The organism is Rhizobium sp. CB2179 (assembly GCF_057653455.1).
In genome coordinates this window covers 1-57531 of record NZ_JBYGKR010000004.1, presented here as the reverse complement: position 1 = coordinate 57531, position 57531 = coordinate 1, and the positions used below count along the sequence as shown (strand labels likewise).

49 protein-coding genes and 5 pseudogenes (1 of these 54 only partly in view) are annotated in these 57531 nt (G+C 59.9%); 24 read left to right on the top strand and 30 right to left on the bottom strand.

The annotated features are described in order from the left end of the window. From AC244Q_RS31915 to AC244Q_RS31900, 4 genes and pseudogenes are all read right to left on the bottom strand, one after another. A pseudogene (locus AC244Q_RS31915) lies at positions 1-2005 on the bottom strand (CehA/McbA family metallohydrolase domain-containing protein); its annotated part reaches 52 nt to the left of the window's first position; the annotation flags it as partial. After that, positions 1996-2676, bottom strand: a pseudogene (locus tag AC244Q_RS31910) (ABC transporter permease); the annotation flags it as partial. The pseudogenes AC244Q_RS31915 and AC244Q_RS31910, both read right to left, overlap by 10 nt. Positions 2677-2686: 10 nt before the next feature. Beyond that, entirely contained in the window at positions 2687-3682 is a 996-nt protein-coding gene (locus AC244Q_RS31905) for an ABC transporter substrate-binding protein (protein ID WP_128406080.1), read from the bottom strand. Positions 3683-3695: 13 nt separating this feature from the next. Beyond that, entirely contained in the window at positions 3696-4451 is a 756-nt protein-coding gene (locus AC244Q_RS31900; RefSeq protein ID WP_206641051.1) for an ABC transporter ATP-binding protein, read from the bottom strand. Between the two features lie 216 nt (positions 4452-4667). Between AC244Q_RS31900 and AC244Q_RS31895 the strand changes: the two genes are divergently transcribed. Continuing rightward, the gene (locus AC244Q_RS31895) at positions 4668-5390 is read left to right on the top strand and encodes a GntR family transcriptional regulator (RefSeq protein ID WP_128406082.1); all 723 of its coding nucleotides are present in this window, start codon (positions 4668-4670) and stop codon (positions 5388-5390) included. 342 nt (positions 5391-5732) lie between these two features. On the opposite strand, the gene AC244Q_RS31890 is transcribed toward AC244Q_RS31895, so the two are convergent. Then, positions 5733-6632: a LysR family transcriptional regulator gene (locus AC244Q_RS31890; protein WP_017997045.1), complete on the bottom strand. Its 900-nt coding sequence runs from the start codon at positions 6630-6632 to the stop codon at positions 5733-5735. Between the two features lie 118 nt (positions 6633-6750). On the opposite strand from AC244Q_RS31890, the gene AC244Q_RS31885 reads away from it, so the two are divergent. The 10 genes and pseudogenes from AC244Q_RS31885 to AC244Q_RS31840 all read left to right on the top strand — a co-directional run bounded on the left by AC244Q_RS31885 (position 6751) and on the right by AC244Q_RS31840 (position 14680). Continuing rightward, complete coding sequence (locus AC244Q_RS31885; protein WP_017997044.1) at positions 6751-7683, top strand: VOC family protein; 933 nt, start codon at positions 6751-6753, stop codon at positions 7681-7683. A gap of 96 nt (positions 7684-7779) precedes the next feature. Then, positions 7780-8468 (top strand): annotated as a pseudogene (locus AC244Q_RS31880) (hydrolase). Positions 8469-8536: 68 nt separating this feature from the next. Next, positions 8537-8827: a XapX domain-containing protein gene (locus AC244Q_RS31875; protein ID WP_017997042.1), complete on the top strand. Its 291-nt coding sequence runs from the start codon at positions 8537-8539 to the stop codon at positions 8825-8827. 103 nt (positions 8828-8930) lie between these two features. Then, entirely contained in the window at positions 8931-10808 is a 1878-nt protein-coding gene (locus tag AC244Q_RS31870; RefSeq protein ID WP_164902281.1) for an amidohydrolase, read from the top strand. A gap of 102 nt (positions 10809-10910) precedes the next feature. Continuing rightward, positions 10911-11120, top strand: coding sequence for a hypothetical protein (locus AC244Q_RS31865; protein ID WP_245460434.1), 210 nt, complete (start codon positions 10911-10913; stop codon positions 11118-11120). Further along, complete coding sequence (locus AC244Q_RS31860; protein ID WP_017997039.1) at positions 11117-11548, top strand: DoxX family protein; 432 nt, start codon at positions 11117-11119, stop codon at positions 11546-11548. The genes AC244Q_RS31865 and AC244Q_RS31860 overlap by 4 nt, the downstream gene beginning before the upstream one ends. A gap of 355 nt (positions 11549-11903) precedes the next feature. Next, positions 11904-12812 carry a glyoxalase gene (locus tag AC244Q_RS31855; RefSeq protein WP_128406084.1) on the top strand — a complete coding sequence of 303 codons (909 nt, stop codon included), beginning with the start codon at positions 11904-11906 and terminating at the stop codon, positions 12810-12812. Positions 12813-12937: 125 nt separating this feature from the next. Then, positions 12938-13099 (top strand): hypothetical protein, encoded by a 162-nt coding sequence (locus AC244Q_RS31850; RefSeq protein ID WP_164902282.1) that lies wholly within the window; start codon positions 12938-12940, stop codon positions 13097-13099. Beyond that, positions 13096-13782, top strand: coding sequence for a YoaK family protein (locus tag AC244Q_RS31845; RefSeq protein ID WP_128406085.1), 687 nt, complete (start codon positions 13096-13098; stop codon positions 13780-13782). Before AC244Q_RS31850 ends, AC244Q_RS31845 begins: the two co-directional genes overlap by 4 nt. A gap of 61 nt (positions 13783-13843) precedes the next feature. After that, complete coding sequence (locus AC244Q_RS31840; RefSeq protein ID WP_128406086.1) at positions 13844-14680, top strand: alpha/beta fold hydrolase; 837 nt, start codon at positions 13844-13846, stop codon at positions 14678-14680. Positions 14681-14823: 143 nt separating this feature from the next. Here the strand turns inward: AC244Q_RS31840 and AC244Q_RS31835 are convergent, their stop codons facing one another. Then, positions 14824-15705, bottom strand: coding sequence for a helix-turn-helix transcriptional regulator (locus AC244Q_RS31835; protein ID WP_128406090.1), 882 nt, complete (start codon positions 15703-15705; stop codon positions 14824-14826). Positions 15706-15991: 286 nt separating this feature from the next. Here AC244Q_RS31835 and AC244Q_RS31830 point away from each other — a divergent pair, with 286 nt between their 5' ends. After that, a complete protein-coding gene (locus tag AC244Q_RS31830) occupies positions 15992-16825 on the top strand; it encodes a helix-turn-helix domain-containing protein (protein ID WP_128406091.1) in 834 nt (277 codons plus the stop codon). 90 nt (positions 16826-16915) lie between these two features. On the opposite strand, the gene AC244Q_RS31825 is transcribed toward AC244Q_RS31830, so the two are convergent. Continuing rightward, the gene (locus AC244Q_RS31825) at positions 16916-17389 is read right to left on the bottom strand and encodes a VOC family protein (protein WP_128406092.1); all 474 of its coding nucleotides are present in this window, start codon (positions 17387-17389) and stop codon (positions 16916-16918) included. Between the two features lie 43 nt (positions 17390-17432). Between AC244Q_RS31825 and AC244Q_RS31820 the strand changes: the two genes are divergently transcribed. Further along, positions 17433-17621, top strand: a complete 189-nt coding sequence (locus tag AC244Q_RS31820; protein ID WP_487764166.1) for a hypothetical protein — start codon at positions 17433-17435, stop codon at positions 17619-17621. A gap of 301 nt (positions 17622-17922) precedes the next feature. Here the strand turns inward: AC244Q_RS31820 and AC244Q_RS31815 are convergent, their stop codons facing one another. The 17 genes from AC244Q_RS31815 to AC244Q_RS31735 form a co-directional block, all read right to left on the bottom strand. Beyond that, positions 17923-18486, bottom strand: coding sequence for a hypothetical protein (locus AC244Q_RS31815; protein WP_128406087.1), 564 nt, complete (start codon positions 18484-18486; stop codon positions 17923-17925). A gap of 131 nt (positions 18487-18617) precedes the next feature. After that, positions 18618-19280, bottom strand: coding sequence for a transcriptional regulator (locus AC244Q_RS31810; RefSeq protein ID WP_128405807.1), 663 nt, complete (start codon positions 19278-19280; stop codon positions 18618-18620). A gap of 394 nt (positions 19281-19674) precedes the next feature. Further along, on the bottom strand, positions 19675-21567 hold the full coding sequence (gene htpG, locus AC244Q_RS31805) for a molecular chaperone HtpG (protein ID WP_128405809.1): 1893 nt from the start codon (positions 21565-21567) through the stop codon (positions 19675-19677). A gap of 495 nt (positions 21568-22062) precedes the next feature. Beyond that, entirely contained in the window at positions 22063-22686 is a 624-nt protein-coding gene (locus tag AC244Q_RS31800) for a nucleotidyltransferase family protein (RefSeq protein WP_113548367.1), read from the bottom strand. Positions 22687-22828: 142 nt separating this feature from the next. Continuing rightward, positions 22829-23524: an XdhC family protein gene (locus AC244Q_RS31795; protein WP_128405810.1), complete on the bottom strand. Its 696-nt coding sequence runs from the start codon at positions 23522-23524 to the stop codon at positions 22829-22831. Beyond that, positions 23524-23853 (bottom strand): XdhC family protein, encoded by a 330-nt coding sequence (locus AC244Q_RS31790; RefSeq protein WP_012759937.1) that lies wholly within the window; start codon positions 23851-23853, stop codon positions 23524-23526. Before AC244Q_RS31790 ends, AC244Q_RS31795 begins: the two co-directional genes overlap by 1 nt. A gap of 16 nt (positions 23854-23869) precedes the next feature. After that, the gene (locus AC244Q_RS31785) at positions 23870-26212 is read right to left on the bottom strand and encodes a beta-glucosidase family protein (protein ID WP_128405811.1); all 2343 of its coding nucleotides are present in this window, start codon (positions 26210-26212) and stop codon (positions 23870-23872) included. A gap of 33 nt (positions 26213-26245) precedes the next feature. Continuing rightward, a complete protein-coding gene (locus tag AC244Q_RS31780; RefSeq protein WP_017997022.1) occupies positions 26246-26725 on the bottom strand; it encodes a MarR family winged helix-turn-helix transcriptional regulator in 480 nt (159 codons plus the stop codon). A gap of 55 nt (positions 26726-26780) precedes the next feature. Then, the gene (locus AC244Q_RS31775) at positions 26781-27380 is read right to left on the bottom strand and encodes a cysteine hydrolase family protein (protein ID WP_113548371.1); all 600 of its coding nucleotides are present in this window, start codon (positions 27378-27380) and stop codon (positions 26781-26783) included. Further along, the gene (locus AC244Q_RS31770) at positions 27380-28429 is read right to left on the bottom strand and encodes an ABC transporter ATP-binding protein (protein ID WP_029874445.1); all 1050 of its coding nucleotides are present in this window, start codon (positions 28427-28429) and stop codon (positions 27380-27382) included. The genes AC244Q_RS31775 and AC244Q_RS31770 overlap by 1 nt, the downstream gene beginning before the upstream one ends. Beyond that, the gene (locus AC244Q_RS31765) at positions 28416-29195 is read right to left on the bottom strand and encodes an ABC transporter permease (protein ID WP_003554934.1); all 780 of its coding nucleotides are present in this window, start codon (positions 29193-29195) and stop codon (positions 28416-28418) included. The genes AC244Q_RS31770 and AC244Q_RS31765 overlap by 14 nt, the downstream gene beginning before the upstream one ends. Positions 29196-29205: 10 nt before the next feature. Continuing rightward, complete coding sequence (locus AC244Q_RS31760) at positions 29206-30120, bottom strand: ABC transporter permease (protein WP_029874446.1); 915 nt, start codon at positions 30118-30120, stop codon at positions 29206-29208. After that, positions 30110-31186, bottom strand: coding sequence for an ABC transporter substrate-binding protein (locus AC244Q_RS31755; protein ID WP_128405812.1), 1077 nt, complete (start codon positions 31184-31186; stop codon positions 30110-30112). The genes AC244Q_RS31760 and AC244Q_RS31755 overlap by 11 nt, the downstream gene beginning before the upstream one ends. A 365-nt stretch (positions 31187-31551) precedes the next feature. Next, complete coding sequence (locus tag AC244Q_RS31750) at positions 31552-33789, bottom strand: MGH1-like glycoside hydrolase domain-containing protein (protein WP_128405813.1); 2238 nt, start codon at positions 33787-33789, stop codon at positions 31552-31554. Between the two features lie 13 nt (positions 33790-33802). Next, the gene (locus AC244Q_RS31745; protein WP_128405814.1) at positions 33803-36487 is read right to left on the bottom strand and encodes a carbohydrate-binding protein; all 2685 of its coding nucleotides are present in this window, start codon (positions 36485-36487) and stop codon (positions 33803-33805) included. A gap of 11 nt (positions 36488-36498) precedes the next feature. Further along, positions 36499-40038, bottom strand: a complete 3540-nt coding sequence (locus AC244Q_RS31740) for a molybdopterin cofactor-binding domain-containing protein (protein ID WP_128405815.1) — start codon at positions 40036-40038, stop codon at positions 36499-36501. After that, complete coding sequence (locus AC244Q_RS31735; protein ID WP_128405820.1) at positions 40035-40559, bottom strand: (2Fe-2S)-binding protein; 525 nt, start codon at positions 40557-40559, stop codon at positions 40035-40037. The genes AC244Q_RS31740 and AC244Q_RS31735 overlap by 4 nt, the downstream gene beginning before the upstream one ends. Positions 40560-40911: 352 nt before the next feature. Here AC244Q_RS31735 and AC244Q_RS31730 point away from each other — a divergent pair, with 352 nt between their 5' ends. The 7 genes from AC244Q_RS31730 to AC244Q_RS31700 all read left to right on the top strand — a co-directional run bounded on the left by AC244Q_RS31730 (position 40912) and on the right by AC244Q_RS31700 (position 46556). Next, positions 40912-42048 carry an FAD-dependent monooxygenase gene (locus AC244Q_RS31730; protein ID WP_017997013.1) on the top strand — a complete coding sequence of 379 codons (1137 nt, stop codon included), beginning with the start codon at positions 40912-40914 and terminating at the stop codon, positions 42046-42048. Next, positions 42045-42842: an alpha/beta fold hydrolase gene (locus AC244Q_RS31725; RefSeq protein WP_128405816.1), complete on the top strand. Its 798-nt coding sequence runs from the start codon at positions 42045-42047 to the stop codon at positions 42840-42842. The genes AC244Q_RS31730 and AC244Q_RS31725 overlap by 4 nt, the downstream gene beginning before the upstream one ends. An 89-nt stretch (positions 42843-42931) precedes the next feature. Next, positions 42932-43684, top strand: a complete 753-nt coding sequence (locus AC244Q_RS31720; RefSeq protein WP_003554953.1) for a maleate cis-trans isomerase family protein — start codon at positions 42932-42934, stop codon at positions 43682-43684. Between the two features lie 55 nt (positions 43685-43739). Further along, positions 43740-44381 carry an N-carbamoylsarcosine amidohydrolase gene (locus tag AC244Q_RS31715; protein ID WP_128405817.1) on the top strand — a complete coding sequence of 214 codons (642 nt, stop codon included), beginning with the start codon at positions 43740-43742 and terminating at the stop codon, positions 44379-44381. 45 nt (positions 44382-44426) lie between these two features. Beyond that, positions 44427-45461, top strand: a complete 1035-nt coding sequence (locus tag AC244Q_RS31710) for a 2,5-dihydroxypyridine 5,6-dioxygenase NicX family protein (RefSeq protein ID WP_012759952.1) — start codon at positions 44427-44429, stop codon at positions 45459-45461. Positions 45462-45589: 128 nt separating this feature from the next. Beyond that, entirely contained in the window at positions 45590-46072 is a 483-nt protein-coding gene (locus tag AC244Q_RS31705) for a MarR family winged helix-turn-helix transcriptional regulator (protein ID WP_128405818.1), read from the top strand. Positions 46073-46391: 319 nt separating this feature from the next. Further along, the gene (locus tag AC244Q_RS31700) at positions 46392-46556 is read left to right on the top strand and encodes a hypothetical protein (RefSeq protein ID WP_164902269.1); all 165 of its coding nucleotides are present in this window, start codon (positions 46392-46394) and stop codon (positions 46554-46556) included. Between the two features lie 575 nt (positions 46557-47131). Here the strand turns inward: AC244Q_RS31700 and AC244Q_RS31695 are convergent. Then, a complete protein-coding gene (locus AC244Q_RS31695; protein WP_128405821.1) occupies positions 47132-48385 on the bottom strand; it encodes an MFS transporter in 1254 nt (417 codons plus the stop codon). A 970-nt stretch (positions 48386-49355) separates the two neighbouring features. Here AC244Q_RS31695 and AC244Q_RS31690 point away from each other — a divergent pair. Continuing rightward, a complete protein-coding gene (locus AC244Q_RS31690) occupies positions 49356-50495 on the top strand; it encodes a calcium:cation antiporter (protein WP_017997004.1) in 1140 nt (379 codons plus the stop codon). On the opposite strand, the gene AC244Q_RS31685 is transcribed toward AC244Q_RS31690, so the two are convergent. Next, on the bottom strand, positions 50383-50694 hold the full coding sequence (locus AC244Q_RS31685; protein ID WP_487762880.1) for a hypothetical protein: 312 nt from the start codon (positions 50692-50694) through the stop codon (positions 50383-50385). The genes AC244Q_RS31690 and AC244Q_RS31685 overlap by 113 nt on opposite strands. A 582-nt stretch (positions 50695-51276) precedes the next feature. On the opposite strand from AC244Q_RS31685, the gene AC244Q_RS31680 reads away from it, so the two are divergent. Both AC244Q_RS31680 and AC244Q_RS31675 read left to right on the top strand, forming a co-directional pair. Further along, positions 51277-51612, top strand: a complete 336-nt coding sequence (locus AC244Q_RS31680; RefSeq protein WP_017997001.1) for a hypothetical protein — start codon at positions 51277-51279, stop codon at positions 51610-51612. Between the two features lie 176 nt (positions 51613-51788). Next, a complete protein-coding gene (locus AC244Q_RS31675; RefSeq protein WP_017997000.1) occupies positions 51789-52085 on the top strand; it encodes a hypothetical protein in 297 nt (98 codons plus the stop codon). Between the two features lie 469 nt (positions 52086-52554). Here AC244Q_RS31675 and repC (AC244Q_RS31670) read toward each other — a convergent pair. Beyond that, a pseudogene (gene repC, locus AC244Q_RS31670) lies at positions 52555-52746 on the bottom strand (replication initiation protein RepC); the annotation flags it as partial. Here repC (AC244Q_RS31670) and AC244Q_RS31665 point away from each other — a divergent pair. After that, a pseudogene (locus AC244Q_RS31665) lies at positions 52746-52898 on the top strand (MarR family transcriptional regulator); the annotation flags it as partial. The pseudogenes repC (AC244Q_RS31670) and AC244Q_RS31665 overlap by 1 nt on opposite strands. Positions 52899-53818: 920 nt before the next feature. On the opposite strand, the gene repC (AC244Q_RS31660) reads toward AC244Q_RS31665, so the two are convergent. The 3 genes from repC (AC244Q_RS31660) to repA all read right to left on the bottom strand — a co-directional run bounded on the left by repC (AC244Q_RS31660) (position 53819) and on the right by repA (position 57531). Further along, positions 53819-55123: a plasmid replication protein RepC gene (gene repC, locus AC244Q_RS31660; RefSeq protein WP_128407548.1), complete on the bottom strand. Its 1305-nt coding sequence runs from the start codon at positions 55121-55123 to the stop codon at positions 53819-53821. Between the two features lie 155 nt (positions 55124-55278). Continuing rightward, positions 55279-56259 (bottom strand): plasmid partitioning protein RepB, encoded by a 981-nt coding sequence (gene repB / locus AC244Q_RS31655; RefSeq protein ID WP_128407549.1) that lies wholly within the window; start codon positions 56257-56259, stop codon positions 55279-55281. A 75-nt stretch (positions 56260-56334) separates the two neighbouring features. Beyond that, positions 56335-57531 (bottom strand): plasmid partitioning protein RepA, encoded by a 1197-nt coding sequence (gene repA / locus AC244Q_RS31650; RefSeq protein WP_128407550.1) that lies wholly within the window; start codon positions 57529-57531, stop codon positions 56335-56337.

The following is a 57531-nucleotide window of genomic DNA, read 5'->3' as shown; positions in this document are numbered from 1 at the left end:
CTCGCCGTCAGGAAAAGCGGGTGTTCGCGGCCGTGGCTCAATCCAAGTCCTGGAAGCGGTATCTCGCCTGAGAGATCGCGTGGAAGAGGGCGATCGGTGACGCGCTCCAACAGAAGTCGAAGCTCGACACCCTGAAGATCGACCGAGATCGAGCCCTTTGCGATCAGCTCGCTTCCGCATGCCTCTAAAAACACCTCGGGAGCATGGACATGTGGCGGCGGCTGGAGCGGATCCCCGATCTTGCTGTAGCCATGGAGCTTCGCGGCTACGACGATGCGCGCGTCGCGCAGGTCGGAAAGCTTAAGTTCGATTCCGTCGACGTCGCCATGTGTTGCCGTCCTGAAGCCGAGGGTGCCGAGCCCAGTGCGCCAAACGCTTTGTTCGGGATGATCGAAACCGATGCCGCGCACATCCAGAAGCGCTGCACCGGTGACAGCCACTTCGCCGCTCCAATAGGCCGCGCGATAGCGATCCTTTATCCGCGCGCCGCCGAAACGGATCCGCACACTGCGCTCACTGAGGCCCGCTTCGGCATGCAGATCACGTCGCCACACCATGCGGTCGCCGTCGAAAAGCTGAACTTCCTCCCAGCCGGCGTGGCCGAGCAGGCGGTAAGAGAGCGGCTGATTGAGCTCGGCGTCAAACACCTCGCCCATGAAATGTTTGCCTTGGGACAGAACCGCAAAACTCCGTTCACCAGTCGTGGCAAAAGTGCGCCTCGCCCGAAGTGCAGCGCCAACGCCAGCACGGTCGAAACCGTCGGCGATGACGCCGGTGAGCCCCCCACGTGCACCGAAGGTTCCGGTGGCCGGCGCACCACCGCCGCATCGGCCCTGATGTTCGTCGCTAGCGGCGGAAGCGCCCACTCTGTGTCCGCGAGCTAGAGCTTCGACGTAGAGCCAATGAAATTGTCCCCAGGCGGAGCCAATCTCGATGAGGCGTTCCAGCTCCGGATGGTTCCAGTCGAGAATGCAGCGCCGGCCACCCACATGTGGGATCAGCAAATGGCCTTCCGGATCATCCGTATAGGCTCCATAGAGCCGGTCAACCGGCCATATCCCAGGACGGATCGCTCCCGCCGTCGTCTCATTCCATTCGAAAGAGCGCAGGGAACGTCCCTGCTCGTCGAACGGAAACCTGGGCTTGCCGTCGCGCAGGAAGACGACGTTTCGGTCGCCACCGGCAGCGGAGTTGCCGCACCATTCGGTGCCTGGATAGCAGACGAAGCGACCGGGCTCGTTGAGTTCGTGGATGGTCTTGACGGCCGCATCCCAGTTCGTCTCGGTGATGTTGAAATCGTTGACGGTGTAGCCCACCACGTCAAGTCCGGCGATGTCGCGCCCGTAGGTGAGATTGTAGGTGGCATCATTGGTGCCAACGGTGTCGTCGGAATGGACGTGAAGATCGGCATAGAGAGGGCGCAAGGCACCCTCTTCGCTCTGTACATAGGCGATGCCCGGTGCGACGCCGGGTTCGTCATTCATCCATGCTTCCAATTTCCACTCGCCGGCAGCAGCGAAGGAAAGGCCGGAAATCCGCGCAAATGTCCAGCCTTCCGCGGCGAATGCCACTAGCTCCGTTCGTTGCCCGCCATCCGGGGCAGTAATGACGAGCGCACCATGCAGGTCTCGACCCTGGCAAGTGTTCCCCATATATCATCGACGCGCACGATAGCGTCGAAGAAGTGACCGCTGCCAACCAGCCGCGGCGCGATGACCTGAAGGGCCTGCGGCTGCCCGGCCGCGATTTCCAATTTGCAGTCGCCTGGCACCTCCGCAAATTTTGAGCTACCCAGCGGATCGACGAACAGCCGGAAACGGAACACCTTCTCCACGAAAGTCTGCACCCGTGTGCCGGCGCCGCCCTGCCGCCGATCGCCCAGACGGATGACGATCCTGTCGCCGGGGTTGAGATAGCCGTCGACGACGTCGATGATGACCGCCTTCTGGAAGGGACGTTCGTGTCCCTTCTGATCGAAACGCACCTTCAGTGCTTGCCGAGAAGCACCTGCGCCGAATTACCAACCTGCCCGCCCATGGCGACCATCCAGCCGATACCTTGAGATGCGCCGATCATCTCGGCTGCAACAAGCGCGCGCCACGCCTGGGCAAAACCGATGCGCAAGGCGGCAGTGAGGAAGGGGAGGGAGGCCGGAAGATATACATGGGCCAGCAATTGCAGCCTTTTGGCACCCAGCATGCGCGCGGCACGCACCTCGCCGCTGCTGATGGAAAGCACGCCTTCCTGAATCGTCTGGGCCATCGGAAAGGCCGATGCGATGAATATGACGACGGCAATGGAAAGATATCCGAGGCCGAAGAAGATCAGCGACAGCGGCGCCCAAGCGATCGGAGGGATGGCCATGAAGAGACCGAGCAGCGGCTGGACGAATTCGCGAAACGGCCGCCAAAGTCCGGCAGACACGCCGATGAGCACGGCGGCCACGACGGCTGCGCCGAAGCCGCCGAATTCGCGCAACAAGCTCGCCATGACCTGGCGACCCAACTCGCCCGACCGGATCCAGCGAACCCCCTCGGCCGCCACGTCCCACGGCTGCGGCAGCACATAGGAGGGAACGCGGCTTGCCGCGATGCTCCACACGACAAGGAGAAACGGAAGCGCTGCCCAGCGCCAGGACGGTTGCGGAAAACGCAGCCGCGCTGCCAACTTCTTCATCGATCGGATCTCATCGTTGAGCGGCCGCTTTTGCGGCGAAGCTGTCGTCAATGATGTCGTCGACATTCAAGCGCTTTTCGAGAAAGCCGAGGGCCACCGAGTAGTCGATGAGCCGCTGGATGAAGGCACGATCGGAGGGCTCGATTTCCGCCGACCACCCAAGGCGTTTCCTCGCCTCCGTGACGATCGCTTCCGGCGGAACGATACTTCCGTCCGCGGCCGTCGGGGATTCCAGCTTAAAGTTTTGGGCGATGATCCGATTGGCCTCTTCGGGATGCTCCCGCAAAAACGCAGTGGCCTTCGAATTCGCTCGCAACAGTTTCACGAGATCGTCCGGGCGTTCCTTCAGCGTCTTGGCAGGCGCTGCTATGACGTACCAGGGATAGCCGGGCAAAGCTCCGTTCACGTCGAAGACGACGCGACCTGCACCGCGGAGCACCGATTGGCTGATGAAGGGCTCCCACAAAAAGGCTGCATCGACGACGCCGGTATCGAGGGCAGCGTTCATGTTACCCACGGGCATTTGCGACAGCGCAAGATCCGTATCCGGGCTGAGGCCGGCGGCCTCTTTGAGAACGTAGCCACGCAGCAGCACGTCCATGCCGCTGCCCCTGTTGACGCCGGCAAGCCTCTTGCCCTTGAGGTCGGAAAGGGCGTGGATCGGACCGTCAGTCTTCGCGATTACCGCTGCCTGACCATAGTTGACCTTGGCGATGATTTTCGCGTCGAGACCGCGCGCCGCCCATTGATAGACCGGGGGCGCACCGATATAGGCCACATCGATTTCGCCTCCAGCCACCGCCTGCTGGATGACGGGACCATCGCCGAAACCCTTGAGCTCGACGTTCAACCCCTCGTCGCGAAAATAGCCTTTCTCCTCGGCGATCAGGGCAGGCGCATTGGCCATGGCCTGGACCCAGCCAATGCGAAGCGGCCGCGGGTCCTCGGCATGGGCAGGCAAAGCGGCTGCGAGGGCCAGAAGAACTGCGGGTAGAATGTGTTTCATCGGATGCTCCCCTTCAGGTAACGGGTAGATTGCTGGTCATGACTTTGGCGATTTCCTCCGAGAGCTGTTCGCGCAGTTGAGCGAATAAAGGATTGGCTCTCGTGCCACGCTGATCGCGAGGACGCGGCAAATCGATTGCCACTTCGGCGGTGATGCCTGTCGGCGGTAGCCCAAGGACGAGAACCCTGTCGGCAAGATAGATCGCTTCGTCGATGTCATGGGTGATGAACAGTACGGTCTTCCCCAAGCCCGACCAGATGCGCAGCAATTCATCATTGAGGGATGCACGCGTCAGGGCGTCGAGCGCTGCGAATGGTTCGTCCATGAGCAGGAGGCGCGGCTCGAGCGCCAGTGAGCGCGCCAGCGCAACCCGCTGACGCTGGCCGCCCGACAATCGGTGAGGCGGCTCCTGTGCCTGCTCTTCCAGGCCGACAAGTCGAAGAAAATTAAGCGCGACGTCTCTCTGCTCCTTCGCAGATCCACGGCGATTCATGCGCAGGCCAAAGCGAACATTTTCCAGGGCACTCAACCAAGGGAAGAGGTTTGGCGACTGAAATACATATCCAAGGACCGGATGCTCCGGGACAACAGGCACGCCGTCTATGGTGATATGCCCCGATTGCGGGCGCAGGAAGCCCGAGAGAAGATTAAGGAGCGTCGACTTGCCACAACCGGACGGACCCAGGATCGCCACGAATTCTCCCGACCGAACCTTCAGCGAAAACCGTTCGAATACGGCGCGTCGGCTTTCGGGATAGGCGAACGCCATGCGGTCCACCGAGAAGGCGGCGCCGGATGAAACCTGCCTTGGGATAACTGGAGATGCCATGTTGCGTTAGGACGACCCTGGATTGGAGTTGCCCCAATTTTTAATACATTATAATACAGGCTATCAACGTGAAGAGTTCCCCTTGTGTGGCAGCAAAAGGGAACGCTATTCCAAAGCTTCGCTGCATCGTGGTGTTTTCGACCCTATGGAAAATAGATGAGTCTCATACGCAATAACCCGGTGGCTATGTACCTGCAGATTGCCGATCGGCTTCGTGCCGAGATCGCCGAAGGCGCCTACGAGCCGTCCGGACGGCTCCCGTCGGAATCGCAAATTACGGCACGCTTCACAGTCAGTCGCGTCACCGTGCGCCTGGCGCTCCAACAACTCGATAGGGATGGGCTGATCGAGCGCCGGAAAGGCAAAGGCACATTCGTGGCCGGCAAGCACGTGCGCCATCAAATTGATACACTGCGTAGCTTTCATGAATCGCTGAAAGTCCAAGGCTTCGATGCTACGATGCGGATCGTCGAGTTGACCGCAATTGAAACACCGTCTGCTTTCATCCCGCTGTTCGGGCCGACATGCGCACTTCTGGAACGACTTCATGTGGTGAATGACGAGCCGATTGCATTGGGCCGAAGCTTCCTGCCGGCCTTCATGTCGGAGCTGGAGCGAGAGATCGCCGAACAGCAACCAACTTATGCCTTACTGAAAGACAAAGCCGGCGCCGACATTGTCTCCGCTGAGATTGCGATCGGGGCGCGTGCTGTCTCGCCCCGGATAACATCGCTGATTGGAGCGGCTGAACATGCAGTCCTGCTTGTGCTGGAACGGAGTTCCTATTTCGAAACGGGCGCTTGCGCCGAAAAGTCTGAATTTTTTATTCGACCAGAGCGGTACCAGTTTGTCCTCGGCAGTCGAACGCCCGACCGCTGAGAGTTCGACAGATTGGATGTCTGATTTAGGCATGAAATTCTGAACGAAGCGGCCCTTGAAGGCTAGGAAATCCCCTATGCGCCGGAATCGTTGGCTCGGGACTTCCTGGCCGTCCCGAAGCTCGCGGCTGTTCTAGCGGACTGGTCACCGCGCTTGCCTGGTCTCTTGCTGCATTACCCGGGCAATCGTCACGTGCCGTCGGCTCTTCGGGCATTCATCGACCTTCTCCAGGAGAGAAGCCGGCGGTTGCAGTCGCAAAAGGGTGGGACTTGATTCTGTCCCGGTTGCCTGGATTGGCGCCTTCGAAGAACGCCGTTCAGTCCGGCAGGAGTTTGCGGCAACTCATTCCATAGTGGTCATGAACGCAGGAACCTGCTGCTCGAAGAACTTAGAGAACGACGCGATGCGCGGCGGCAGCGACTGGTATGGCGGATAATAGAGCGTCAGCCACAGATCCGGCGGCGACCAATTTTTCAGAATATGAACCAGCCGCCCGGTGCGCAGATGCTCGGCGACATGGAACTTCGGCAGCATGGCGACACCGACCCCGTCGGCCGCCATGCTCGCCAGGACTTCGCCGCTGTTGGCGCTGAACGCCCGCCCCGCTGAGATGTTGGCACTGCCGCTACCGTCCGACAATACCCAGTTTTCCCGCCTGCTCTCGCCGCTATATGCAAGGCAGTCGTCAGGGGTCAGCTGGCTTGGATGCTTCACCTCCGTAAATCGGCTACCTGGCGCAGCCACCAGGATACGCCGGACCATGCTGATTTTCCTCCAGATCGTGAACTTGTCGGACGGCGCCGCAGAGATCCGGATCGCGAGATCGTAGTCGTCGTCGATAATGTTGACGAGCCCGTCAGCGAGTGAAATCTCAAAACTTATCTTCGGGTACAACTCTTTGAAACCGGCCAGGATCGGGGGCAGAGCCTGCTGCCCGAACCAGGTCGGCGCACTGATCCGCAGGCGACCATGGTCGGCCTTGTGCGTGTTCATGAGGTCAGCGCGTGCATTCTCCAACGCCTCCATCGCCGGCTTGATCTGGGCTGCATAGATCGCGCCGTCGGTCGTCAATGAAACCTGCCGTGTCGTCCGCACGAAAAGCTGCACGCCCAACTCGTTCTCGAGTGCGGCAATCGCTCTGGTGACCGCCGCCGGCGTCATATCGAGCTCCCGCGCGACTTGCGCGAAATTGCGCTTTTCCGCAGCCATCAAGAACGTCCTAAGCGCCCTGTAGTCGTTCATTTATTATTTCATCCTGAGCAATTCATTCGAAATCTTTATTACAATTCCGGAGAGCAGGCAAGCGAACTAGATTTCAAGCACGCACAACGAACCACATCGGCGATGAAAGGAAAACATCATGATCAAGGATATCAAAGGGCTGCACCACGTCACCTCGATGGCTTCGGACGCCCGTCAGAACAATGCGTTCTTCACCGACGCACTCGGGCTTCGCCGCGTGAAGAAGACCGTGAACTTCGACGACCCGGCGGTCTATCACCTCTACTACGGTGACGAGAACGGCACTCCCGGCACAGTCATGACCTACTTCCCTTTTCCCGACGTGATGCGCGGCCGCGCAGGCGTTGGCGAAGTCAGCGAAACGCAGTTCGCAGTGCCCAGGGGCTCGCTCTCGTTCTGGCAGGATCGCCTGTCTGCAAAGGGAGCGGCCAACCTGCATACCGACACTGCCTTCGGCGCTGCCCGCCTCCTGTTCAAGGGGCCGGACGGCGAAGGGTTTGCCCTTGTCGAAGCGGAAAACGACGGCCGCAAGACCTGGGACGGCGCCGGCATCGACGAAAGCGTCGGCATCCGCGGCTTCACCGGCGCCAAGTTCCGCCTGCATGACGCCGATGCGACGTCCGAACTGCTCGGTTTCATGGGCTACCAGCGCGCCGAAACGGATGGTGAGGTGACCCGCTTCATCATGCCCGGCGGCAATGGTGCGGACACGATCGACCTCGAGGTCCTTCCGAAGACGCCATTCGCAAGGCAGGGCGCGGGCTCGGTGCATCACATCGCTTTCGCCGTCGAGAATCGGGCAAAGCAACTCGAAGTCCGCAAGGCCCTGATGGATACGGGCTACCAGGTCACGCCGGTAATCGACCGAGATTATTTCTGGGCCATCTACTTCCGCACTCCCGGCGGCGTGCTCTTCGAAATCGCCACGAACGAACCCGGTTTCGACAGGGACGAAGACACGGCACATCTTGGCGAGGTCTTGAAACTGCCGGCACGCTACGAGCCCTATCGTGACCAGATCGAAGCCGGCCTGACCCCGCTCGCCGCCTGAGGTCGCTTTCCGACAATACGGCGGCATAACTTTCAAGACGTGCCGCCTTCCCTGCCCCATTACCTACCTTCAACCCTAGTCAAAGGAAGACACGAGATGTCCAGCAAGCTTCAGGTCCTGACCCCGCAGAACAGTCAGATCATCTTCATCGACCAGCAGCCGCAGATGGCCTTCGGTGTTCAGTCGATCGACCGCCAGGTCTTGAAGAACAACGTTGTCGGTCTTGCCAAGGCGGCGAGGATATTCAACATCCCGACCACCATCACCACCGTCGAGACCGACAGCTTTTCGGGCAACACTTTCCCGGAACTGCTCGCTGTCGTCCCGGACAATGATATCCTTGAGCGCACGTCGATGAATTCCTGGGACGACCAGAACGTCCGCGACGCGCTGGCCAAGCACGCTGCCGATGGCCGCAAGAAGATTGTCGTCGCTGGCCTCTGGACGGAGGTTTGCAACACCACCTTCGCGCTCTCCTGCATGTACGATACCGACTACGAAATCTACATGGTCGCCGATGCCTCCGGCGGCACCTCCGTCGATGCGCACAAATATGCGATGGACCGCAGGTGCAGGCCGGCGTCGTTCCGGTGACCTGGCAGCAGGTCCTGCTCGAATGGCAGCGCGACTGGGCCCGCAAAAAAACCTACGACGCGGTCACGTCGCTGGTGAAGGAGCATTCCGGCGCTTACGGCATGGGTATCGACTATGCCGTCACCCACGTCCACGGCGGCGCCGAGCGGGTCAGCCATGGCAAGCGGATCGGCCCGAACCCTGCCAAGTAGATGCGGGCATTGCTCCGGTCGTGCGCCAATTGCCGGAGCAAATTGCTTCTCAAGCGAAGGTCTTCTCCATGAAAGTCTATCTCCTGTCACTTGGTGCCGGCCTGCTGGTTGGCGTGATCTACAGCCTGCTCAATGTCCGCTCGCCTGCCCCGCCTGTCGTCGCGCTCATCGGGCTGCTCGGAATTCTCGTCGGCGAGCAGCTCGTGCCATTGGCAAAAAGCATCTGGGCTCGTGAGCCTGCCGCCGTCTCCTGGCTTCACCAGGTAAAGCCGCACATGTTCGGGCACCTCCCGAAAGGCCGGCAAAACGTGGTGGCGGTGAACCCGCCCCACGAAGATTCAACATCGGGGAAAAGCTGATGACGACGCGCGCACGTTCCTGGGCGCAGCATCGAGCCTCGCCTTTTCAAACCTGTTTTCGCCGGCCAATGCCGCCGATCCCACCACGACCGGAGCCGCTGCCATGCACGCCGATATCGTCCTTCACAACGGGTTGATCACGACGCTTGATCGTACAAATCCGAGCGCCACAGCGGTCGCCGTCAAGGACGGTATGTTCCTGGAGGTCGGCAGCGACAGCGAGATCATGGCGCTGGCCGGGCCCGATACAAAGATCGTCGACCTCAAGGGCAAGCGCGCGCTTCCCGGCCTGGTCGACAACCATACCCATGTCGTGCGCGGCGGCCTCAACTTTAACATGGAGCTGCGCTGGGACGGCGTCCGTTCGCTAGCCGACGCCATGGACATGCTGAGGCGGCAGGTGGCCATCACACCCGCTCCACAATGGGTGCGCGTCGTCGGCGGCTTCACCGAGCACCAGTTCGCCGAAAAGCGCCTGCCGACCATCGAGGAGATCAATGCCGTCGCGCCCGACACGCCGGTCTTCCTGCTGCACCTCTACGACCGGGCCTTGCTGAACGGCGCGGCCCTCAGGGCCGTGGGCTACACGAAGGACACGCCCAACCCGCCTGGCGGCGAGATCACGCACGACGCCAACGGCAACCCGACCGGCCTGCTGCTGGCCAAGCCGAACGCCGGCATCCTCTATTCGACACTCGCCAAGGGACCGAAACTGCCTTTCGACTATCAGGTTAATTCGACCCGCCACTTCATGCGGGAACTGAACCGCCTGGGCATCACCGGCGTCATCGATGCCGGCGGCGGTTTCCAGAACTACCCGGACGATTACGCGGTCATCCAGAAACTGTCTGACGGGGACCAGCTTACGGTCCGCCTCGCCTACAACCTCTTCACCCAGAAGCCGAAGCAGGAGAAAGAGGATTTCCTCAACTGGACGGCCTCGGTCAAATACAAGCAAGGCAACGATTATTTCCGTCACAACGGCGCCGGCGAGATGCTGGTGTTTTCCGCCGCGGACTTCGAGGATTTTCGCCAGCCCCGCCCGGACATGCCGCCGGAAATGGAAGGGGAATTGGAAGACGTCGTTCGGGTGCTAGCCGAAAACCGCTGGCCGTGGCGTCTTCACGCCACCTATGACGAAACGATCAGCCGCTCACTCGACGTCTTCGAGAAGGTCAACAGGGATATCCCGCTCGAAGGCCTGAACTGGTTCTTCGATCATGCCGAGACGATTTCGGAACGCTCGATCGATCGTATCGCAGCACTCGGCGGTGGCATCGCCACCCAGCATCGCATGGCCTATCAGGGCGAATATTTCGTCGAGCGCTACGGCCACGGTGTCGCCGAAGCCACTCCGCCGATCCGGCGCATGCTGGACAAAGGTGTCAACGTCTCGGCCGGCACGGATGCGACCCGCGTTGCCTCCTATAACCCCTGGGTCTCGCTGTCCTGGATGGTCACCGGCAAGACTGTCGGCGGCATGCAGCTCTACCCGCGTGCCAATTGTCTCGACCGTGAGACGGCGCTGCGGATGTGGACCGAAAAGGTCACCTGGTTCTCCAACGAGGAGGGTAAGAAGGGACGCATCGAAAAGGGCCAGTTTGCCGATCTCGTCGTCCCGGACAAGGACTTCTTCGCCTGCGCCGAGGACGAGATTTCGTTCCTGACGTCGGAACTCACCATGGTGGGCGGCAAGATCGTCTACGGTGCCGGCACTTTTGCCACCCTGGATCAGAGCGATATCCCACCCGCCATGCCGGACTGGTCACCAGTTCGCAAGTTCGGCGGTTATGCCGCCTGGGGCGAGCCCGACGGTGCAGGCAGACACTCGCTGCGCCGTACGGCGATCGCCTCCTGCGGCTGCGCCAGCGATTGCGGTGTCCATGGCCACGATCATGCCGGTGCCTGGACATCGAAGCTTCCTATCGCCGACCTGAAGGGCTTCTTTGGCGCCCTTGGCTGCTCCTGCTGGGCCGTCTGAGAACGCGGTCTACCCATACAAGCTCCCTTTGCGGCACGATCTGTAGAGGAGCTTCCAGACGAACGACGAGGCCAGGCGAAATGGCCGCAGCCCGGAGAAATCATGTCCGCTATTCCACTCCTTGAATCAGCTCAGCCAGCCGTCCAGATGATCGATCAACAAACCGGTCTCGCCTTTTGGCGTCGGGTCGACGGATCGTCAGTTCCTTCTCAGCGCCATGGTCGCGCTGGCAAGGGCAGCGAAGGCATTCAATCTCCCGGTGATCGCTTCGACGTCGGCGCGATGACAGGTGTTTTGAGGATACTCCTATGACGACCATCCATGCTCAAGAAACCGGCAGCTTCGCCGGCAAGGCTTCCGTCGCCGAATTCCTGGCATTGCTCGCGCTCTGCTCCGCCTACATCCAGGGTCCGCTGACGAAGGTTCTCGACTTCCAGGGGGCCGTCGCCGAGATGAACCATTTCGGGCTGGCTCCGGCGCCACTTTTCGCAGGCGGCGTGCCGATCTTCGAACTCGCCATGTCCGCCCTCATCCTTTTGGGGCGCTTGCGCTGGCTGGGGGCTCTTGCCCTGGCGATATTCACCTTGATGGCGACATTCCTTGCCCTGCGGTTCTGGGAGATCCCGGCCGGATCCGAGCATTCGGCAGCCATGAACGGCTTCTTCGAGCACGTCGGTCTTAGCGGTGCCTTCGTCTTCGTTGCTCTTGTCGACCTGCGCAAACGCGCGAGAGGAAAATAGAGTGCATCGTCCGATGCCTGCCATGATGACGTCAAATCCCTCCATTTCTGAGCCGTCCTTGCGACCAACAAAGCCGGTCGGGCTGAGATCTTGAGAACGCACCGAGCTGGCGAGATCCACGAGGCCGTCATGCGACAGCTCGAGCATGAACTCGACCTCCAGGAAATGGCGCGCAAAATCGCCGATAACCAACCATCAAAGCTATCTGTCCGACCCAGACTTCCGTGTCCCCATTATTGCAAAATAGGCAATTCAATCGGCGGAATTATTGTAATTGTTCAATTCTGACGCCCGAGCCACTATCCCTTCACAAACAGATGCCCGCCGGAACCGACCTAACCATGAGGATGTATCCATGACCTTTCCATCAGCTGGATTGAAATTCGCCGTTGCCGTTGCCGTCGCTACGATCATGGCCTCTTTTGCCACAGCCGCAGGGGCTGCTGGCAAGAACGTGGCGGTTGGCGCCCAATACGACACCACTCATGTCTATGTTCCGGTAACCGACGTCGATGCCTTCGCGGCGAGTTTCGTCGCCACGTTCGGCGGTGCATCGACCAAGCAGATCGTCGCCACGGTGACGCCAACACCGAGCAGCACGACCTCTCAACTGATCCAAACGCCCGCAGGCACAGTCTCCCTGTTCGGCTTCAAGACGCCGATCCCCCATCCCTTCGGTAAGGAGCGGACAGGATATCTCGTGACGGACTTGGACCGGGCGATCCGCGATGCTCGAAATGCCGGCGCTTCAGTCATTGTCGAAGCCTTCCCTGATCCGATCGGCCGCGATGCCGTCATCCAATGGCCGGGCGGCGTCAATATGCAGCTCTACTGGCACACCAAGGCGCCGGACTATCCCAAGTTCGATACGGTCCCTGAAAACAGGATATATGTTTCAAAGGATTCCGTCGGCGCTTTCATTGATGATTTCCTGACCTTCTCGAAGGGCAAGATCGTCTCCGACGACAGAAGGGCACCCGGCGTCGAGATCGGTCGCCAGACCGACACCTACCGGCGCGTCCGGATCACATCGGACTTCGGCAACATGTCGGTCCTCGTGACCGATGGCCATCTTCCTTACCCTTTTGGCTATGAGACCACCGGTTATGCGGTGAAGGATCTCGATGCAACCCTCACGAAGGCCACCGCTTCCGGCGCGACCGTGCTCGTCCAGCCTTACAAGTCGGACAAGCGTCAGGCAGCCATCGTTCAGTTCCCCGGCGGATACATCGCCGAGATCCACGCACCGCTTGTCTCGGAATGACCGGCCGCTCGGGCCTGCTGTGACGGCGGGACGACCAAGGATGCCGTCGATGTCCAACCGAGTGTCGCCGCTTCAGACAACGTGGCGCGCGGCGGGACATCAAGGGGCGCTATGCCCAGGTACGCATGGACAACGCCTTCAATGCCAACCTGAGGGGTGCCATCGAGGCCATTCGTTACGACGTCGGCGAAACGATCCGCCAGGCCGGCGGCCAGAAGAATAAAAGCTGTCTCGGCGCCACGCCGAGATTCTCCCGCACCGGAACGGCAAAGGAAAAGCACGTATGAAAAAAATCTCTCTTGCAACGGTCTTGAGCTTCGACGCCGGATACGTCGACACAGCAGGCTTTCTGGCGCTTCAGGGGCTGTTCACGGCGCATGTCACAGGGAATTTCGTGACATTCGGCGCGGCCGTTGTGCTCGGCACGTCCGGGATTATCGCCAAGCTTCTTGCTCTGCCGGTCTTCTGCGCTGTCATTCTTGTAACCAGACTGGCGAGCTTCTGGCTCGCCAGGCGCAGATACGCGGTTTTAAGCACGATGATGAGGGTGAAGCTGCTGTTGCTTGTCGTGGCGGCGGTCCTTGCGGTTTCCTTTGGTCCTTTCCCGAAGGGAGACGGATGGCCGGCGATCCTGACGGGCATGGTGCTGGTTGCCGCGATGGCGATCCAGAACGCCGCGCATAAAATCCATCTGGCGAAGGCACCACCGACGACGATGATGACCGGCAACACCACCCAAATCATGATCGATTTGGCTGATGTCATTCGCGGCGAAAGCCTGGAAGCGAAAAGTGCCGCCAAGAAGCGGATGATCAAGATGCTGACGAGCGTCTGCGCATTCGCCATCGGCTGCGGTGTCGCCGCCGCAGCCTTCATGTGGCTTGGCATCTGGTGCCTTGCGATCCCGCCGCTGCTCGGTCTCCTGGCACTGATCGCGGAGATCGAGACACCGGAAGGCGACGCGAAATAGCTGCTCACCCGCGATCGGCGGCCAACGTTTTCCACCCCACCTCAATCAAGGAGACAAGAGAATGGGCTACATCACCACCAAGGACGGCGTCGAGATCTTTTATAAGGATTGGGGGCAGAAGGATGCCCAGCCGATCGTCTTCCACCATGGCTGGCCGCTGTCGTCGGACGACTGGGACGCGCAGATGCTGTTCTTCCTGTCGAAGGGTTACCGCGTCGTCGCACATGACCGTCGGGGTCACGGCCGTTCGGCACAGGTTTCCGACGGACACGACATGGACCACTATGCCGCCGACGCCTTCGCTGTCGTCGAGGCGCTCGATCTGAAGAATGCCGTTCATATCGGCCATTCGACCGGCGGGGGAGAAGTCGCCCGCTACGTCGCAAAATACGGCCAGCCGGCCGGGCGCGTCGCCAAGGCGGTTCTGGTTTCCGCCGTACCGCCGCTGATGCTGAAGACCGAGACAAATCCAGGTGGCGTTCCACTGGAAGTGTTCGACGGCATTCGCAAGGGCGTCGCTGAAAACCGCGCGCAGCTGTTCATCGACTTCCCCACCGGTCCGTTCTATGGCTTCAACCGGGCCGATGCGAAGGTCTACCCGGGCGTCATCCAGAATTGGTGGCGGCAGGGCATGATGGGCAGCGCCAAGGCCCATTACGATGGAATCAAGGCCTTCTCCGAAACCGACCAGACGGAAGACCTGAAGGCCATCACCGTTCCGACTCTCGTCATGCACGGCGACGACGATCAGGTCGTGCCGGTCGATAATGCCGGCCGGCTGTCGGCCAAACTGGTGCAGAACGGTACATTGAAAGTTTACACGGGCTATCCGCACGGCATGCTGACCACCCATGCCGATGCCGTGAACGCCGATCTGCTGGCGTTCGTCGAAGCCTGATTGTCAGTCCGGGTGCGGCTTCAGTGCCGCATCCGGACCGCGCACATCGCGTCTAAAGCTGTTTTCACCATGACGTTATCGGCGCTTTTCCTTGAAACCGAGGTCGAGGGAAATCGCGGTGCAGCGCTCGAGCTTCAACTCGCCTAGTGTGCGCGCCACTCCGCCGGAGCCGTTCCCACAGTCTTCGAGAAGGTGTCGATGAATGCGTCCTCGTCAGCAAAACCGCACGTCGCGGCCACCTGGGCGATGGTATCACCGGTCCTGCTCAGCTGTGATTTAGCCCTGGTCATTCGGTACGCCGACATCCATTCGGCAACGGACTGCCCGGTTGTATTCAAGAAGCCTGAACGGAGCTCATCCACTGAAAAACCGGTGGCATCGGCGATCTGATCGACGGTCACGTTGGCCGACAGATTTGCGACCATGTACGCCTTGATGCGCTTTTCCTGCATGGGAGACAGCCGACCGCTGGCCGACAGTCGCTGTGCGGGTGAGCGTCCGTAACGATGGGCGAGATGGGCGCTTAACGCCAGCCCTATATGGGGAAGCAGCTGATCCCTGACTTCGTCCGGCATGTCAAACATCGGCATCAGTGCTCCACCAATATTGCGGATCACTTGATCGTCAATCCCTCGGCAGGTGGCAAGGTCATCGACGCGCGGTTCGCCTGCCTCCTCGGCGAGCTCGGCAAATTGTGAGCTCGGGATATGAAAGGCAAGCGCCTCGAAATGACCGCTAATCGAGATTGCGGCGCCATACCTCAGACTGATGAGACAGACAGAACCTTTGGGATAGGTCTTCAAAGCTGCGACGGTCTGGTCCGGACTGTCGCGATGATCGACATCGACGAGATAAAGCATCACCAGGAAGGCATCATCGGCCGGAAGGAAGACAGGATGCTCCGCATCTCCATAAACGTGGTCAAGATGAACGACAGAGAGCTTCGCCTCGCGAAGAGGCCTGATGACCAAGGCCCTCGCCGCATCGATGCCAAAACATGCTGCAATCCTGTCGCCGACCGCCAACGCTTCACTCAAATGTGTCTCGATCCTCCGGGCTGGGAACGGTATAGCCCGACCGTCGCGATGCCACGATTTGAGAGTTCCTATATATCTTCGAAGCATCTATCTTGAACAAAAGCATCCTCGTCGACGAGATTCTGCGATCTTGCGGAAGGCTGCGCTGAAGCGCTGAGCGCCGAGATTGGTCTTCAAAAAACGAAAGCTTGGCGTCTTGGTTCCTATTTCCGACGGTCACGTGAAATCACTCGGCGCAACGGCAACCGACACCTTCGGATGTCCTCTAAAACAGTTGTCGATCGACCAGGCGCTGGCAGGTTCCGATATCGCGGTCTTTCGCAAGGGAACGAGCGTCGCGCGGCTCGATCAGGTCATGACAACGGCAAGCGACCGAGGGTTCGTCGTCGGTGTCTCTTCGATCGGCGGTCACACGCGGCAAATCCAACACCAACATCATGTGACGACCCACGACTTTGCGGAGAACTCGATCTACATTCGCGATCTGGCCGAGGCCTACAAAGCGGATCTCGGCGGTTCTTTCGATTTTCTGCTGTTCGAAATCTCGCCTGCGGCTCTCATCAGGATCGCCGATGGTGCTGAACTTTCCGGCATCACCTCGCTCGCGGCCGAAACCGCCGCGAAAGACATCGTGCTTGCCAACCTCGCTCGGGCGCTGATCCCGGCACTCGAAAAACCGGAGGAAGCCAGCGCGCTGTTCATCGACCAGATGACTACTGCCATCGGGACCTACCTGGTTCAACGCTATGGCGGCCGGTCCGTTGCAACCCCCAACAGATCACGAAGCCTGTCGCGCATGCACGAGCATCTGGCGAAAAGCCTGCTTCTCGAAAACCTTGAAGGGGACATCTCGATCGAGCAAGTGGCGCAGGCCTGCAATCTGTCTCGGGGCTATTTCATTCGCGCCTTTCGCGAGACGACGGGCATGACACCGTTTCAATGGCTTGTCAGCCAACGAATAGATCGCGCCCGCACCCTGCTGCGCACTTCAAATGCTCCGCTCGCCGAAGTCGCCATCGCCTGCGGCTTCGCCGATCAAAGTCATTTCACAAGGGTTTTCTCAAGTGTCGTTGGCGCAACGCCTGGCAATTGGCGGCGTAACGTATAGTCCAGCCGACCAGAGAGCGCCGTTTGGAATAGACTGAATTCGGCATCCCCAATCGCCGCTTTGAGACACCATCCTCGCCCGCCGGCGACGCTATCCCCGAACGGCCGCTTCAATCACCCCGACGTCGATCTTCTGCATCTTCATCATCGCGTCGAAAGCTCTCTTTGCTTCAATACCGCCAGCTCGCATCGCCTCCATCAAAACGCGCGGCGTGATCTGCCATGAAATTCCCCAACGGTCCTTGCACCACCCGCACTCGCTTTCCTGTCCGCCATTTCCAACGATGGCGTTCCAGTATCGGTCGGTTTCCTCCTGGTTTTCCGTCGAAATCTGGAATGAGAAAGCTTCATTGTGTTTGAAGGTTGGACCGCCGTTCAATCCCACGCACGAGACACCGGCAACCGTAAATTCGACAACCAAGACGTTGCCGACCTTTCCATCCGGATAATCGCCGGGTGCACGGATAATCGCTCCGACGGCGCTGTCAGGGAAGGTCTGCGCATAAAAATTGGCGGCTTCCTCGGCATCTTTGTCGAACCAAAGGCAGATCGTGTTCTTGGCCATTTCAGTCCCTTTCATAATTCGGTGTGAGGATTTAGCGGTCATCATGATTGAAAGACGGATGAGCCATCCAGCAGCCGACATCATTCCAAAAAAAGTTTCATGGCCCGCGCAACGGCAGCGATCGCGAAAAGAGGCCGACCATATCGCCGAGGGCTTGAGAGATGGCATCGAAGCTTCGGGCTGCTCGTTTGCGCAGCAAGGCTTTGAGTTTGGAAAAGGTCGATGGGATTGAGATCGGCGAATAGGCACGCAGTTTGTCGCGGATGAGCGGGGGGCTGGCGAGATAGGCAACGAGGTTTGCCAGTTCTTGCGCTTCCACCATGCGCTGTAGGATCGAACCCGAGCGGACGGTGGCAAAGAATTCCGTTTCGATCTGCTCTATCGAAATTTGGCCCAGCGGGAGCGGAGACCTCGTTGCGAGCTTGGTCTGACCCCCGCCAACCAGACCTATCCAGTTCGCCAGCAACGCAGCTCATACCCGTTCCGAGCCAAGGCACACTGGCCGCAATTGGGTACGACAGGAAATGACAATCTCAGCGCTCGAACCGATCCAGCATCTTCTTCAGTTGTGCGTTTTGCAGCCTGAGCTTCGTCGCCAGCTGATCCCGGAGCAGCCTGATTTCTCCATCCAGGCTCACTGCATCGTCAGAAATGGCGGCAACGCCTGGAGAAGGTGGAAGAACGACAGCAATGGTTTTCGTTTTCTTGTTCCGCCTGCTGCGCTTTCGCGTTGGACCGTCGCCTACTGGCAATGCCTTTGGTGAGGCGTGCGCGGCTACGTCGGCCTCATTGGATAAGCCCGGATCAACCGCTTTCTCAAGCGTCGCGCTTTCCATATCTGCCGTGTCATCAACACTATTTGCCGCCTCTTCGGCATGACGAGGCAGGTCTACCGACACCGCCTCGTGTTGTTCGTGGGTGACCGGCTTTTCGTTGGCCGCACGGTCTGCGGCCTTCGACCGGTTGTTGGCCGCCGCTTCAGTCGGCTCGGCCATGGCTGATACGTCCGGCTTCACATCATCGGTCGAGCCGTGTTCTTGCTTCTGCTGGCGTCGCCGTGACACCAGCCCAGCAAGAAGTTTCCATGGAGACGCCATTTTATTTGACCTCGAATTCTACTGCGTATGCAAACTGCGAGCAAAAACGTTGGCGGCAGAACGAACCGCCGCCAAAATCTTCACTTCAATAAGCATGAGAATGCGGCCAGCGCTTGACCGTCTGCTGCCGATCAACCGAGGTTGAGGCGCTTTCGCAGATCGGCATTTTCAGCGCGGAGCTTCTCCGCCAGCAGCTTGCGCAGTTTCTGGTTTTCCTCTTCGAGCTGCAGAAGATCCGAAATCTCATCAACTGCCGCCACCGACGGTGCAGCCGCTATCGACACAGCCTTCGGAGCACGTTTGACAGGTACACGCTTGGCACTCGTCGTCCCTTCGTCAGGCTTTGCTTTGCGTCCTCTCGTCTGCTTTCCAGCTTTGGCATCCGAAGCCGCTGCCGGTTGCAAAGAAACGGCGACTGAGGCGGTTGCAGGCACCACCTTCTTGGCGCGAGGTTTGCGCACCTTCTTCAGTCCATCGGGCGCCGCGGCGGCCGGCGTGTCAGCATTGGTTGTCGTATCTTTTTCGTCGGCCATTATGGTCTCCTGTAAAGCCGATGCATTTGTCTCTTGCTCGATCGGCAGTGTCAATAACGGCCCGGCCTGTTCTTCTTCGGATACAAGCATTCCGGTGCTTCTTGCCTGAGGAGCTAATGACATAAATGGCATTGCCTCGTCCTGCATATCTTGTGCAACGGACTTGAGATCCGTGTCTGCCCAGATCGAGCTCGGTTTGGAGTTGAGTTTTCGCCGACCTGATTTGTACTCGACGGCAAAGCTGCGCTGCACTTTTTTCAATTTAAAAAAGCCTTGGGTATCTGCGGTGATGTTTCAGCGACGTTTTCAACATCGCAGCATGTCCTGCAAATAACGACTATTGCGCCGGCGGTCCATACCCTGAGCCACGGGAGCTGAGACGACAAAAGGCTCCAGTGGGCTCATATGGTGCGACCGTCGCCGCTTCCAAACGCCATCCGTGGGCTGATACTGATTCCGCGAGAGGACACACTTCCAACATGCCACAGCTCACCGATGTCCCATAACGGTTATAACATCGCCGACTATCGGGATATTGCGCCGGAGTTCGGTTCGCGTGCCAATTTACGACCGCCTGGTCGAAGAGCTCAGGAACGGGGCAGTTGGTCTTTATACGCATAAGGGATCTCGGCCCAAATGGATCCGTAGTGAACCTTTATTTGCCGTGTCCCATCGCCAAGGCAAACAGTCTTGCCTGCCGCTCCGCAAATGCCCGTGGGTTCGCCGGCTTGTCGCCATCAAGAATGCGGGCCTCATCGAGGAGGAGCCACGCAGCATCCTCGCGAAAGGCATGATCGTCCATCGATGCGATGCTTCTGACGAGCTGGCTCTGTGCGTTGATTTCTAATACGGGCTTCGAAGCCGTCTGCAGCCGCCCTGCCCCCTGGAGCATTTTCTCAAGTTGTCGATCAGGTCCGTGCTCGGAAGCAACCAGGCAGACCGCACTTTCCGTCAATCGACCGGAGACACGCACATCGGCGACCTCCTGGCCGAGAGCAGCGCGCGCGAAATCGATGAAAGCGGCAACCTCGGAAGAGGCTTCCTGTTTTTGCTCGTCGGTGCTTGCCTCGCCGGCGATGTCATTCAAATCGGCAAGGCCCTGGGTGACCGATTTGAATAACTTGCCCTCGAAATCAGGGACATTGGTGGGCCAGAAGCTGTCTACGGAATCGGTCAAAAGCAGCACTTCGATCCCCTTGGCCCGGAAACCCTCGAGCTGTGGTGAACCATTCAACTGCTCCAGGTTCGAGCCGCTGATGTAAAAGATAGACGACTGCCCTTCCTTCATCGCTGCCACGTATTCCGTCAAGCTCCGTGTCGCGCCTTCGGCAGCAGTTGTGTGGAAACGCGCCAGCTTGAGCAATTGCGGGCGGCGCTCGAAGTCTTCGTAGATACCTTCCTTGACGATTGCCCCGAAGAGGCCCCAGAATATGCCGAACGTCTCGGTTTCGCTGTCGGCCATTTTCTCCAATGCGGTAAGGATCCGGCTGGTTACGCCTTTACGGATCGCGGTGAGAACCGGGCTCTCCTGGATCATCTCGCGGGAAATGTTGAGCGGCAGATCGGACGTATCGACGATACCGCGCACGAACCGGAGGTAACGCGGCAGTAACTCGGTGTCATCGGTGATGAAGACGCGCTTCACGTAGAGCTTCATCCGACCCTTGCGATCCGGATCAAACAGATCGAAAGGCTGGGAACCGGGTACGAAGGCCAGCGTCGTATATTCGTGCCGGCCCTCGGCGCGGAAATGCACGTTGGTCAGCGGCTCATCGTATTGACCCGAAACGCCACGGTAGAAATCGTCGTAATCCTGTTTGGAAATTTCGCTCTTCTGCTTGGTCCAGAGCGCGGCACCATCGGAGATCTGCGACGGCTCGGCCGCTTCCTTATCGACGAGGCGAATGGGAACAGGTACGTGGCCGGACTGATCGCGAATGATCTTTTCGACAGTCCACTTGTTGGTGTATCTTTTTGCATCTTCCATGAGATGCAGAACGACGCGGGTACCCCTCGTCGGCGCCTCGACGGAATCGGCCGCGACGATGTCGTAGCTTCCCTTGCCGTCGGACGACCACTTCCAGGCTTCCTCCTGACCCGCACGCCGCGAGATCACATCGACCTTGTCTGCCACCATGAACGAGGAATAGAATCCGACGCCGAATTGACCGATCAGTTCAGCCTTCTCGCCGGCCTTAGCAGCCTCAAGCCGCTCCATGAATGCCTTTGTCCCCGAGCGCGCGATCGTGCCAAGCGCGTCGATCATCTCGCTCCGGCTCATGCCGATGCCGTTGTCCTCGACGACAAGCGTCAGCGCCTCTTCATTGAGGGTCACGAGAATTCCAGGCTGTATACCGTCGGCCGAGAGTTGCGGCTGGGAAATCGAGTCGTAACGCAGCTTTTCGCAGGCATCCGCCGCGTTCGAGATCAATTCCCGGAGGAAGATATCTTTGTCGGAATAAACCGAATGCACCATCATGTGCAGCAGCCGACTGACATCCGCTTCGAATGCATGTTGCTCAGGCTGCCGCTCGTCTAATGTCGTCATCGATAATCCCCATTTTGCAGAAGTCGCGCGTCAGATGGTTTTTCCGCTGATGGATTTCAAGCGCTTCACCGTTGCGGTCGATTGATTGGCGCCAATTGCCGGGGATTGCAAATGGTTTCAAAAGCGCGAGAGGTTCACCAGAACCCTGCTCTTGAGCAGGTTTCGAACTAACGACTACGTCTTTCGCATCTTGCGGGCGAACTGAGCGCCGACGACATCGGGAGCGATCTTGCGGGACGCAAGCGGGATTGGCTGCACAAGGCTTCAACTGTGGAATTCGTAATGAAAAAACTGGAGAGGTGGAAGAGCTTCCAACAATCTGAGCTCACCTAGTCCGGCGATCTCGTTCAACAGCTATGAACAACTTCGCGTGTGTGATCTTCACGCGGGTTTCGACATAAAGGTGATATTATTCAAACCTGACGACAGTCCTCATCGGGCTAAGACTGCATGACAGAAGCCGTGAGAATCCGCTGGGTCGAGCGGCGGCATCGCTTAGCAGTCCTCAACAGGAATGCCACCGGCAGCGATAATCGCCTCGGCGGTATCGACATCGGTTAGCGCCGCGGTTCCTATCTCGACCTCAATGACCTGCAGCCCCGATGTTCTGATCAGGTCACGGGCACCGATATCGCCCCTCAAGCGCAGAACGCTGTCGTTAAGGGACCGTGGCAAGATTACCGGGTTGCCTCGCATACCCTCAGAAGCGGCGCAAACGATTGCGGCGCCGTCCGCGACTTGGAACGCGTCAATCAGCTGATTCAGATTGTCTGTAGAAATGCCTGGCATATCGGCAAGCAACATCAGAACACCATCGGCGCCGTCGGCTACAGCAGCGGCAAATCCGGCCGCCAGTGAACTCGACATGCCCGCTCGGTAGTCTGGATTGACGATAATATGCAGGGGCAGGCCGGTGAGAACGTCCCGGATATCGTCTTGCCGATGGCCGACGACGACGACGATGGAAACGGCGCTACTGGCCTTGGCGACCAAAGCCGAGCGACGCACGAGCGGCATTCCGTCAAACATGGCCAACAGCTTGTGCCCGCCATTCGAGCCCATGCGCGTTGCCAAGCCAGCCGCCAGCACGACGATTGATACATTCGGCTTTGCTCCCATCTCTTTCCCGATCCCACCAGTGCTGCAGCGTCCTCCGTCGACGAGCTCCAGGTTACGAGGTCGCGAACGTGCAGCAGCTTAGCGTCCAGGCAAGCTACTTTCCATCTGCGTCATCGTCGGAGGGTGAGCCTCTCCATAGGCGCTACGCAGGCATCGTCTGGCGGCTGCTCGTGCGAAGCGCTTTGATGACCTGAGCAAGGATCGCTACGGCGATCTCAGCTGGATTGGATGCGCCGATGTCGAGCCCGATCGGCGCGTGGATCGTCGAAAGCGCATCGGCACCGAAGCCGTATGCGGCAAGGCGGCCTGTCCGCGCTGCGTGGGTCTTTCGGCTGCCGAGCGCGCCGATATAGAAGCAGCCGGTGCGCAATGCCTCGGCCAAGGGAAAATCATCGATCTTGGGATCGTGGGTGAGTGCGACTAAGGCGGTATAGCGGTCGAGTGGATCCGCCATCAACGCATCGACGGGCCAATCGGTGCACATCTGCGCATCGGGAAAGCGATCATGCGTCGCAAAGGCTGTGCGCGGATCGATGATGCGCACATCGAAGCCGGCCAACCTTGCCATCGGCGTCAGATACTGGCTGATATGGACGGCGCCGATGACGGCGATGCGCGGGGCAGGTATGTAGACATTGAGGAAGCCGCTGGCATCTATCGTGTCGAAAGCCATCGAGCGGCCAGACCGAAAGGCGCCTTCGACGAGCGCGGCAAATGGCAGCTCGACCGGATCCCCTTCCAGGAAGACATGCTCTTCTCCCCGAAAATCTGTCAGCAGCACGACGGCGAGACGCTTCCGGCGCGCGGCGTTCAGACGCTGCAGGCTGTCGCGGAGCATCAGCCGAGCCTCTCGACAAAGACACGGATGCGCCCGCCGCACGACAGCCCGGCGCGCCAGGCGGTCTCGTCCGCAACGCCGAATTCCAGCATCTGCGCCTTGCCGGCGGCAATTACCTCGGCAGCGGCGGTAACCACCGCACCCTCGACGCAGCCACCGGAAACCGAACCCTCGAAGTTGCCATCACCATCGACCACCAGATGACTGCCAACCGGACGCGGCGCCGAACCCCACGTCTCGATCACCGTCGCAATCGCAACAGCACGGCCCGTTTCCATCCAGTGCTCGGCCGTCAGCAGCGGGTCGGTCAGGTTCGTCTGGATGGTCATTCCTGCGGGCCTCAATCTAGTGTTGGTTTAGTTCTGAAAAGACTTCGGCAATATCCGCCTCTTTGACGCTGTCTCCTACATACCAGCTCAAAGTGTCGTAGAAGCCGAGAAAGGAGCCCTTTGTCTTGGCAAGAAGGGCCATGGCTTCGGCAGCGGAGATCGAAAGCCTGCTGACGAAGAAACCAACGAGAGCGGCCTCGGCGTTCGGGTGGGCAAAGACAAGCGCTGTCGGAGAATTGGCCGAAATCGTCGGCAGCGCCGGAGCCTCTGACCTGCATGGCAAGGTGATCGACAAGCGGATGTCTCTGGAGGATGCAGCCGCTTCGATTACAAAAGCCTCGGCATCGAGAACCCAAGCCGAACGCGACGTGTCGAAATACTGGAAATCGCGCTGCGCCAGATCAAGCGTTACCCTCTTCGCTTCTCCTGGCGCCAGATGAAGCTTGGTGAAAGACTTGAGCTCACGGACGGGTCGTTTGAGACCCGGCTTAATCGGCCGGACATAGAGTTGCACGATTTCCTTGCCGGCAACCGTACCTGTGTTGCGAATGGTAAGGGCGGCGGTGCAGCCGGCGCCGGGCGTGATCTCGTGCGTATCGAGCCTGAGATCCTCATAGGCGAACGTGGTGTAGCTGAGCCCATGTCCGAACGGAAAGGCTGGCGTCATCGCCTTCAGATCGTAGAACCGGTAACCGACGAAAATGCCCTCGCTATAGACATGCCGGCCATGCTCGCCCGGATAGGTGTGCCAGCCCGGAATATCCTGCATGCGAACCGGCATGCTGGCGGAGAGCTTGCCGCACGGGTTCTGCTCGCCAAACAGGATGCGGGCCAGTGCTTCGCCACCGCCCTGCCCGGCATAGAAACTGGCCAGGACGGCGTCGACATCCCCGATCCACGGCATCTCGACCGTGTCTGGCATCGAGAGCACGACGACGAGCTTGCGACCTGTCGCCGACAACGCCGTGATGAGTGCATCGTGGCTGGCGGCGAGCTTCAGTGTGTCGCGGTCGTTGCCCTCGCCGTGACGGCTCTTCTCGTTTTCCGCAAACATGACAACTACATCGGCACGCTCCGCGGCTTCGACGATCGCCTCGATCGACGCCGTCACGTCGGGCTGCGCGACCGGCGAGAAGGGCAGATGCCGGACCTTCAGGCTGTCTCCTGCCCGCGCGGCAATCTGAACGAACGGACTGTCGACGCGATAGGGATTGGTGGTGGCCGAGCCGGAGCCTTGGATAACAGGAGTGACGGCGCCGTCGCCGACAATGAGAAGCTCACCCGGCCCGCCGGGATCGAGCGGCAGCGCCTGGCCCTCATTGCGCAGCAGCACGATCGATTCCGCCGCGATGTCGCGCGCCAGCACATGATGCGCCTCGAAATCCGCCGGCGTGCCGCGCCGCTCGCTCGACTTGCATTTGCGCACGAACGCCAGAACATTGGCGCAAGCCGCATCGATCACCTCGGGCGCCACGTCGCCGGCGTTGATCGCCGCATGGAGACGCGCTTTGCGGGGCTTGCTTTCCGGCATGTCGAGTTCGGTGCCGGCATCGAGTGCAGCGCCACGATCCTTGATCGCGTGCCAGTCTGACAGGACAAGCCCGTCATAGCCCCATTCACCGCGCAGCACGGTTCGCAACAGCCAATGATGTTCGGCGGCCTGGATGCCGTTCAGCGGATTATAAGCGCTCATCACGGTCCACGGCGCGCTCTTTTCGATGGCCCGCTCGAAGCCTGCCAAGTATATTTCGCGCAGGGCGCGTTCATCGACATCGGAACTGGTCGTGGTTCGCTCGATTTCGGAATTATTGCAGGCGAAATGCTTGAGCGAGGCGCCGACGCCGTTATCCTGCAATCCGCAGATGACGGCCGCCGCCATGTCGCCGCTGATAACAGGATCCTCGGAATAATATTCGTAAGCCCGCCCGGCCAGCGGCGTGCGCCTTATGTTGATGCCGGGGCCCAAAAGCAGATGAACCCCGAAATCCTGGCACTCGGCCGCCAGTGCAGCGCCCATGCGATAGGCAAGATCAATATCCCAGGAACAGCCGAGCAGATTGCCGTTGGGAAAGCACGTGGCTGGACGGGTGGCCCCGAACATGCCGCCCGATCCGTCGCCCTGTTGCCCGACGAGATCGAGGAACGCCCGCAGACTGTCTTCGTCGTTATCGCCGGCGTCGATCTGGGTGGTCGAGTAGCGCACCCCATAGGCCCCATCGGTCATGACGATCGAAGGAACACCGAGCCTGCTGATCGATGCCGTCTTCCACAGGCCACGCCCGCTCAGGAGATCGACCTTTTCGGCCACCGTTATCTGATCGACAAGCGCTCGAATTTCGGCGTCGCTCGGCTGGAACATGAGTGGTCTCCGGTACTGCGGATCAGGCGTGTGTCAACAGATCTTCTGGAGGAGTTCCATCAGCATCATCCGCTCGGCAAGCGTCAGCGTGCTCAGCGTTTCCTGCGAGATCTGCAGCGCGACCGACAGGTTGCGGGCGACTGTCACCTCGCCTTCCGGCGTCAGCGTCAGCACCAGCCGGCGCGCGTCGGTCGAGTCGGGGGCGGTGTGAACGAGGCCACGCTTCACCAGTCGATCGACGACGCCCTTGATCGTCGCCATATCCATGGCGGTCTCGCGGCCGAGATTGCCCTGCGAACAGGGCTGCAGGTCCTTCAGCCTGACGAGCGCCGCCCATTGGGTGGTGGTCAGCTTCTCCGCCATCAGGCTCGCAAAGATCGCCACGTGCCGCTGGTTGGCCTGGCGCAGATAGAAGCCGATCTGCTCGCCAAGCGCATACTGTGCCTGCTGGCCGGACCCTTCGGTCGCTGCGGTCTTTTGTCGGCCGCCTTTGTCTTTGAACGGAACGTCCATAGGATCTCTCAAATCTGCCTGTTCGTCGTGGTGACTGGCAATGGCGCTGCCGAATTTACTCTCGCCATAATTTCAGAATGGCTTCTGTCGTTAGAATTTCAATCTGCTCCGAAAGCCTTGGCGCCAGGATCTCGATGACCATGGCGTGCGCCTTCAAGTCGCCGCTTGCCAGTGCGTCCTCGGCGAGGATGACCCGGTAACCGGCGTCGACCGCATCAAGAACGCTGGCGTAGACGCAGACGTCGGTCTCGACGCCCGAGAAAATCAGCGTGTCCGTTGCCGATCCTTGCAAGCGCGCAGTAAACCCGGGCGAGCCAAAGACCGAGTAGGTCTTTTTGTCGACGATGGAGCCTGGAGCGGCGATCGCCGAAAGCGGCGCCACCAGATCCAGCATGGCGACATCGAGTTCATCCAGCGTCACCGATGACCACCGACGATAGTAGGTCTTCCAGCGACCCGTGGCATCTTCGGCACTTTGGGGCACCATGAAGCGAGCAAAGACAGTCTCAGCGGGCCGCGCTTTGCTGAGCGCCACCACATTGGGAAGGATGCCTTCGATCGCTGGCGTATACCACGCCGTTTGCTCGGCGAAGAGCCGCTGCATGTCGATGACGACATGCAGCGCATTCCTGGAGAGTGGCGCGGGTGCCATCATCAGTCGGCCACCGGGACGGTGTGTTCCGCGGCCCAGGTCAGGGTGATGGTGTCGCCATCGCTCAGGACCTTGCCATCGCGGTTCTGTGCAAACAGCTTCAGCGGCAGACCGTCTGCCGTCTCCAGCAGATAGGACAGCACGGGACCTGCGTAGATGACGGTGGTGATGCGCGCCGTCAGGCTGTTGCCATCCGTCGGACCCGATGCGATCGACATCTTCTCCGGGCGCACCGCGAGCGTGACGTTCGAGCCGCTTGATGGCAACGTGCCGGTGGTCTGAACTACCGTCCCATCGGCGAGACGCACAGCGCCGTTCTCCACGGTGCCGGTGAGGAAGTTGGAATCGCCGAGGAATTCGGCGGCAAAGCGCGTCAGCGGTCTCTCATAGACGGTTTCCGGCTCGCCGATCTGGACGATGCGGCCCTTGTCGAGGATCGCTACCTTATCGGACAGCGTCAGCGCCTCTTCCTGGTCGTGGGTGACGAAGATCGTCGTCAGGCCGCTTTCGCGCTGGATGCGCAGCAGTTCGACCTGCATTTCCTGGCGCAGGCGCCGATCGAGCGCCGACAGCGGCTCGTCGAGGAGCAGCACGCTCGGCTTGATGACCATGGCGCGGGCCAGCGCAACGCGCTGCTGCTGGCCCCCGGACAGCTGCTTGGGCATGCGATCGGCAAAGCCAGGCAGATGCACCATTTCCAGCGCGCGGTCGACTTCCTTGCGGGCGGCGGCGCCCTTGATGCCCCGGCGTTCGAGACCGAAGGCGACGTTCTGGGCAATCGTCATATGCGGGAACAGCGCGTAAGACTGGAACATCATGCCGATGTTACGGCCCCAGACAGGAATGTCGGTGACATCATTGTTGCCGATCGTGACGACGCCCTGGTCGGGCTTGATAAAGCCCGCGATGATGCGCAGCAGCGTGGTCTTGCCGGAGCCGGATGGGCCGAGAAGGCTGGTGAAAGAGCCTTCGGGGAACTCGGTGGTGATATCGGACAGGACCGGTGTGGTGCCGTAGGTCTTGGCGACGGAATTGACTTTAACGTTTGTCACTTGTGTCTCCGGGCTTGGCGAAGCGCGCAAAAATCAGGATGATCGTCATCGAGCCGAGCAGAAGCACGGTGGAGATCGCGTTGATTTCAGGGGTGAAGCCCTTGCGGATCGAGGAGTAGATCTGCACCGGCAGGGTGGTGTACCCGGGCGTTGCGAGGAAGTAGGAAATCACGAACTGGTCGAGCGACACTGCGAAGGCGAAGAGCGCGGCGCCAAGGATGCTCGGATAAAGCAGCGGTAGCGTCACCGAGAAGAAGGCGTGAACCGGTGTCGAACCAAGGCTCATCGCGGCTTCTTCAAGGTCGGCGCGGATTGTCTTGAAGCCCGTGCCGACGACCAGAACAACGTAGGGGATGGCGAGTGCCACATGGCCGATCAACAGGGCATGCATGCCGCGCCCGATACCGGTCCAATAAAAGAAGATCAGCATGGCCGTGCCGGTGATCAGCCAGGGAATGGCAATCGGCGGCAGTAGCATCAGTTGCAGGAGACTTCTGCCGCGAAAGGTCCGGCGCGACAGCGCAACGGACGCCATGGTACCCAAAGCCGTCGCCAGAACCGCGGTGATACTCGCGATCACCAGGCTGTTCAGACCCGCCGTCAGAAGGATGCTGTTGTCCCAGAGCGCGTCGTACCATTGCAGCGAGAAATGGAATGGCAGTTCGTAAAGTGGCGAAGCGTTGAACCCCATCGCCATCATCACGAGAATGGGCGTGTAGAGGAAGATGAGGATGGCGATGAGATAGATTGGACCGAGCGTTTTCATGATCCCTTCCTCAAGCGACCGTTCCGCGGCGCAGGACACCGGAAAAGGTTGCGAAAATTGCGAGCACGACAGCCAGCAGCGTAAAGGACAACGATGCGCCCAAAGGCCAGTTGAAGGCCTGGGTGAACTGATCCTCGATCACCGTTCCCATGGTCACGCCGACACGACCGCCCAGAATGCGCGGTTCCATGAATGAACCGATGACCGGAATGAAGATCAAAACGGCGCCGGAGATCAGTCCGGGAGCCGCAAGCGGCATCAAAATCTTGAACAGGATGGTCCACCAGCGCGCGCCGAGGCTTGAAGCAGCCTCAATGATCGCGTCGTCGATGGCCACCAGAGCTATGTAGCAGGTCAGGATCATGTACGGCAGGTAGCCGTGAACAAGACCAACCACCACGGCATAGCGCGTGTAGAGAAAGCCGATGGAACCCGCGTCCGGAGCAATCATGTGCAGCAGACTGTCGAGAAAGCCGTTTTCGCGCAGCACCATGGTCCACGAAAAGACGCGCACAAGACCGTTGGTCCAGAATGGCAGGAGAATGAGGATCAACAACATCTCTCGCGTCTTGCCGAAGGTCGAGCGGACCAGCGCCACGGCCGCCAGGAAACCAAGCACCGCGCAGAACAGCGTCGTCCAGAAGCCGATCAGCAGCGACGTGATACCGATCCCGACCAGATAGGGTTGATCGATGAACGCGCGGTACTGCTTCAGCGTAAAGACGATCGGGGCCTTGCCCATCGGTGTCGCCGACATGAAGCTGAACACGAACATGGTCAGCAGCGGCAGAAAGACGGCAAGTGTCAGCCACCCATAGGTCGGCAGCAGCAGCGCCGTCGTCGAAACCCATGGCGGGAGTGGGCGCCGGCTGCGCGGACCCGAAGGTCCGCGCTCTGACGCTGATATCAGACGATCATTCTGCATAGAAGGCTTTCACTTCCTGCCAGATATTGTTGAAGGCTTCGCGCCGGTCGTCGGGAATGCCCGAGACAAAGGACGTGGTCTTCAAATATTCGGTCTTGTGTACCAGGCGGGTGAGATCGTCGGAAGGAAGTGCTGAAAGGGCTGCCGAATTTGAAGAAGCGGGGGCTCCAATCTTGGTTGCCCATTCGACATAGAATATCGGATCGATCATCCAGTTGACGAAGGCAAGAGCACCTTCTGGATTCGGAGCCGATGCCGGAACACCCAGACCATCGACCCAACCGACGCCGCCTTCCTTAGGCACTACGAACTGAACCGGAAGTTTAGAAACGCGCTTGGATCGCACCGAGCCGCCCGACCAGAACAGCGACAGGTCGAATTCCTTGGCGGCGAACGACTTGTTCCACTGATCTTCCGTCGACCACAGCAACTTGACGTTCGGCTTGATCGATTTCAGCGCGGCCGTAACAGCAGCCAGATCTTTGGGATCGTTGATGTCCTGCCCGCTCATCAGCGCGCCAACGCCGACATTGATGATGGCGTCGTCGTCCATGGCAACACGACCCTTATAGGCCGGGTCGGCGAGGACCGCGTAACTGTCGGGAACGGTCATGCCTTCACGGATGGCAAGCGAGGTCATGCCCCAGACCCACGGAACGGCATAACCCTTGCCATCCTTGCTGAAGTTCGGGTTGGCGCGCAGGGTCTCGTCGACTGTTGACGCGTTTGGAACCTTGCTGAAATCGATCGGCTGCAGCAGGTCTTCGGCAACCGCCTGGGCGCAACGCGCAGCGTTGAGGATAACAAGATCGTAGGCGCCCGGATTCGTGCGCATCTTGGTCAGCATTTCCGATTCCGAGCTGTAGTAGTCATGGACGACTGTGATGCCCGTCTTTTCGGTGAAAGCCTTCAGCGACCAGGCTTCGTCGGTGCCGTAGCCCTGCCAGTTGAGGACCGTGATGGATCCGGCCGAAAAGGCTTTGCGCGGCAAGGTGGAGATGCTGACGCCAGCGATCAGTGCTGCGGACATCAACTTCATTGTGTTGCGTCTGGTGAGTTCAGTCATTGTGGCACCCCTCTTGAAGATACACAGTTATGGACCATCATGACCCGCGGTCATCGACCTCAACGGATCGGCTAGCTTGAAAACAAACAACGTGCCAAAGCGCGCTTAATCATTTGTATGCATACTAAAAGCAGATGAGCATTGTCCGTGGAGCACTGACGTCTCGGCGAAATGAAGCGCGCGCTGCGACGCAGCGGCACACCACTTCTGTAAGAATAGTACATCACTTCACTGAGCGGCCGGCATGAATCCACGGATCTCCTGCAAGCTGTTCGTTCAACCCTCTGACTTTAGCATCAGTCTTTTATTTTATATGTACACAAACTATCTGTGAGGAATCGAGACCTGTCAAGCACTGCCTTGCTTTAGTGAGCGCTTGACGATGAAAAATAGACGTCGAGCCGGCGATCCTCCGCGTGTTCAGCAATCATGACGCGTATTCCGTCGCCGCCCGACACATAGTTGATGTCCTGCCCGTTGATACGGGCGGCAAGAACATCGCCCAATGCCAAGCCTGGCAACTCGATGAAACCTGCCTCGGAGACCGGAGCAATCGTGCAGGCTACCCGCCCGTTGGCGAAGACGATGCGCGACAGCGTAGTGTGCAGATCTGTCTTCAGTGCTGCGCGCCCGTTCAATGTCATCACCAGGGTTCCGGACTTGACGACCAGCTCGAGCGTTCCCGACGGCGAGACCATAGGTCCGAGCACCACATCCCGGCCGGCATGGCGCATCGTCCATCCGGTCCACGGATCGAAGTCAACAATCTCACTGGCAGCCATCAGCGGTAGCATGGCGGCCCAGATGTAGAATGGATCGGTATCACCTTGGTCCATCGCCTCGCCGGTGACGGCATTGTAGTTTTCGGAGGCGATACGATCCTCGCGCCAATTCTTCATGAACAGGTCGTAGCTCTGGCTTGCCAGCTTGCTCGCCGCCGCCACGAAGCCGTAGCGCCGCAGGCCGAGCCAGACCATATAGTTGACGTTCGGCCAGATGCGGCCGCGCCAGTAGACGTTGTCGGCGAAGGCCGGATCGTCTCGCGTTGCGTTCGGCAGCACGAAATCACCGCCGAAGGTCGTCTCGTCGCTCAGATGCTCGAGCAGACGCTCCGCCTGCGCCGGCGTCGCGGCGCCGCACAGCAGCGGGTAGAAGCTGGTCGGCGACAGCGAGCGCACGAAACCGCCGCGCCGCTGGCGATTGGCGAAGATGCCGCGGCTCTCGTCCCAGAGCGTCTGCGAGATCAGCGTCCGGTGACGCTCGGCCAGAGCGGCGAATTCGCGGGCATCGTCATGCTTGCCGAGCACGGCGGCCATTTTCGAAAGCATCTCGGCATCGAGAGCGGCCGCGCAGTTAAGGCCGAGATCGAAGGTCGACAGCGTCCGGGTGACGGGATCGTAGATCGCCTCGTCATGGGTCGCGGAATTGTCCATGCCGGTCTCGTTGCGCGCGGCAAAGGCCGTCCCCTTGTAGAGGCCCTCGCCCACATCGGAGGTGCCGCAGGAAAAAAGGCCGGTACCATCAGGATCGCGGTTGTCTTGCCACCAGCGCCGATTGCGCACCAGCGCCTCGTAACTTGCCTGGATCATCGATCGCTCGCCGGTCCGCTGGTAGAGTTGCCAGACGACCAGTGCGCCGAACGGCAGCTGGGTGCGATCGACCCAGGCATCGTTGGAGGTGACGATGCAGGCGATATTGCCCTGTGGGGTTGCGCCGGCCATCGCGGTCGCCATGTTCTCGCGCGCCAGATCGGCGTCGAACACGCCCGCAAGAAGGGCGGCGAAAATCTGGTCGTTGAACCAGACGGCGAATTTCCCGAGGTTCCAGATCCGGGTGACCGCCGTGTAGGAACGCGCGTTGGTTTCGTCCCAGATGGTGTTCCAGGCGACGACGTCACGCATCGCGTCGAGCGCGCCCTCGAACATGCCGGTCTGCGCATCGGCAATCGCAGCTGGCGCACCGGCGGCAAGGCATGTCTGCGCCTTGGCGATCGCCAATTCGGCACTGTCGGCGACGCCTGCGGCATAGGTGCCCTGGCGCATCATCTCGAGATTGAAACGCAGGGCAATCAACGGCGCTTCGCTCCTGCGGGTGGCGGTATAGAAATAGCCGTTTTCCTCGAAGTCGGCCCGCAGCGCCTCGATCGTCTCATGGCCGGTGACGTGCACCGGCGCCTCGGCGGTCGCGACCGCCACGAAGCGCGTTCCGACCTTCAGCAGCGTGATGTTGCGGCCCGCGTCATGGACCACCACCTCGCCGCCATCTGAGGAGATTGCCAGCGTCAGCCAGAATCGCAGTCCCCACTCGGCCGATACCTTGCCGTTCCAGCTGCCGCGGATGGCGAAGGGGTCTGTCTTCGTCGTAGAAAAAGCGACTGTCGTGCCGCTGAGCTCGGTCTCCAGCTCGATCAGCGAGCCGTCGATGGTGTGACGGCCGAGGCGAACCATATCGCGTCGCGGCTCGATCGCGGAGGTCGTCTTGCTGCGGGTCGAATAGAGAACCGGTGTGATCCGCACGCCGAGCGGCAGGAAGACCATTTCGGCCGGCCGGTTGGACCAGCTGTTCCAAGCACGCATCAGGGGTATCGTTGAATGTTGTAGCATGGGTAACTTCCGGTCAGTTTGCCAGCTGGATGAGCTTCGGTGCGGCGGACAAGCCGCTCTTGTCGGCGGTGTCACCGAGATAAGGCGTGTTGATGTAGTAGCGATTTGCGGCCGTGTTGGCGACGCGCAGTTCCAGCGAATGGACGCCTGGAAGCAGCCGCCCCAGAGCAAAGCGGTAGGGGCGCCAGCCTCTTCGATCGATCTGACGGCCATCGAGCAGCGCCGCGACCACCGTGTGGACCTCCGGCAATTCGAGGACCCACTCGGCCTCATCGCCGATTTCGAGCGCCAGCCGATAAATGCCGGTACCGGAGAAACCGGCAAAACCCTGCGTTTCCCACCCTGCAACCACCGAGATCGGCACGAATCCCGCGTCAGGGCCCGGCGCGAAGCTCCAGCCGTCGACAAGCGATATGGCACGAGCCGCGGCAAGGAGCGGCTGGTGCTCGAGATGGCCTTGCACGGTGGTCTTCTGCGTCGTCTCGCCCAGTCGAATGCATTGCACCTCCTGGGGCGCGAGCGCGACTGTGAGATGGCTGAAGGCGGTTGCCTCTCCCACGTCTCTCGTCGTCGCGGACCAAACCTCGCACGCGAAACCGTCGCCGAAGGAAATCTCACTGATGAGGTGCGATGCGCCATCGTTGAACAGCACGACCCGCCACCAACCAGCGTCCTCATACCCCACCCATTGCCAGGGTCTGCCCGCGGAATGACAGGCAAGATCTGGACCCGATGACCGAAGCGACTGCAACAGAGCGGTGATGTCGCCTTTGCCGGGCATTCCTTCGAGATGGATCGACGTGCCGACGGCACGCCCCGCTGCGCCATCGCAGACGGTGGAGAGCCGCTCGCCTGAAGACCAGACAGCACCACCCGCCGCCTTGAAGACGGCGAGCGTGTGTAAGGTCTTCGTCGTCTCGAGCACGGTGACGGACGGCAGAACGACAGCATCGAAAACAAGGCCGGACGCGCGCAGGCGGCCGTTCTTGATCGTAGCGGTCGCCAAATCGGCCTCGCTGACGAACATGAAGTCGCAGCCTTCTGCTAAGAGCCCTTCGCACCAGGCGCCGATATGGGTTGCATGGCTGTGGCGCGGCCCTTCTGCGAAGCCTGTATGAAGAGGATAAAGGATCGCAACCGGCGTGCGGGGCGTGGCCCCTTCGATGAAGGCGGAAATCCGTGCCGTCTCCTCGGCAAACAGATCGTGGTAGCTCCACCACGGTTCGAAATTGATGCCCGGCCCGAAATCGAAACGTGGATTGGAAAACGGCGTCGGATCGTTGTCGCGCCCGTCCGTCTGGTAGACGCCGTGCCAGAGGAATTGCCGGGTCCCGAGGCAGTGAAGCCTGATGGCCTGCGCCCGCATCGTCTCCAGGGTTAGTTCCCATTGCCCGGCGGCACGCACGGGCGTTCGCTCGGCGCTGGCGTATGTTTCGACGACGCATCGGCTGCGACCATTCGAACGGGCAACGGAGTCGCCGAGCTTCGGCGCCAGCTGCGCCACGAAATTGTTGGAATCAACGGCCGTCTCGTGCCGGTAGGCATCGATGCCGAAGAAATCCACGGCAAGCGCTACCCTGGGGTCGATGCTGGTAAAACCGCCGTTCAGCGACCAGGAACTGACATGCGGCAGGATCTCGTGCCCGGTGAGGACGATCCTCCTGCCCTCGGCCCATCGGCGCAACGTGCCGGAGAAGGCCTCGTTCATCAGGGCCGAGTAGGCGGCGTAGAATTGGGCGCGCAGGCGCAGGGTTTCAGGCCCGACGTCACGCACCAGCGCCAGCAGGGCCCTGGCGAAGGTCTCTCCCGTGCCGCGCGACACGGCGTCCGGCAGGGTCGGCGCATAGAGCAGGCTGTTGCCGAGGTCACCGGAGATCTGGCTCCACTTGTAGAAACCCGCCGCCGGCTGGTCGTAGAACACGAAGCCGACGGGGTCTGGCACGAGATCACCAAGCACCTCGACCAACGGGTCGAGCCCGACCTCGGTGAATCGTTCCGCTGCCTCTGGCAGGAGATAATTGATCAACCGTGAGGTCGTCGACCGGGCGCTGACGAACACCGTGAGCACCTGCCCCCCATCGGGCACGCCGTCAAACAGGTAGGTGCACGACGTTCGGTCGCTTTCGACGACGGATGTCCGCGCCGTGACGTCGACCACCTGATCGAGGCTGTCGATGCCGACCGAAGGATGCAGCAGCGCAGCCTCGACGGTCCATTCGCACCACTCGACGACGCTGCCCTCATACTGCCACGCGACGATATCGGGGCCCATCGTCCGGGTGAACGGCGGATGGATGCCGCTGATCTCGCCCCGCGCGTCTCCCGAGGACGACCAGAACAGGTGGCGCTCGCGCAGGTCGTCGCGGTCCGCGACCGTCCGGCCGCCGGCGTGACCGCTGATCCAGTTGTAATCGTCGTAGATACCGAGCTTCAGCCCCAGTTTGCCGGCAATCCCAGCCGCAACACGATAGGCGTCCAGAAAGGCCGGCGACAGGTAGTCATCGCGCGACATTGCGAGACGGGCCTGGATCAGGATCGTGCCGATCCCCTTCTGTTTGAAATCGGCGAGCTGCGCGTGGCAAACGTCCTCTGTCGGGATCGAATGCCAGAACCAGTAGGCCGACGGACGAAACGCGGCTGTCGGGTTCTCGAACAAGTCGCGGCGGCCGATATCCTGCCCGGTTCGGATCTGCTCCAACTCGTCTCTCCCTAGTGGCTTGCTGCCGTCACGCGTTGCGTGGCTTTGGTCGTTTCCGTCCAGGCCGGCTTGTCGGGGGCGAAGCGCGCTCTCAGATAATCGGCGAGATCCTTGATCTGGCCGTCGTTCAGCGTCTGGCGGAAAGCCGGCATCGACATCACCTCCGGGGCTTGGCGGCCGGTCGTCTGCGCAAGGATTGCCGGCGCCTCGACACCGTTCAGGATTGCCTGGATGAGATTGTCAGGGGTCGCCGCATGAAGGTTGCTGTTGAGCGCCAGCGGCGACAGGATTGTGTTTCCAGAATGGCACGTGGCGCAGGCGCCATTAAACAGCCGCTCGCCCTTCGGCGAAATGCGCGCGGCGGAAGCCTTGGCCGCTTCACTCGCGGCAATAGCCGCCTGGCTTTGCGCCTTGCTCTCGGCCGGGGCCTCGTTGAGGCTTGCGAGATATGTGGCCATGGCGCGGATATCGCTATCCGGAAGCGGCTGCATGACTTCGACGACATGCGCCATCGGGCCGGCGGCACTGCCGTGATCGCGCGAATGTCCGGTGCGCAGATAGTCATAGAAGGCGTCTGCCGTCCAGCCGACCGGGCCATTGGCGAACGCATTCAGGGCCGGCGCCTCCCAGCCATCGGCAAAGCCGCCGGAAAGCCGGGCGCTGCCGCTCTTTTCCGCGCCGAGCACATTGCGCTCGGTGTGGCAGGCCGAACAGTGGCCCAAGGTCTCGACGAGATAGGCGCCCCTGTTCCACTGCGCATCGCGGGTCTCAACATATTTGAACGGCTGCGCCTTCAGGAACAGCGCGTTCCAGCCCGCCATCATCGCGCGGATGCTGTAGGGGAATTTGAGCTTCGTCTCAGGCGCCTTTTCGGCGAACGGCGCCTGCGTCATCATGTAGGCGTAGAGCGCCTGAAGATCGGCATCCTCGGCGCCGGCGAACGAGGTGTAGGGGTGCGCGGGATAGAGGTGATGGCCGTCGCGGCTGATGCCCTCGCGCATGGCACGTTCGAAGGCCGGGTAGGACCAGGCGCCGATGCCGCTTTGGACATCGGGCGTGATGTTGGTGGCATAAACTGCGCCGAATGGCGTGTCGAAGCGCCGGCCACCGGCAAAGGGTGTTCCGTCGTTTCCGACATGGCAGACATTGCAGGCGCCGGCCGCCGCCGCCAGCCGGCCGCGCTCGATGGTGGCGGCGCTGTAGACATTGGCGTCCGGCTGCTGGATGGTGCCGATCGCCGGGCGCCATGGCGATGCCATGGTCACGATACCGGACAGAGCGGCGACGGCACCGATCGCCGACAGGCCGACGTTCCACCACCTCCGCTTTTTCGCGACCGGGGTGGCCGGCCTTTCGTCCGTCTTGCCGTTCAGCGCGGCAAGGACCAGTTCCGGCGTCAGCGGCAGTTCGCGGAAACGAATGCCGGTGGCATCGTAGACGGCATTGGCGATGGCCGAGGCGCTGGGAACGGAGGCGGACTCTCCGACGCCGAGCGGCGGCTCGTCCTGGCGCGGCACCATCAGCACGTCGATATCAGGTACCTCGGGGAAGGTAATCAGCGGATAGCCGCCCCATTCCTTCGACTGCACCGCGGTCGAGGTAAATTCGACCTTTTCCTTCAGCACCCGGCTGGTAGACTGAATGATGTTGCCGTGGATCTGGTGGCGCACTCCGTCGGGATTGATCATCATTCCCGAGTCCTGCGCGCATGTCACCTTGGTAACCGCGATCTCGCCGGTCTTCTTGTTGACGGCGACATCGGCAACCCATGCCGCCCAGGCGGCGGCCTTGCCCGGAAACGGTCCGTGGACGTAGACGGCATAGGCAAATCCACGGCCGTAGAGCAGATCGCCTTCGCCGCTGAGCGTGCCCCACGTCGTATGCGCCACCCACTTCGCCCGTTCGGCCAGCGCGTGAACCAGGTCGACGGCGCGTGGGTCGTGGAGATAACGGAGCCGGTACTCGACCGGATCGACGCCGGCGGCGGCGGCCAGCTCGTCGACGTAGCATTCGTGGGCGAATGTATTCGGCATCGCCGACACGCCACGGAACCAGGAGGCGCGTGCGATCGGCGGCATGTCGTGCACGGTTACGCGCAGGTTGCCGTAGGCATAGGGTGGGATGGCGGTACGATCGCCCATCTGCACGACGTCGGAAACTGGCGGCAGCTTGCCGGTGAGGATCAGGGGAAGGGTTGGCGCCAGATTGGAGGGATAGCGCGTTTCGAAATCATAGGCGGACGGACCGCCCTCCAGGTCGAGACCGCCGCGCACATCCATGATCTGGGCGGCGCCCTTCGGCTCCCAGGCATGTTCCTGCTCGCGCGTCAGCTGGACCCGGACGGGTGCCTTGACGGCCCGCGACAGCAGCGCCGCGTCGGCTGTTACGTCATCGGCGCAGTTGCGGCCGTAACAGCCGGCCGCCTCCAGCCGCTCGACCCTGATCTGCTCTTCCGGCATGTCGAGCAGCAGCGCCAGATCGCGGCGCATGGGATAAGGGTTCTGGGTTCCCGACCAGACGGTCAGCCCGGCGTCATTGTAATCGGCCACCGCGCAGGACGGGCCGATCGAACCGTGCATCTGGTAAGGCCAGACATAGGTGCGGTTCATCGGCTGGGCGCTGCCGGCCAATGCCATGTCGACATTGCCGCGATCGGCAAGCTTGCGTGGCGTCGACGGATTGGCACGCAGCGCCTTCTCCGGCATATTCAGATCCGGCCACTCGGGCGGCGCGCGCCACACGACCTTCAGGCTCCCGGACGCCTCGATGGCGATTTCCTCGCGGGTCGCAACGACACCGACGAAATCACCGATGGCGACGACGCCGACCAGCCCGTCGATATGCGCGACCGAGGTCTCGTCGATCGAGATCAAGCTGTTTCCGACATGCTCGCCGTGATCGAATCCGGCATAGGGCGGGCGAATAACGCGGCCGTGCAGCATGCCAGGCACGCGCACATCGTGGACATAGGTCCAGCGCCCGGTTGCCTTCTCGGGAATATCGACGCGCGGGCGCGACGAGCCAACCAGTTTATAGTCCGACGCCGGCTTCAGCGCCGCATTGCTGTCGATCGACAGCCTGACATGGCTGCCGACGACAACATCGCCGAAGTTCAGCTGCCAGTTCTCGCCGCCGTCGGCACGGATAATGCCGTCCTCCAGCCGCAGCCGCTCAATCGGCACGCCGACCTTCTCGGCGGCCTTGACGAGAAGATGGCGGCGGGCGGTCGCGGCGGCCTGGCGCAGCGGCACTGCGGTGATCTGGATGGTTTCGCTTGCGATGGTCGCCCCCTGATTGGGCGCGGCGGTCGTCGTGCCGAGAACCATGTCCACCTGTTCGAACGGCACGCTGAGCTCTTCGGCGACGATTTGCGCCAGCGAGGTGCGGATGCCTGTCCCGAGATCGACGTGGCCGTTGAACGCTGTCACCCGGCTATCGGCCCCTACGGCGATATAAAGCTCGGCGGCGTCGCCCATCGACGCGTCATTGACAATGAGAAGCGTGCTCGCGGCTGCCATGTAGGCGGACTTGGGTGCTTCGCGGTGGTTCATCGCGAAACCTCCGTCATGTCGTTGGTCATCGAGTCGACTGGCCGGCCGGCTTTGGTGAGGGTTACGGCGCGCCGCACAGCGGCCAGTATCTCAACATGCGTTCCGCACCGGCAGAGATGGTGCCGCAGAGCATCGCGAATATCGCTCTCTTCGGGATCCGTATTTCGCTGAAGCAGTCCAACCGTGGCGATGATCATGCCGTTGAGGCAATACCCGCATTGCGCCGCCGCCTCTTCGATGAAAGCCTGCTGTACCGGGTGCAGAAGCCCATCCACCGCCAGCCCCTCAAGCGTGATCACGCGTCGTTTGCCGATCGCGCCAAGCGGCACCGTACAAGAGCGCACCGGACGGCCGTCAACCAGAACCGCGCAGGCGCCGCATTCGCCCAGGCCACAGCCATATTTCGGTCCATTCAGGCACAGGTCGTTACGCAAGATGTAAAGAAGCGGTGTTTCCGGTTTCGCGCTAACGCGCCAAAGAGCGTCGTTGACATTCAGTGAAACGGAAACGGGAGGCTTCACGGGAATTCCTCCAGCATCGCGCAAATAGCCAGGCCTTTTGCTACTGGACGGATCGCTATACGGCGGGCGCCTTGGCGGCGCGTGCGCATCATAACGATGCGACTGTCACCGACATTACGCATCTACTGCCCCTCATTTTTATATAAATAGCGTATACGCTTCATATGGGCCGCTGGCAAGTCGAATTTCGTTGTTGCAAACGTCGAAAAACGCGTTACGCTGGGGTATTCAACTAAACCAGCCCGCCACGAATGCTTGTCTCGCTCTTGCATTTTAAAGCGTATACGCTATAAGTAAGCCAATTCGCCTATCGCCAGAGCGATACGTTGAAAAACGGAAAAAAGGGGTCGCCATGTCCACCGGAAATGAAAAGATCGCGATCATCGGTGCCGGCCTCGGCGGCGCGGCAGCAGGCGCGCTGCTCCAGCATGCCGGCTTCAACGTCCAGATCTTTGAACAGGCCCCGAGCTTTTCCCGCCTCGGCGCCGGCATCCACATGGGACCGAATGTCCTGAAGATCTTCCAGCGCATCGGCATGGACCAGAAGCTGATCGATATCAGCAGCACGCCGGCCTATTGGTTCAGCCGGGATGGCCTGACGGGAGACTATCTCTCCCGCATTCCGCTCGAAGGTTATGGCGCGACCTATTGTACCGTCCATCGCGGCGATCTCTCTGCCTTGCAGATGGACACCATGACTCCCGGCACCGTCCAGTTCAACAAGCGATTGACCCGCCTCGAAGACAATGGCTCGGATGTCTACCTCGAATTCCAGGACGGCACCTCGGCGCGCGCCACGATCGTGATCGGTGCCGACGGCATCAATTCGCGCGTCCGCGAGACATTGCTGGGCGCCGAAAAGCCGCACTATAGCGGCTGGGTCGGTCATCGCGCGATGATCTCGGCGGAAAAGCTGAAGAAGTTCGACCTGACCTTCGAGGATTGCGTCAAGTGGTGGGGGCCGGATCGCCACATGATGGTCTATTACACCACCAGCCGCCGCGACGAATATTACTACGTGACCGGCGTCCCGCACCCCGCCTGGGAATTCGACGGCGCTTTCGTGCAGAGCAGCCGCGAAGAAATGTCGGAAGCCTTTGCCGGATACCATCCGGTCATCCAGGCGCTGATCGAAGCCACCGACGACGTCACCAAGTGGCCGCTGTTCAACCGTAACCCGCTACCGCTCTGGAGCCAGGGCCGCATGGTCCTGCTCGGCGATGCCTGCCACCCGATGAAGCCGCATATGGCTCAGGGTGCCGCCATGGCGATTGAGGATGCGGCCATGCTGGCGCGATGCCTGGAGGAAACCGGATCGCAGGATTACGCGACCGCCTTCCGCCTCTATGAGGCCAGCCGACGCGATCGCGCGACGCAGGTTCAGACCGTGTCCAACGCCAATACGTTCCTGCAGACGCAGGAAGATCCTTCATGGGTCTACGGCTACGACGTCTATGCCGAGCCCATCCTCGACAAGAGCGTCGCATGAGCGCGGCCCTTCTCTACGGCGCGAATGTCTCTGCCAACGGCATTCGCCAGCATTACCTCCGCTATGGCGGCAAGGGTCGGCCGGTCATCCTCATTCCCGGCATCACCAGCCCGGCGATCACCTGGGGCTTCGTTGCCGAACGTCTTGCCGACCGCCATGACGTCTACGTTCTCGATGTCCGGGGACGCGGCCTGTCCTCGACCGGTCCGGATCTCGACTACAGTCTCGATTCCATGGCCGCCGACGTCATCGGCTTTGCCCAGGCACTCGGTGTTGGCGCTCCTGCGCTGCTTGGCCATTCGATGGGTGCGCGCATCGCCATGCGGGCGGCAAATACCGGCGGCGAGTTCTCCCGCCTCGCCCTTATCGATCCCCCCGTCTCCGCGCCGGGCCGCCGGCCTTATCCGAGCAAGCTGCCCTGGTATGTCGATAGCATTCGCCTCGCGCTGGCAGGCATCGATGCCGAGGGCATGAAGGCGTTTTGCCCGACATGGACGGAAAGCCAGCTGCAGTTGCGCGCTGAATGGCTGCACACCTGTTTCGAGCCTGCCATCGTCACCGCCTTCGAGGACTTCCACAAGGACGACATCTTCCCGGATTTCGCCACGCTGAAGCAGCCGTCGATGCTGATGGTCGCGGGACGTGGCGGCGTGATTGCGCCGGAAGATGAAGCGGAAATCCGTGGGCTCAATCCCGCTATCGAGATCAGCCGCGTCCCGAATGCCGGCCACATGATCCCTTGGGACGATCTCGACGGCTTCTTCGAGGCGCTTGGAGATTTCCTCTCCCGATAAACGCCAATGGCGGGTCTTTGGCCCGCCATTTTTATTGCCGCAGCGAGAGCGCCCAATGTGCGCCCGCTCACTCATCAAAGGAGCCGTCCGTGCAGAAACCCTATCGTATCGGCCAGATCGTGCCGAGTTCCAACACAACGATGGAGACGGAAATTCCGGCGATGCTGATGGCTCGCCAGTTGATCCGCCCGGAGCGCTTCACCTTCCATTCCAGCCGCATGCGCATGAAGAAGGTGGTCAAGGAAGAACTGGCCGCCATGGACGCCGAATCCGATCGGTGCGCCATCGAACTGTCCGATGCCCGCGTCGACGTGCTGGGATATGCCTGCCTCGTCGCCATCATGGCGATGGGCCTCGGCTACCATCGCCAGTCGGAAAAGCGCCTGACCGGCCGCACGCAGGAAAACGACACGAACATCCCGGTCGTCACCAGCGCCGGCGCGCTGATCGAGGGCCTGAAGGTGATGAAGGCGAAGAAGATCGCCGTCGTCGCGCCCTATATGAAGCCGCTGACCGAACTCGTCGTGAACTATATTCGCGAGGAAGGCTTCGAAGTGATGGATTGGCGGGCGCTTGAAATTCCCGACAATCTGGATGTTGCCCGCCACGATCCGGAAAACCTGCCGGCCATCGTCCAGACGCTCGATCTTTCTGATGTCGATGTCATCGTGCTTTCGGCCTGCGTGCAGATGCCGTCGCTGCCCGTCATCGCCAAGGTCGAGGCCATGACCGGCAAACCTGTGCTCACCGCTGCCGTGGCAACCACCTATTGCATGCTGAAATCACTAGGACTGGAAGCCGTCGTGCCGGGTGCCGGTGCCCTTCTGTCCGGCGCTTATTGAACCTGAATTTGTCGTTTCCGGCCGCATTGCGGCGGAGGAAAACAAGGAGTGCCCCATGCAGAGTGCTGAAACCAACTATCAGGGCGTTTGGGGCAACCGCATCGGTTTCGGCCAGCGGCCGGCCCTTCTGGTGATCGACTTCCTGAAGGCTTACACGGTGGAAGGCGCGCCGCTCTATGCGCCGGGTGTCGTCGATGCCGTCGCACAAACACCGGCACTTCTGGCTGCGGCGCGCACCGCAGGCATTCCCGTCATCCACACCCGCATTCTCTATCTCGCCGAGAACTGCGCCGATGGCGGCATGTGGGTGAAGAAGGCTCCGGTCATGATGGCGATGGTCGAGGGCAACGTGCTGGCCGAATTCTGCGACGGCGTCGAGCCGGAAAAGGGCGAGCTGGTCATCGTCAAGCAATATGCCAGCGCCTTTTTCGGCACCAGTCTCGCCTCTCTGCTTCACACGCAGGGTATCGATACCGTCGTTCTTGCTGGATGCTCGACAAGCGGCTGCATTCGCGCAAGTGCGGTGGATGCCGTCCAGCACGGCTTTCGGACGATCGTCGTGCGCGATTGCGTCGGCGACCGGCACCCCGATCCGCACAATGCCAACCTCTTCGATATCGACAGCAAGTATGGCGATGTCGTTTCGAGGGAGGATGCCATCGCCGAAATCGCCAAGATCAAGTCCGACCGTCCGTAACTTTGCAAAAACAGCCAAGCCTTCACGTAAGATAGGGGAACGAGCATGGATCAATTCAGCTTCACCGAAATCTGCCTGCATCAGTTGAAGATGTCGGGCGTCCACGAGGGCGAAAAACTCATCGTCCTGACCCAGGGCAACGAGCGCCTCGATTATGCCGACGCCTTCATGGCGGCGGGCATGCGTCTTGGGGCCAAGATGTATCACATGCGTTTGCCGCCGGTGCCACCGGCGGGTGCATGGGCCGTCGGCCAGACCGGCCTCGCGGCCATGCCTGACGCGGTCGAGGCCCTGAAGGCCGCCGACATGCTGATCGATTGCATCTTCCTGCTCTTCAGCCCGGAACAGATGGCGATCCAGGCGGCCGGAACGCGCATCCTGACCGCCGTCGAACCGCCGGAAATTCTTGCCCGCATGTTGCCGACAAAGGAACTGCGCGAGCGCGTCGAATTTGCCGGAGACCTGCTGTCCAAGGCGAAGGTGATGCGGATCACCTCGGACCATGGCACGGATGTCACCTACAAGCTCAACACCTATCCGGCCGTCACGGAATATGCGTGCACCGACGAGCCGGGCCGCTGGGATCATTGGCCATCCGGCTTTGTCTTCACCGGTGGTGACGATGACGGCGTCGACGGTACGATCGTCGTTGCTCCGGGCGATATTCTGCTGCCGCAGAACATCTACGTGCGCGATCCGATCTACTACACGATTGAAAACGGTTGGATCACCGACATTCGCGGCGGCCTCGACGCCGAGTTGGTCAAATCCTACATGGACGGTTTCAACGATCCGCGTGGCATGGGCATGAGCCATGTCGGCTGGGGTCTTAATCAAAACGCCAAGTGGCATCGCATGGTGCCCGGCGAATTTCCGGGCGGCATGGGCATGGAGGCCCGCTCGTTCTACGGCAATGTCATGTTCTCGACCGGACCGAACAATGAACTGGGCGGCCCGAACGACACGGCCTGCCATCTCGATATCCCGATGCGCAATTGCTCGCTCTTTCTCGACGATGAGCCGATGGTCCTGAACGGCGATATCGCCGTCAAGGAAATGAAGCACACCGTCAAATCCTGATCACAACCCAGCTGCTTGGCGTGAAAACACGCCAAGCAGCTCGAGCCTCGTATGCCTTGACCGGTGAAACATGCTGTGGTGTTTCCTGCATGGACGCACTAGACGCCGCAACCGATGGACCCGCTAACATGACTGTCAACGACACCGAACGCCCACGTGAAGCCGCGGTGTCTGAAACCGTCTATGATGTTACCGAGCAAGTGGGTCACTTGCTGCGCAAAGCCTATCAGCGGCATCTCTCGATCTTCCAGGCCAACGCCAGTGACCCAGATCTGACATCGGTCCAGTTCGTCACGCTCTGCGCGCTACACGATCTCGGCCCGAGCTCTCAGGTCGAATTGGTGAAGGCCACCTCGGTCGATCAGGCGACCATCCGCGGGATCGTCGAGCGTCTGAAAGCACGTGGATTGATCGACCTGTCCAAAGACAAAGCCGACGCCCGCAAGGTCGTCATTTCTCTCCTGCCGAAGGGTGAGGCGCTGCTTCAGGACATGTATCCTCGCGCATATCTCATCAGCGAGAAAACTGTCTCTCCCCTCAATTCGGCGGAGAGAATTGCGCTGCTGTATCTTCTTCGCAAAATCGCGGACGATGAGGTTGGAGAGCGGTGACGAGATTAGCGCCCTGCCATGATGGCGTGTCGTGGAATATCGACCTCATGACCGGCATCGTCGTGGTTGACCTTCTTCACAACTTTGATCCGGGGTACGGCAGCGGCCTTCAGTCACTGGGCGTATGCCCAACAAGGACCGTCTGTTATACGCACGCGCCGCATCCCGACCGATTTCGCCGTGATCAGAGGATAAACAGCGCGGAATGAAGTCTTGCAAATGTAGTTAAGTATTTTCTAACATGAATTGCATGTCGCTCAGCTCCGCCGGGGAACAAGCGGAGGTGGGCGGCGTTCACCCGGCACACAAGGAGATTGCGATGGCTCGATATCTCGGCTCTGCCCATGGACGCCCGCTACCGCCTACGCCCGACATTGCAACGCGCATCCGCACCAACCCGCGCGTCAAGGCGATCCTCTGGTCTATTGTCATCTGCATGACCGTGCTGGTGGTCATAGCCCTGTTTTCATCCCATGTGCTCTAACCACCATTCACGTCACAGTGGCGTCACGAGTGGCGACCGCTATCGGGTCGAGCCCGATGGCGGCTCGTGGACAGTCATGGACACCTTGACAGGACTTCCGGCCGCCACGAACGGCAAGGATCTGGTGCAACTTCGAAAGCCGGACGCAGATGAAATCGCCGAGGAGCTGAACGGTTGCGAGCGTCGCGGGACTGCCAGTCCCTTGCTCTAAGAGACCGTCATCGGAGTGCCGCGAGCTATTGTCGCCGGTCGGGGCCATTTCGTGGTACCGTCAACCAACCCACTTTCAGCATTGGTGCCACCATCCCGTCATAGATGCCAAGCGCCCACCGACTGATGAAGACCGCCGTAAGTGCCAGTGCCCAATTCGATCTCGCGCCGCTCTTCGGAGCGGGATGATGCTGGCCTTGGTAGTAGGTGTCTCTTAGTGATCTGACCATCCCTTTGATTACGGGGCGGGTCCGGTGTCCACAAATCAGGGGGGTGGGGTTTTAAAGTGTGGAATCGAGAAACTTTGGTTTAGCGCGTTGGGCAGTAAATCGAGAGCTTGTCTCGGGGCGAGAAAGCGCCCCTGTTCACGTCGCCAACGCCTGCTGCCTCCGCCGCAGCCTGGGCCACAGGATCAACCAGCTCACCAAAGCAAGGTTGACGCAGTTCCAAAGGAAGCCATGCAGGAAAGCCAGGCGGTAAGAGCCGGTGGCGTCGAAAATATAACCAGCGGCCAAGCCCCCACAAGCCATGCCAAGAACAGTCGCCATCAACACCAGGCTGATGCGGATACCCGCCTCACGTGGCGGCAGATATTTCCGAATGATCACGGCATACATCGGAACTATGCCACCCTGAAATAGCCCGAACAGGCCGGAGATCACATAGAGCGACGACTTGCTGTTGAAATACAGATATAGCAGCAGCGCTGCCGCCTGCATCGAGGAACCGAGGATCAACATCGGCCCGGCACCGATCCGATCGGCGACCGCCCCGGACGCCAATCGGCTGACGACACCCAGTCCAAGCATCAAGGCGATGATCTGCGTGCCCACCGCCACACCGTAGCCGAGATCCCCGCAATATGCGACGATATGGACCTGCGGCATTGACATTGCCATGCAGCACGCAAAGCCCGCGACGACAAGGACGACCTGCAACGCGTTCGGGCTTAGGCCCAGTTCGTTGCGTGCTGCTTCGGTTACCGCCTCGGCCTGGACATAGGTTACGGTCTGTAGACGCCGCTTCAACAGCAGACCGATGGGCACCATCACCAGTGGGATGAAAATGCCGATTCCGACATGGGTTGCGCGCCAGCCCTGGGTCGTCTGGAAATGCTCGATAGCCATCGGCCAAACCGCCCCGGAAAGATAGCTGCCCGAGGCCGCAAAGGCGACTGCGAGCGCCCGGTGCCTGCTAAACCAAAGAGAGAGGTCGGATATCAGCGGCGCGAAGCCGGCAGCCGATCCAAGGCCGATTACCAGCGAGAAGGCTGCGAACTGCCAAATATTGGTGGTAAGGGCAGCCAGGATGTAGCCAACGCAAAGCAGGAACGCGCCGATCAGTACTGGCACGACGATGCCGACCCGATCGGCCAGACGCCCCATTACAACCCCGCCAAAGGCAAAGCCAAGCATCGTGCAGGTATAGGGAAGCGAGGCACCGCCGCGCACCGTGTCGAACTCGACTTGCAGGGTTGGAAGTAGCACCACGACGGACCAATTGCCGACGCAGGCAACGGTGCCGAGGATCAACGTGAGTACCAGCCGCCACCAGGCATACCCAGAGTCGACGTCGCCAGAATCGGACCCACCTGTCGCAGTCATCCGCTTTTCAAACATGGCCACGGCGAGAACTCCTCAGGGTCCGATTATGAACTGAACGCTCTCGACCAATGCCAAGTGCATTCGTCTCGTATGACGAGCTTCGGTGCGTTGAATACCTGATTGACGAGCCCATCCTCAAGCCCCCGCCATCAAATCGCGCCGCAATCGTCGCAATCTCCGGCGGCGAGGCATCGAGCCGCTTGAGCTCCGCGTCGAGCAGTATCGGGGCTATACGGTTTAGCATTAAAAAAGAGGCGCTGCAGGCTCGCCAGTTCCGTCTGGCTGAGGCCGAGATCGAAGGTCAAATCTCGCCTCAAGGATACGATATAAAGGCCTTGTTCCACGCGTCCGCCAACCGAGAGCCCGCCCTGGCGAGTTGCTCGTCCGCAATCACCTCGGATCGAGGGGCGCATTGATCGATGACGTCCCCTCGGCACTGCCATCGACGAATTATTGCGGGTGAGTCGGACTTCGGTCCGATGGTAGACAGCAATCTCTCTGCTAATTTCCGTTCCGCTGAGACTGCAAAACTCAGCACGAAAAGGGTGTCTGCCCCTGATCCGGAGCACCCTTTTCAAACTCGCTTTCCGCAGTCCCCATTAGCCCTCGGCGCCAATGGTTCGCGGGCGGCCAACCTCCCAGTTGATAATAGTGTATAGGTAATCTGCGAGAGAGTTCCAACGACGGCTGTCGAAACCCGGATCGTGTCTCGCGAGTCCTACTCGAGGTCGTGACCCGGCTTGCGGCGGCTATACATTCCGACAAGACCCGCTCCAAACAGGCATGCGAACACTATACACCGACGCCCATCGAACCCAAACTCAGTCTCCACGGTCACGAGTATGGGCAAGGTTCGGACGGATCGCTTCATGCACGGTAACACGATTTCAGGATCCAGGCTTGCTTATGACATGATTTCGAGCGCCATTGATTTTCCGACACGCCGGCTTTCTGCCACGCGTTCAATCGCCAGTCAGGAACACACATGAACGTACTGAAAGCCGGCGTCGCAAGCGAGACACATCACCCGGCAATCCCGACGTGGACGTGGCTCTCCCCGCTCTTGGCATCCCTGCTTCTCGCTGTGAAGTTTCTCCACTTCGTTCCCTCCGACGGTCCGGTGGTCCTTGTTCTTGCCGGTATCATGCTTGCCGCCACCGTCTTTAGCGCAGTTCACCACGCGGAAGTCCTCGCGCTTAAGCTCGGCGAGCCATTTGGTTCGATCCTGTTGGCAATCGCTGTCACGGTCATCGAAGTCGCATTGATCGTCTCGATTATGGTGTCCGGGGCTGAAGGCAGCGGCTCCGTCGCGCGGGATACCGTGTTCGCCGCCGTGATGATCGTGCTCAATGGCGTCGTCGGGCTTTGTCTGATCATGGGAGGAAGCCGGCACTTCGAGCAGTCGTTCCAGCTTAAGGGTGCGTCCTCCGCCCTGGCGGTGCTCGGCACCCTCGCCGCCTTGGCGTTGATCCTGCCAAATCACACGCTGACAGTTCTCGGCCCGTCTTATTCTCCACTCCAGGCGATGTTCATCGGCATCGTTTCTCTGATGCTTTGGGGCGTCTTCGTCTTCGTGCAAACGGTCAAGCATCGCGCCTACTTCTTGGATGGCCCCGCTGAAGATGTGATCGGTGAGGACATGACGGAGGTCTACCACCCGAAGCCTTCAGACCGGGAAGCCCTGGCATGCCTGGGTCTGTTGCTGGTTTCGCTAGTCGCCGTCGTTCTTCTGGCGAAGACCTTGTCGCCCTCCCTCGATGCGGCCATCGATCTTGCCGGACTGCCGCACACCTTTGTCGGCGTGGTCATCGCCGCGATCGTGCTTTTGCCGGAAGGGATCGCCGCAGCGAAATCCGCCCTCAAGAACCAGCTTCAGAATAGCATCAACCTAGCTCTCGGATCGGCCATCGCGAGTATAGGGTTGACCATACCCTCTGTCGCGGTAGTCTCGCTTGTTCTTGACCAGCAACTGGCCCTAGGCATCTCGGCCGCGAACACGACGCTGCTGGTGCTTACCTTGTTCGTGAGCACCCTGACCCTGGGGACCGGCCGCACGACGGTGCTACAAGGGGCGATCCATCTAGTGATATTTGCCGTGTTCCTGCTGGTTTCGGCGATCCCCTAGGGCTGCTTCGCGAGCTTTGCTGCGCGATCAGGGTCCGGACGGCGGCGTGCAACTTCTCTCCGAACGGGGTCACGCGATCATGATCGTGAAGCACCAGGCCACGGATAAAGCGCTCCCCACCAGCTTCCTGTAGTTGCCTCAACCCTTTGAAGCCGTCCGATTTGACCGTGACTGATGCTTTCTCTTCAATTCCGACGATCCGCCCGCGACGGTCCTCGATTACCCCGTCCAGCTCGTCCTGATCCTTGGTCCGGTAGTGCTAGAAGGTTAGGCCGCCGCTCCGACCAGGACGCGAGTTTCAGAAGCTCGGAAACCACGAAGCTCTCCAAAAGTGCTCCAAACGCAGCGATCGCGAACGGTGAGATGATCGTCGTCGCAAATGTCTGGCAGTTCATGCGCGACAACTGGCTATCAAACCGGGTCTTCACGTCCTATGACGACATCGTCGGTCACCGCTGCAAGGCCTGAAAGAAGCTCATCGACCAACCCTGGAAGATCATCTCAATCGGAATGCGCGACTGGGTGCATCGGTTCTGATCAATGCAGATTGGTATGAGACCTGCCCAGAGCGACAAAGTGGTGATCGTGCGGCCTGGCTAGCTCCTCTAAGATCGACCAAACGTGCTATTCAATTGGCTCTCCTCATACCGTTCCTGCTTATCGGTTATGCGGGACCAAGCGGGTGAGTATTTGACGCGTCTCCAGCAAACCCCTACACCGCGAATGGTCCTTTTAAAGGACACGCGCGGCTCGAGGAAACCAAGGCTAAACCTAAAACAATATGCGCGATTCACTCATACCCCGCAAAAAGACATTTAGAGACGGAGTCTTCCTCGCGCTGATCATATGGCTGCTGGTTATCCCGCTGACTTTCATGACACAAGTTTTTGCCCCTTCCGTTTTTGTTCTTTTGGAGGGGATTGGGAATTTTCAATACAAGCCTTGGATTTTTCTCGCCCCAACAGCGTGCGCGCTCATTGTGGCGTTGGTTTTCATGCCGGGATATTATAGCCCGAGCGTTATTGCGGGCTCTATTCTTTGTAGTGCTGCGGTGACAATCGCAGCCGCAATTGCTTTCCTTTTGATAATGATATCGATTCCACGATTGCATTATTGAGCCCTGCGTCAGAAGGCTACTTGTCGGAATCATTCGGCTGGACCGTCACCACGCGTATAACTCGGAATATTTCGACCGTTAGCAGCCACTAAGGCAAACACTCATTGGCTGCTCCTACGATATGAATGTAAAATTGCCCGGTGAATAATAGTGCCTTCATTGGCGAAAGACACACAATGCGCATTCTTCTCATTCTTGGCTCCCTCATCGTTGGAACGATTGCCGGCATTTGCGTATTCGGGATGATCTGGCGAACCACTGCCCCGGAAGGTGCAGTAGCGATGGTCATTGGAGGGGGTACGCCGGTTGTCCTCGGAGCTTTGGCATTTCTCGGCACAAAGGCGGCTGACGGTCGGCGACCAAGCTTTCTCGATATACGGACATGGTTTGCTCTTGTGGGGATAGCGGCGGCGGCGGCCGGGCTCTTCGTGATCTTGATCGTTGCTCTTTTTCTGGCGGTTCAGCGTGGATAGCCCGCTTGGGGCCAGAATAAGAGCGGCGTTGTAAATCGTCCGGACCGTTTGCTAGGGACAAACGCGCGAATGAACTGCTTGGCTACGGCCTCACGGCAAACGCCAAATTCCCCTGGATGAACCAGCCGCCCCTCCACATCTAAAAACATCGCCCGGCAAGCTTCGATGAACACCTGGGGATGAGTAAATCATGTCCCCCAAAAGGGTCTGAACAGCGGATGTTTGGTATTTCGTCATCGGAAGCGCCTCGTTTCTCAAGAAACTACCAGCTGATAATGTTTGAAATTTCATCTTCATCCGGCTCCCGCCGTCTATCCACATATCCAGTTGCGTATCCTCCTGCATTTCGCAGGAGAAATCAGCGGCTATGCAGAACGAGCGATGCCCGCGAGCCCTGTATTTTGACAAGCAGAACGCTTCGACCGTTGAAGTGGCCCCTTGTAGTAGAAATAGTCTCGGCCTCCGTTACCCCCGCAATCCGCGTCACCTCGCCATTTTCCCTCGACAGAGCCATGAGCATCGGCCCAAGCGAAAACTCTCCGAGCTCCGCGCGCTTCGTAAGATCGCGCAGATATCCGCCGGCCGATTTTATGAAGTTTGATCGCTCGGGAATGCACGCCATCGCCACCGCGGCATTCTCCGGCCCCAATGCATCGCAGGCGCAGCGGCGTCAAGGAGACGGTGGATCTTCTGGTGAGAAGTGGAATGTCAAGCGAGGCGATCGTCAAGAACTCGATGGGACGCGGAGCGGCGCGCCAGTTCGAGATTTCGGAGGCTCTTCTAAAGAAGCTAAGCTCGTTCGGAGTTGAGTGACCACCGAATTAGAATGACGAGTTTTCAGAGTCGTCGATTCTTGTGTGTCGTGGATTGTTGATCCTCCATCTTCGGGTAGAGGATGCGTTACGCTTCTCCAGCAGTGGACCCAATATGAGTCATGCTTACCGATAGGGAATTGGCCAGCATTACCGGAACGATAGCCAGGCGCAGCTGCGCATTGCCCTCCCGCAAGACTTCGTTCTCGGATCGCAGCACTTCTCCCTCGGTCTTGAGCGCATGCAGCTCTTCGACTAGCCCGCCGACCGGCCGACGCATTCCCACCAGACTACAGCGCCTCTACCTGCTGAACCGAGGGTCGGTTCCTTTCATGGGACAGGAGGAAATCGGGCGGGTGCCGCCTTGGCAAACAGCACCCGCGCGTCCCGTACGGCGCGGCGCCGATGCTGCGCCCACAATTCCGTCAAAGCTGTCCCCGCCAACTGTAACAATGATGACCGCCATCCTTATGCCTACCGCGCCACATGATCTGAGACAACGTAGATGAGGCGTAACGCATTGAAACCATGGTTAACATCCCGTTAACCAGAACCTATATCTCAGATTACTTCTGCCACCTCATTGTCTTTTCTTCAGTGTCGTCGAGATCCGACGACGATCATTGACGATCGGCGGGGTGATTATTTGCCGAAAAACCTGCCCTGGCGCTCGAAGGAGCGATTGAATTCCAAGGCTTTCGGACCCTTGATGGACTTTCGCTGAGAGCCGGGGAATGCCACCCGCCTGATGAGGCCAATGACCACTGAACGATAATAACGAGCTCACAGAGAAAACAACCGCTTTCATCCCTAAAGCCTATTCGATCGCGAGACTGGCCGCGACAGTGGAGGAAATCGCTCCGCCACAGTGGATCTCACGCGGGCAGGCATTTCCAGCCAAAACAGGCACCCGCCTCCCCCTCAGCTGGCATAGCGCGGCACTCCACCATTGGCCCGCGCGAGCGCCATCAGCATCGGTCCGATTGCAAACTCGCCTCTTTCGGTCCTTCGGGTCAGATCTCTGAGATAACCGCCGGGCGAGTTGATGTGCCCTCCCCTCTCCAGGATGCAGGCGATCACGGTGGCGGCGTTTTCCGGGCCCATGCCCGAGCAGGCTTCCTCATAGGCCGAGGGACTGACGCCGAGCATCGAACGCACGACGACGGCCGCCGACATCAAGTCTCGCCAATTGCCGATGTTTCCGCCGGGCCCATAGTCGAGAATACTGGGGCAGGCCTGGAGGACGAGGCCGAGCGGGAAGGATTTCAGGCCTGGTCCGGCGCCCGGATCGGCCGCGCCCTCCGCCCTGTTGCTCATCCGGCCGGAAGGCCTTTGCTGTTTCAATCTTCGTTCGTCCGACGGCCCGGCGTTCGGGTCGTTATCGGCCGCTGCCTTTTCGCCCTGCTTCGTTTCGAAGCTTGGTTCAAGTTCATAACTGGAGTCGGGATTTGAATTCTGTTTGTGATGCTCAATTTGAGACTCATTGGCGTCTATTTTTTGTGTTTTTATCCGTCTTTCCAGCATGTTGACGATCTCTGCACGCAGCATCACCATCTCGTCGAGCAGCGGTGCCAGGTCTTCGGCGGTCGCCACCCGTGGAATTCGGGCAAGAAGCGCTCGAAACATCGCCGAAATACCTTCCCAATCACCGGAAATCTCTTCGTCGAGCGCCGCCGTGATCAGCTTGGAAATGTCCCGCCGGCACAACGTCAGGCGTTCCCTGGTCACCCGTAACAGCTCCCGGTCGGCAACCGCCTGAGCGGCCAGGCGTTCGATTTCAACAGCACGCGCCAGAAGCGGTGCGACGCTGAAGCCGAAGGCATCGCCGATCGCCCCTGCCCTGTCGCGGCGCGCATAGCGCTTTCCATTCGGGCTGTCCTTGCGCAGGATCAGGCCGGCCTCGACCAGGACAGCAAGATGCCGCCTGAGGGTCGCTGGCGTCATGCCGCGGGCGCGCAACGAAAGCTGCGCATTCGACGGGAAGACGATCAGTCCCTTTTCCTCGGAGATTTCGTCGTCAGGGTAGAAGGTCAGAAGCGCGTCGAGCACCGTCAGTGCCCGATCGGTGACGCCAAGCGCCGGCCGTGCTTCACAAATCGCCCTGAATAGCTTCCATTTGCTGCGTTTCATTCCCGGCTCGATGGTCTCGGCCATGTGCTGGCTTGCCAGCATGCCAAGCGACATCGGCCGCCGCCCAAAGGGCGTCGTCACATATCCACTCTCCATTTGCCTTCACCTCAGTTTAGGCAAAAGAAATCTGCTCACCAAAAAGCGGCGCCAAGACTCTTGACTGTGATTCGTGGAAATGCGATTCTCGATCTGCTAGGAATACGAGGAAGGCTTCCACGACCGCGTCGTTGGGGGCCTTTTTCTTTTGCGGTCTACTCTCCTTGTTGAACGTTACGGCCTCGATAAGCCTTGTAGAGATCCGTCAGACTTTCGGAGAGGAAATCTCCAAACCCGACCGCATCCTTGGCCTTCAAAGCAAGTGTAAAAGTTCGTCCATCGCTCCGCAGGTCGGCGGCAACGGACTTATCGTCGGCAATCCATTTGCTCGCACGAACCTGTTTCGATGGAGCTGACCTGCCTGATGCCTTGATATGCGTCAGCAGGACGTTAAACCGATCGTCGCCTGTCTTCGCGTTGAATTCCTCGGTTCCGAGGAAGGCACGTGCCCTCTCCAGATTCGAGGGCCGCTCCAGCAGGGTCTTCAGCTCATACCAGCGATCACGTCCAATGCCCTTGGCTGCTCCGACCGCAGCCAGCAATTCGCGAGGCATGCTCGCCACCGCCAACATCTTCGATAGGGTCGCCCTGTCCACCGAGAGTGCCGAGAGAACAATTGCGTTGTCACCATCGAATTGAAGCCGCGCGATCTCACTCGCGAACATTGCCTTCTCAAAAAATGACAGATTGGCGCGCGCCGAATTCTCTTGCCCCTGCGCAACGAGATGATCGCTATCTTTCAGGTCTTTGACGACTGCACGGACGTTTCTTTCGAGCGCCCTTGCCACTCGAAGACGTCGATGCCCGAATACCACCATATAGCGCTCGGAATCCTTGGGGTGAGGCCGCACCAGGATCGGGCTGTCCTGCCCCCGCTCCCGAATTGCCGCAAGCAATTCGTTGAACTCCTGTTCATCCTCCTCAATGCGATCGCGCACGAACGATACATCGACCAGATCCGGGTTCAGCTCGATGACAGTCTCGCCCTCCAGCAACTTATCTGCACGGGCCGCCATCTCATCGATGGAATTCAGGATCGACTTAGAAGCGCCCCGGATGGTGTAATCAAGCACTGCCCGGTTGCTGTCGGCCGGCGTGTCGCTCATCACATTGGCGAATGGGTTTTTCCGAGCCATATCGCTATCCTCGAAGCCATGTTATCGGGTTGTTTCGACTGCAGAATCTTGCTGTTTTGACGGCGGTCAACATCATTAGAGCCTCCCCCAAGCCCTATGGATCAATCCTTGGATCTCGAAATTGACTGCATCCATGCATTCGATCGCGCGGTCATAGGTTTCTCGCGTGAAATTTGAGCGATCGAGCTCGTAGAGGGTACGTTTCGTCAAGCCGGCATCGGAGATTGCCGTTGTCTTCACCATCGGGCTCTTGAGGATTTCCTCGGCAAACATCGATTGCATGAAGCCCAGCATCTGCACCTGCGGTACATCCGTTGGCTCAAATCTGGTGATCAGGTAACGGAGCCAGTCCATGCGCACATTGGCGCCAGCCTTTTTAATTGTCTTGGTGATATTGCCGAGCATGAGCAGGAACTGCGACATCGACATCAGGTCCAACATTTGCGGATGGACTGTAATCAAGACGGAGGTCGCCGCAGTGAGCGCGGTTAAGGTGAGATATCCCAGTTGCGGAGGACAATCGACCACCACGACGTCGTAGCGGCTGTCAACCTCCTCGAGCGACTTGCCGAGACGCGTGAAGAAGCGCTTCCCATCCGTGCCAGCCTGCATGGCAAGGGGCGTGTCGTATTCATATTCCTGCAATTCCAGATTCGCCGGGACAATATCGAGGCCAGGGAAATTGGTCGGCAGAATGACGTCGGCAATCGACTTGCGCTCGTCGTCATAGCGTATCGCATCGTAGAGCGAGGGATTCCGATCAAGCTCCGGCTGGAAACCGTGCAGAGCCGAGAGCGACGCCTGTGGGTCAAGATCGATGGCAAGCACGCGGTGTCCGGTCAGCGCCAAGTGCTGCGCAAGGTGAGCCGTTGTGGTCGTCTTGCCAGAGCCTCCCTTGAAGTTGACGACCGCAATGACCTGCAATTTATCGCCCGGCTTGCGGTGAGGAACATATTTCTTAGCTTCCGACTTCCCTGTCCTGTCCAGAAAAAATCGCAGCTCCAACATCTGTTCGGCAGTGTAGTATCTGCGATTTCCCGACATTGTGACTGGCTTCGGGCCTTTGCCGTCGAGATAGAGGCGCTTCAAATTGCTCGGGGTGACGCCAAGATAGTGCGCGACTTCCGCGAGCGAGAACTGACGCAGGTCTTTCTTCGCGTTCGGGGGAAAGTTCTCCAGACGCAGTTGATCGAGCTTGCGCGAGATTTCCGCACCTTGCATCAGGATCTTGTCGTCAAACTCAAACGACGGTAGCGGGCTAAACGCGTTCAT

What these genes read in the sequence shown, in the direction of transcription:
- AC244Q_RS31905 (WP_128406080.1), bottom strand. Translation starts at nt 3,682, where the DNA reads ATGAAACACATTCTACCCGCAGTTCTTCTGGCCCTCGCAGCCGCTTTG.
- AC244Q_RS31900 (WP_206641051.1), bottom strand. Translation starts at nt 4,451, where the DNA reads ATGGCGTTCGCCTATCCCGAAAGCCGACGCGCCGTATTCGAACGGTTT.
- AC244Q_RS31895 (WP_128406082.1), top strand. Translation starts at nt 4,668, where the DNA reads ATGAGTCTCATACGCAATAACCCGGTGGCTATGTACCTGCAGATTGCC.
- AC244Q_RS31890 (WP_017997045.1), bottom strand. Translation starts at nt 6,632, where the DNA reads ATGAACGACTACAGGGCGCTTAGGACGTTCTTGATGGCTGCGGAAAAG.
- AC244Q_RS31885 (WP_017997044.1), top strand. Translation starts at nt 6,751, where the DNA reads ATGATCAAGGATATCAAAGGGCTGCACCACGTCACCTCGATGGCTTCG.
- AC244Q_RS31875 (WP_017997042.1), top strand. Translation starts at nt 8,537, where the DNA reads ATGAAAGTCTATCTCCTGTCACTTGGTGCCGGCCTGCTGGTTGGCGTG.
- AC244Q_RS31870 (WP_164902281.1), top strand. Translation starts at nt 8,931, where the DNA reads ATGCACGCCGATATCGTCCTTCACAACGGGTTGATCACGACGCTTGAT.
- AC244Q_RS31865 (WP_245460434.1), top strand. Translation starts at nt 10,911, where the DNA reads ATGTCCGCTATTCCACTCCTTGAATCAGCTCAGCCAGCCGTCCAGATG.
- AC244Q_RS31860 (WP_017997039.1), top strand. Translation starts at nt 11,117, where the DNA reads ATGACGACCATCCATGCTCAAGAAACCGGCAGCTTCGCCGGCAAGGCT.
- AC244Q_RS31855 (WP_128406084.1), top strand. Translation starts at nt 11,904, where the DNA reads ATGACCTTTCCATCAGCTGGATTGAAATTCGCCGTTGCCGTTGCCGTC.
- AC244Q_RS31850 (WP_164902282.1), top strand. Translation starts at nt 12,938, where the DNA reads ATGGACAACGCCTTCAATGCCAACCTGAGGGGTGCCATCGAGGCCATT.
- AC244Q_RS31845 (WP_128406085.1), top strand. Translation starts at nt 13,096, where the DNA reads ATGAAAAAAATCTCTCTTGCAACGGTCTTGAGCTTCGACGCCGGATAC.
- AC244Q_RS31840 (WP_128406086.1), top strand. Translation starts at nt 13,844, where the DNA reads ATGGGCTACATCACCACCAAGGACGGCGTCGAGATCTTTTATAAGGAT.
- AC244Q_RS31825 (WP_128406092.1), bottom strand. Translation starts at nt 17,389, where the DNA reads ATGGCCAAGAACACGATCTGCCTTTGGTTCGACAAAGATGCCGAGGAA.
- AC244Q_RS31820 (WP_487764166.1), top strand. Translation starts at nt 17,433, where the DNA reads ATGATTGAAAGACGGATGAGCCATCCAGCAGCCGACATCATTCCAAAA.
- AC244Q_RS31815 (WP_128406087.1), bottom strand. Translation starts at nt 18,486, where the DNA reads ATGGCGTCTCCATGGAAACTTCTTGCTGGGCTGGTGTCACGGCGACGC.
- htpG (WP_128405809.1), bottom strand. Translation starts at nt 21,567, where the DNA reads ATGACGACATTAGACGAGCGGCAGCCTGAGCAACATGCATTCGAAGCG.
- AC244Q_RS31800 (WP_113548367.1), bottom strand. Translation starts at nt 22,686, where the DNA reads ATGGGAGCAAAGCCGAATGTATCAATCGTCGTGCTGGCGGCTGGCTTG.
- AC244Q_RS31795 (WP_128405810.1), bottom strand. Translation starts at nt 23,524, where the DNA reads ATGCTCCGCGACAGCCTGCAGCGTCTGAACGCCGCGCGCCGGAAGCGT.
- AC244Q_RS31790 (WP_012759937.1), bottom strand. Translation starts at nt 23,853, where the DNA reads ATGACCATCCAGACGAACCTGACCGACCCGCTGCTGACGGCCGAGCAC.
- AC244Q_RS31785 (WP_128405811.1), bottom strand. Translation starts at nt 26,212, where the DNA reads ATGTTCCAGCCGAGCGACGCCGAAATTCGAGCGCTTGTCGATCAGATA.
- AC244Q_RS31780 (WP_017997022.1), bottom strand. Translation starts at nt 26,725, where the DNA reads ATGGACGTTCCGTTCAAAGACAAAGGCGGCCGACAAAAGACCGCAGCG.
- AC244Q_RS31775 (WP_113548371.1), bottom strand. Translation starts at nt 27,380, where the DNA reads ATGATGGCACCCGCGCCACTCTCCAGGAATGCGCTGCATGTCGTCATC.
- AC244Q_RS31765 (WP_003554934.1), bottom strand. Translation starts at nt 29,195, where the DNA reads ATGAAAACGCTCGGTCCAATCTATCTCATCGCCATCCTCATCTTCCTC.
- AC244Q_RS31760 (WP_029874446.1), bottom strand. Translation starts at nt 30,120, where the DNA reads ATGCAGAATGATCGTCTGATATCAGCGTCAGAGCGCGGACCTTCGGGT.
- AC244Q_RS31755 (WP_128405812.1), bottom strand. Translation starts at nt 31,186, where the DNA reads ATGACTGAACTCACCAGACGCAACACAATGAAGTTGATGTCCGCAGCA.
- AC244Q_RS31750 (WP_128405813.1), bottom strand. Translation starts at nt 33,789, where the DNA reads ATGCTACAACATTCAACGATACCCCTGATGCGTGCTTGGAACAGCTGG.
- AC244Q_RS31740 (WP_128405815.1), bottom strand. Translation starts at nt 40,038, where the DNA reads ATGAACCACCGCGAAGCACCCAAGTCCGCCTACATGGCAGCCGCGAGC.
- AC244Q_RS31730 (WP_017997013.1), top strand. Translation starts at nt 40,912, where the DNA reads ATGTCCACCGGAAATGAAAAGATCGCGATCATCGGTGCCGGCCTCGGC.
- AC244Q_RS31725 (WP_128405816.1), top strand. Translation starts at nt 42,045, where the DNA reads ATGAGCGCGGCCCTTCTCTACGGCGCGAATGTCTCTGCCAACGGCATT.
- AC244Q_RS31715 (WP_128405817.1), top strand. Translation starts at nt 43,740, where the DNA reads ATGCAGAGTGCTGAAACCAACTATCAGGGCGTTTGGGGCAACCGCATC.
- AC244Q_RS31710 (WP_012759952.1), top strand. Translation starts at nt 44,427, where the DNA reads ATGGATCAATTCAGCTTCACCGAAATCTGCCTGCATCAGTTGAAGATG.
- AC244Q_RS31705 (WP_128405818.1), top strand. Translation starts at nt 45,590, where the DNA reads ATGACTGTCAACGACACCGAACGCCCACGTGAAGCCGCGGTGTCTGAA.
- AC244Q_RS31700 (WP_164902269.1), top strand. Translation starts at nt 46,392, where the DNA reads ATGGCTCGATATCTCGGCTCTGCCCATGGACGCCCGCTACCGCCTACG.
- AC244Q_RS31695 (WP_128405821.1), bottom strand. Translation starts at nt 48,385, where the DNA reads ATGTTTGAAAAGCGGATGACTGCGACAGGTGGGTCCGATTCTGGCGAC.
- AC244Q_RS31690 (WP_017997004.1), top strand. Translation starts at nt 49,356, where the DNA reads ATGAACGTACTGAAAGCCGGCGTCGCAAGCGAGACACATCACCCGGCA.
- AC244Q_RS31680 (WP_017997001.1), top strand. Translation starts at nt 51,277, where the DNA reads ATGCGCGATTCACTCATACCCCGCAAAAAGACATTTAGAGACGGAGTC.
- AC244Q_RS31675 (WP_017997000.1), top strand. Translation starts at nt 51,789, where the DNA reads ATGCGCATTCTTCTCATTCTTGGCTCCCTCATCGTTGGAACGATTGCC.
- repC (WP_128407548.1), bottom strand. Translation starts at nt 55,123, where the DNA reads ATGGAGAGTGGATATGTGACGACGCCCTTTGGGCGGCGGCCGATGTCG.
- repB (WP_128407549.1), bottom strand. Translation starts at nt 56,259, where the DNA reads ATGGCTCGGAAAAACCCATTCGCCAATGTGATGAGCGACACGCCGGCC.
- repA (WP_128407550.1), bottom strand. Translation starts at nt 57,531, where the DNA reads ATGAACGCGTTTAGCCCGCTACCGTCGTTTGAGTTTGACGACAAGATC.